The organism is Leptotrichia sp. oral taxon 223 (genome assembly GCF_013394795.1).
In the GTDB taxonomy this organism is placed as follows: domain Bacteria; phylum Fusobacteriota; class Fusobacteriia; order Fusobacteriales; family Leptotrichiaceae; genus Leptotrichia.
Genome location: NZ_JABXYU010000001.1, coordinates 519,043 through 576,713, shown reverse-complemented (window position 1 = coordinate 576,713; position 57,671 = coordinate 519,043). Strand labels below are relative to the sequence as shown.

The 57,671-nt window shown below is 30.7% G+C and carries 62 protein-coding genes and 1 pseudogene (1 of these 63 running past the window's edge); 60 read left to right on the top strand and 3 right to left on the bottom strand.

What is annotated here, in order from left to right; translation table 11 throughout:
- The first annotated feature begins 211 nt into the window (after positions 1 to 211).
- Entirely contained in the window at positions 212 to 895 is a 684-nt protein-coding gene (locus HW275_RS02785) for a hemolysin III family protein (protein WP_178934961.1), read from the top strand.
- A gap of 98 nt (positions 896 to 993) precedes the next feature.
- Positions 994 to 1,572, top strand: a complete 579-nt coding sequence (locus tag HW275_RS02780) for a helix-turn-helix domain-containing protein (protein WP_178934959.1) — start codon at positions 994 to 996, stop codon at positions 1,570 to 1,572.
- 70 nt (positions 1,573 to 1,642) lie between these two features.
- Here the strand turns inward: HW275_RS02780 and lgt are convergent, their stop codons facing one another.
- From lgt to kdsA, 3 genes are all read right to left on the bottom strand, one after another.
- A complete protein-coding gene (lgt, locus tag HW275_RS02775; RefSeq protein WP_178934957.1) occupies positions 1,643 to 2,569 on the bottom strand; it encodes a prolipoprotein diacylglyceryl transferase in 927 nt (308 codons plus the stop codon).
- Between the two features lie 122 nt (positions 2,570 to 2,691).
- Complete coding sequence (locus tag HW275_RS02770; RefSeq protein WP_178934955.1) at positions 2,692 to 3,777, bottom strand: alanine--glyoxylate aminotransferase family protein; 1,086 nt, start codon at positions 3,775 to 3,777, stop codon at positions 2,692 to 2,694.
- Positions 3,778 to 3,847: 70 nt separating this feature from the next.
- Positions 3,848 to 4,684 carry a 3-deoxy-8-phosphooctulonate synthase gene (gene kdsA / locus HW275_RS02765; protein WP_178934953.1) on the bottom strand — a complete coding sequence of 279 codons (837 nt, stop codon included), beginning with the start codon at positions 4,682 to 4,684 and terminating at the stop codon, positions 3,848 to 3,850.
- A 189-nt stretch (positions 4,685 to 4,873) separates the two neighbouring features.
- Between kdsA and hemL the strand changes: the two genes are divergently transcribed.
- From hemL to HW275_RS02480, 58 genes and pseudogenes are all read left to right on the top strand, one after another.
- Positions 4,874 to 6,175 carry a glutamate-1-semialdehyde 2,1-aminomutase gene (gene hemL / locus HW275_RS02760; RefSeq protein ID WP_178934950.1) on the top strand — a complete coding sequence of 434 codons (1,302 nt, stop codon included), beginning with the start codon at positions 4,874 to 4,876 and terminating at the stop codon, positions 6,173 to 6,175.
- Between the two features lie 24 nt (positions 6,176 to 6,199).
- Positions 6,200 to 7,405 carry a nicotinate-nucleotide--dimethylbenzimidazole phosphoribosyltransferase gene (locus HW275_RS02755; RefSeq protein WP_178934948.1) on the top strand — a complete coding sequence of 402 codons (1,206 nt, stop codon included), beginning with the start codon at positions 6,200 to 6,202 and terminating at the stop codon, positions 7,403 to 7,405.
- Positions 7,406 to 7,459: 54 nt separating this feature from the next.
- Positions 7,460 to 8,239, top strand: a complete 780-nt coding sequence (locus tag HW275_RS02750) for a lipopolysaccharide assembly protein LapB (RefSeq protein ID WP_178934946.1) — start codon at positions 7,460 to 7,462, stop codon at positions 8,237 to 8,239.
- A gap of 35 nt (positions 8,240 to 8,274) precedes the next feature.
- Positions 8,275 to 9,015 (top strand): lipopolysaccharide assembly protein LapB, encoded by a 741-nt coding sequence (locus HW275_RS02745; protein ID WP_178934944.1) that lies wholly within the window; start codon positions 8,275 to 8,277, stop codon positions 9,013 to 9,015.
- A 678-nt stretch (positions 9,016 to 9,693) separates the two neighbouring features.
- The gene (locus HW275_RS02740; RefSeq protein WP_178934942.1) at positions 9,694 to 11,001 is read left to right on the top strand and encodes an autotransporter outer membrane beta-barrel domain-containing protein; all 1,308 of its coding nucleotides are present in this window, start codon (positions 9,694 to 9,696) and stop codon (positions 10,999 to 11,001) included.
- A gap of 244 nt (positions 11,002 to 11,245) precedes the next feature.
- Complete coding sequence (locus tag HW275_RS02735; protein WP_178934940.1) at positions 11,246 to 11,407, top strand: LemA family protein; 162 nt, start codon at positions 11,246 to 11,248, stop codon at positions 11,405 to 11,407.
- Between the two features lie 366 nt (positions 11,408 to 11,773).
- Positions 11,774 to 13,453 carry a dihydroxy-acid dehydratase gene (ilvD, locus tag HW275_RS02730; protein ID WP_178934938.1) on the top strand — a complete coding sequence of 560 codons (1,680 nt, stop codon included), beginning with the start codon at positions 11,774 to 11,776 and terminating at the stop codon, positions 13,451 to 13,453.
- A gap of 560 nt (positions 13,454 to 14,013) precedes the next feature.
- On the top strand, positions 14,014 to 14,913 hold the full coding sequence (locus tag HW275_RS02725) for an alpha/beta hydrolase (RefSeq protein WP_178934936.1): 900 nt from the start codon (positions 14,014 to 14,016) through the stop codon (positions 14,911 to 14,913).
- The gene (gene ilvA, locus HW275_RS02720) at positions 14,906 to 16,123 is read left to right on the top strand and encodes a threonine ammonia-lyase (protein ID WP_178934934.1); all 1,218 of its coding nucleotides are present in this window, start codon (positions 14,906 to 14,908) and stop codon (positions 16,121 to 16,123) included. Before HW275_RS02725 ends, ilvA begins: the two co-directional genes overlap by 8 nt.
- Before the next feature lie 41 nt (positions 16,124 to 16,164).
- Positions 16,165 to 17,883, top strand: a complete 1,719-nt coding sequence (gene ilvB, locus HW275_RS02715; RefSeq protein ID WP_178934932.1) for a biosynthetic-type acetolactate synthase large subunit — start codon at positions 16,165 to 16,167, stop codon at positions 17,881 to 17,883.
- Positions 17,876 to 18,364, top strand: coding sequence for an acetolactate synthase small subunit (gene ilvN, locus HW275_RS02710; RefSeq protein WP_178934930.1), 489 nt, complete (start codon positions 17,876 to 17,878; stop codon positions 18,362 to 18,364). Before ilvB ends, ilvN begins: the two co-directional genes overlap by 8 nt.
- Positions 18,365 to 18,623: 259 nt before the next feature.
- Positions 18,624 to 19,373 (top strand): class I SAM-dependent methyltransferase, encoded by a 750-nt coding sequence (locus tag HW275_RS02705; protein ID WP_178934928.1) that lies wholly within the window; start codon positions 18,624 to 18,626, stop codon positions 19,371 to 19,373.
- A 119-nt stretch (positions 19,374 to 19,492) separates the two neighbouring features.
- Positions 19,493 to 21,001, top strand: coding sequence for a 2-isopropylmalate synthase (locus tag HW275_RS02700; RefSeq protein WP_178934926.1), 1,509 nt, complete (start codon positions 19,493 to 19,495; stop codon positions 20,999 to 21,001).
- Between the two features lie 22 nt (positions 21,002 to 21,023).
- Positions 21,024 to 22,049 (top strand): YhcG family protein, encoded by a 1,026-nt coding sequence (locus HW275_RS02695; protein WP_178934924.1) that lies wholly within the window; start codon positions 21,024 to 21,026, stop codon positions 22,047 to 22,049.
- Between the two features lie 296 nt (positions 22,050 to 22,345).
- On the top strand, positions 22,346 to 22,912 hold the full coding sequence (locus HW275_RS02690; RefSeq protein WP_178934922.1) for an NAD(P)H-dependent oxidoreductase: 567 nt from the start codon (positions 22,346 to 22,348) through the stop codon (positions 22,910 to 22,912).
- Between the two features lie 467 nt (positions 22,913 to 23,379).
- Positions 23,380 to 23,604 carry a hypothetical protein gene (locus HW275_RS02685; protein ID WP_178934920.1) on the top strand — a complete coding sequence of 75 codons (225 nt, stop codon included), beginning with the start codon at positions 23,380 to 23,382 and terminating at the stop codon, positions 23,602 to 23,604.
- Positions 23,601 to 24,077 carry a hypothetical protein gene (locus HW275_RS02680; protein WP_178934918.1) on the top strand — a complete coding sequence of 159 codons (477 nt, stop codon included), beginning with the start codon at positions 23,601 to 23,603 and terminating at the stop codon, positions 24,075 to 24,077. The genes HW275_RS02685 and HW275_RS02680 overlap by 4 nt, the downstream gene beginning before the upstream one ends.
- Entirely contained in the window at positions 24,052 to 24,897 is an 846-nt protein-coding gene (locus tag HW275_RS02675) for a metallophosphoesterase (protein WP_178934916.1), read from the top strand. Before HW275_RS02680 ends, HW275_RS02675 begins: the two co-directional genes overlap by 26 nt.
- A 19-nt stretch (positions 24,898 to 24,916) precedes the next feature.
- A complete protein-coding gene (locus HW275_RS02670) occupies positions 24,917 to 25,756 on the top strand; it encodes a YwqG family protein (RefSeq protein ID WP_178934914.1) in 840 nt (279 codons plus the stop codon).
- A 36-nt stretch (positions 25,757 to 25,792) separates the two neighbouring features.
- A pseudogene (locus HW275_RS02665) lies at positions 25,793 to 26,053 on the top strand (Fic family protein); the annotation flags it as partial.
- Positions 26,054 to 26,076: 23 nt separating this feature from the next.
- Positions 26,077 to 26,463 carry a VOC family protein gene (locus HW275_RS02660; RefSeq protein ID WP_178934912.1) on the top strand — a complete coding sequence of 129 codons (387 nt, stop codon included), beginning with the start codon at positions 26,077 to 26,079 and terminating at the stop codon, positions 26,461 to 26,463.
- A gap of 144 nt (positions 26,464 to 26,607) precedes the next feature.
- Positions 26,608 to 28,026, top strand: coding sequence for a 3-isopropylmalate dehydratase large subunit (leuC, locus tag HW275_RS02655; protein ID WP_178934910.1), 1,419 nt, complete (start codon positions 26,608 to 26,610; stop codon positions 28,024 to 28,026).
- A 54-nt stretch (positions 28,027 to 28,080) separates the two neighbouring features.
- Positions 28,081 to 28,329, top strand: coding sequence for a hypothetical protein (locus HW275_RS02650; RefSeq protein WP_178934908.1), 249 nt, complete (start codon positions 28,081 to 28,083; stop codon positions 28,327 to 28,329).
- A 44-nt stretch (positions 28,330 to 28,373) separates the two neighbouring features.
- On the top strand, positions 28,374 to 28,949 hold the full coding sequence (leuD, locus tag HW275_RS02645; protein ID WP_178934906.1) for a 3-isopropylmalate dehydratase small subunit: 576 nt from the start codon (positions 28,374 to 28,376) through the stop codon (positions 28,947 to 28,949).
- Positions 28,950 to 29,150: 201 nt separating this feature from the next.
- Positions 29,151 to 29,525, top strand: coding sequence for a hypothetical protein (locus HW275_RS02640; protein WP_178934904.1), 375 nt, complete (start codon positions 29,151 to 29,153; stop codon positions 29,523 to 29,525).
- A gap of 450 nt (positions 29,526 to 29,975) precedes the next feature.
- A complete protein-coding gene (locus HW275_RS02635) occupies positions 29,976 to 30,446 on the top strand; it encodes a hypothetical protein (protein ID WP_178934903.1) in 471 nt (156 codons plus the stop codon).
- 22 nt (positions 30,447 to 30,468) lie between these two features.
- Complete coding sequence (locus HW275_RS02630) at positions 30,469 to 31,503, top strand: S9 family peptidase (RefSeq protein ID WP_178934900.1); 1,035 nt, start codon at positions 30,469 to 30,471, stop codon at positions 31,501 to 31,503.
- Positions 31,504 to 31,623: 120 nt separating this feature from the next.
- Entirely contained in the window at positions 31,624 to 31,881 is a 258-nt protein-coding gene (locus HW275_RS02625) for an endonuclease (RefSeq protein WP_178934898.1), read from the top strand.
- Between the two features lie 34 nt (positions 31,882 to 31,915).
- The gene (locus HW275_RS02620; protein WP_178934896.1) at positions 31,916 to 32,365 is read left to right on the top strand and encodes a hypothetical protein; all 450 of its coding nucleotides are present in this window, start codon (positions 31,916 to 31,918) and stop codon (positions 32,363 to 32,365) included.
- A gap of 105 nt (positions 32,366 to 32,470) precedes the next feature.
- Positions 32,471 to 32,725, top strand: coding sequence for a type II toxin-antitoxin system RelB/DinJ family antitoxin (locus HW275_RS02615; protein ID WP_178934894.1), 255 nt, complete (start codon positions 32,471 to 32,473; stop codon positions 32,723 to 32,725).
- Complete coding sequence (locus HW275_RS02610; RefSeq protein ID WP_178934893.1) at positions 32,718 to 32,990, top strand: type II toxin-antitoxin system YafQ family toxin; 273 nt, start codon at positions 32,718 to 32,720, stop codon at positions 32,988 to 32,990. The genes HW275_RS02615 and HW275_RS02610 overlap by 8 nt, the downstream gene beginning before the upstream one ends.
- A gap of 49 nt (positions 32,991 to 33,039) precedes the next feature.
- Positions 33,040 to 34,098, top strand: a complete 1,059-nt coding sequence (gene leuB / locus HW275_RS02605) for a 3-isopropylmalate dehydrogenase (protein WP_178934891.1) — start codon at positions 33,040 to 33,042, stop codon at positions 34,096 to 34,098.
- A 36-nt stretch (positions 34,099 to 34,134) separates the two neighbouring features.
- Positions 34,135 to 34,920 carry an ABC transporter ATP-binding protein gene (locus HW275_RS02600; RefSeq protein ID WP_178934889.1) on the top strand — a complete coding sequence of 262 codons (786 nt, stop codon included), beginning with the start codon at positions 34,135 to 34,137 and terminating at the stop codon, positions 34,918 to 34,920.
- 37 nt (positions 34,921 to 34,957) lie between these two features.
- On the top strand, positions 34,958 to 36,013 hold the full coding sequence (locus tag HW275_RS02595; protein WP_178934887.1) for a DMT family transporter: 1,056 nt from the start codon (positions 34,958 to 34,960) through the stop codon (positions 36,011 to 36,013).
- Between the two features lie 166 nt (positions 36,014 to 36,179).
- Positions 36,180 to 36,836: a DNA alkylation repair protein gene (locus HW275_RS02590; RefSeq protein WP_178934885.1), complete on the top strand. Its 657-nt coding sequence runs from the start codon at positions 36,180 to 36,182 to the stop codon at positions 36,834 to 36,836.
- 226 nt (positions 36,837 to 37,062) lie between these two features.
- Positions 37,063 to 37,518 (top strand): FxLYD domain-containing protein, encoded by a 456-nt coding sequence (locus tag HW275_RS02585; RefSeq protein ID WP_178934883.1) that lies wholly within the window; start codon positions 37,063 to 37,065, stop codon positions 37,516 to 37,518.
- Between the two features lie 212 nt (positions 37,519 to 37,730).
- On the top strand, positions 37,731 to 38,741 hold the full coding sequence (gene ilvC / locus HW275_RS02580; protein WP_178934881.1) for a ketol-acid reductoisomerase: 1,011 nt from the start codon (positions 37,731 to 37,733) through the stop codon (positions 38,739 to 38,741).
- A 262-nt stretch (positions 38,742 to 39,003) separates the two neighbouring features.
- A complete protein-coding gene (locus tag HW275_RS02575; RefSeq protein WP_178934879.1) occupies positions 39,004 to 39,678 on the top strand; it encodes an HAD family phosphatase in 675 nt (224 codons plus the stop codon).
- 237 nt (positions 39,679 to 39,915) lie between these two features.
- Entirely contained in the window at positions 39,916 to 41,214 is a 1,299-nt protein-coding gene (locus HW275_RS02570; protein ID WP_178934877.1) for an adenylosuccinate synthase, read from the top strand.
- A gap of 22 nt (positions 41,215 to 41,236) precedes the next feature.
- Positions 41,237 to 42,523, top strand: coding sequence for a lipopolysaccharide assembly protein LapB (locus HW275_RS02565; protein WP_178934875.1), 1,287 nt, complete (start codon positions 41,237 to 41,239; stop codon positions 42,521 to 42,523).
- 41 nt (positions 42,524 to 42,564) lie between these two features.
- Positions 42,565 to 43,248: a tetratricopeptide repeat protein gene (locus HW275_RS02560; RefSeq protein WP_178934873.1), complete on the top strand. Its 684-nt coding sequence runs from the start codon at positions 42,565 to 42,567 to the stop codon at positions 43,246 to 43,248.
- 32 nt (positions 43,249 to 43,280) lie between these two features.
- Positions 43,281 to 43,481, top strand: a complete 201-nt coding sequence (locus HW275_RS02555; RefSeq protein ID WP_178934871.1) for a hypothetical protein — start codon at positions 43,281 to 43,283, stop codon at positions 43,479 to 43,481.
- Between the two features lie 22 nt (positions 43,482 to 43,503).
- Positions 43,504 to 44,946, top strand: coding sequence for an adenylosuccinate lyase (gene purB / locus HW275_RS02550; protein ID WP_178934868.1), 1,443 nt, complete (start codon positions 43,504 to 43,506; stop codon positions 44,944 to 44,946).
- Positions 44,946 to 45,806: a GIY-YIG nuclease family protein gene (locus HW275_RS02545; RefSeq protein ID WP_178934866.1), complete on the top strand. Its 861-nt coding sequence runs from the start codon at positions 44,946 to 44,948 to the stop codon at positions 45,804 to 45,806. The genes purB and HW275_RS02545 overlap by 1 nt, the downstream gene beginning before the upstream one ends.
- A gap of 38 nt (positions 45,807 to 45,844) precedes the next feature.
- The gene (locus HW275_RS02540; RefSeq protein WP_178934864.1) at positions 45,845 to 46,342 is read left to right on the top strand and encodes a very short patch repair endonuclease; all 498 of its coding nucleotides are present in this window, start codon (positions 45,845 to 45,847) and stop codon (positions 46,340 to 46,342) included.
- An 85-nt stretch (positions 46,343 to 46,427) separates the two neighbouring features.
- Complete coding sequence (locus HW275_RS02535) at positions 46,428 to 47,423, top strand: YiiG family protein (RefSeq protein ID WP_146996250.1); 996 nt, start codon at positions 46,428 to 46,430, stop codon at positions 47,421 to 47,423.
- Between the two features lie 148 nt (positions 47,424 to 47,571).
- Positions 47,572 to 47,754: a hypothetical protein gene (locus tag HW275_RS02530; protein WP_178934862.1), complete on the top strand. Its 183-nt coding sequence runs from the start codon at positions 47,572 to 47,574 to the stop codon at positions 47,752 to 47,754.
- 36 nt (positions 47,755 to 47,790) lie between these two features.
- Complete coding sequence (locus tag HW275_RS12330) at positions 47,791 to 48,030, top strand: type I restriction-modification system subunit M N-terminal domain-containing protein (protein ID WP_255459989.1); 240 nt, start codon at positions 47,791 to 47,793, stop codon at positions 48,028 to 48,030.
- A 9-nt stretch (positions 48,031 to 48,039) separates the two neighbouring features.
- Positions 48,040 to 49,245, top strand: a complete 1,206-nt coding sequence (locus HW275_RS02525; protein ID WP_255459988.1) for a class I SAM-dependent DNA methyltransferase — start codon at positions 48,040 to 48,042, stop codon at positions 49,243 to 49,245.
- Positions 49,246 to 49,608, top strand: coding sequence for a restriction endonuclease subunit S (locus HW275_RS02520; protein WP_178934860.1), 363 nt, complete (start codon positions 49,246 to 49,248; stop codon positions 49,606 to 49,608). It begins immediately after the preceding gene.
- A gap of 31 nt (positions 49,609 to 49,639) precedes the next feature.
- Positions 49,640 to 50,191 carry a restriction endonuclease subunit S gene (locus HW275_RS02515; RefSeq protein WP_178934858.1) on the top strand — a complete coding sequence of 184 codons (552 nt, stop codon included), beginning with the start codon at positions 49,640 to 49,642 and terminating at the stop codon, positions 50,189 to 50,191.
- 102 nt (positions 50,192 to 50,293) lie between these two features.
- Entirely contained in the window at positions 50,294 to 51,058 is a 765-nt protein-coding gene (locus tag HW275_RS02510) for a class I SAM-dependent methyltransferase (protein ID WP_178934857.1), read from the top strand.
- A 79-nt stretch (positions 51,059 to 51,137) separates the two neighbouring features.
- Positions 51,138 to 51,698 carry a restriction endonuclease subunit S gene (locus tag HW275_RS02505; protein WP_178934855.1) on the top strand — a complete coding sequence of 187 codons (561 nt, stop codon included), beginning with the start codon at positions 51,138 to 51,140 and terminating at the stop codon, positions 51,696 to 51,698.
- Positions 51,699 to 51,801: 103 nt separating this feature from the next.
- Positions 51,802 to 53,025 (top strand): ATP-binding protein, encoded by a 1,224-nt coding sequence (locus HW275_RS02500; RefSeq protein ID WP_178934852.1) that lies wholly within the window; start codon positions 51,802 to 51,804, stop codon positions 53,023 to 53,025.
- Between the two features lie 103 nt (positions 53,026 to 53,128).
- Positions 53,129 to 54,217, top strand: a complete 1,089-nt coding sequence (locus HW275_RS12530) for a type I restriction-modification enzyme R subunit C-terminal domain-containing protein (RefSeq protein ID WP_370464339.1) — start codon at positions 53,129 to 53,131, stop codon at positions 54,215 to 54,217.
- A gap of 118 nt (positions 54,218 to 54,335) precedes the next feature.
- Entirely contained in the window at positions 54,336 to 55,004 is a 669-nt protein-coding gene (locus tag HW275_RS02490; protein WP_178934848.1) for a sakacin A production response regulator, read from the top strand.
- A gap of 12 nt (positions 55,005 to 55,016) precedes the next feature.
- Entirely contained in the window at positions 55,017 to 56,714 is a 1,698-nt protein-coding gene (locus HW275_RS02485; RefSeq protein WP_178934846.1) for a J domain-containing protein, read from the top strand.
- A 12-nt stretch (positions 56,715 to 56,726) separates the two neighbouring features.
- Positions 56,727 to 57,671, top strand: partial view of a DnaJ domain-containing protein gene (locus HW275_RS02480; protein ID WP_178934844.1) — the 5' portion only. The gene runs 300 nt beyond the window's last position; 945 of the gene's 1,245 nt are visible here — the first part of the coding sequence; it begins with the start codon at positions 56,727 to 56,729; the stop codon falls past the right edge of the window.

Below are 57,671 nucleotides of genomic sequence, written 5' to 3'. Positions count from 1 at the left end.
AATAATTATAACCTGATAGGTAAAAAAAATCATTTTATAAGCAAAAAGAAATACATTATTAAAATTTATATGGTATTATTATAATGCAAAGTTAGTATTTTAAATTGATTTTATATTCATATAAGTCCAAATGACGGGCTATTTAAAGGATGATTTTGTTAAAATTGTGTATTTAAACACAAAAAATGTCTTTGTATCTGAAAGGAAAAATATGAATAAAAAAACTAAGAATAAAAGCACTAATACAATATCAGAAATACATAAAAAGGCGGAAAATTTTTCTCATGGTGAGGAAGTTGCAAATTTTGTAAGCCATACTGTCGGTGCTGGACTTGCTATAGTCGCTTTCATTGTGTTAACGATACGTGCGAGCTGGAGGCAGGATATCGGAACAGTCATATCATTTATGGCATTTGGATTTGGATTAGTAGTTTTATATACAATGTCTGCAATATATCATGGATTAAAGCCGGGGACAGCTAAAAGGGTTTTTGAAATTTTTGATCATTCTGCAATATATATTTTGATTGCGGCATCTTATACACCTTTTCTATACTTAGCAGTTAATTCCCCGATAAATAAAATCATATTGGCAATCCAATGGATAGTGTGTTTCTTAGGAATTATATTTAAAGCATTTTTTACTGGAAAATTTAAGCTGTTTTCTACGTTGCTGTATTTAATAATGGGTTGGATGATTGTATTTGCGTGGAATGATTTAATAAGCAATATAAATCAAGTTTCATTAATTTATTTAATTTTAGGGGGTGTTTTGTACTCGCTTGGAACAATTTTTTATTCGTGGAAAATATGTAAGTTTAATCATATGATTTGGCATATTTTTGTTATTCTAGGAAGTGTTTTTCACTTTTTAGCTGTGTATTATTTAATTTAAATATGTATATTTAAAATGTTTGAAAAGGATTGAGCAGGTTTATTATATTATAGTTTAAAAGTAAAGAATATATATTTTATTTTAGAAAGGGTAATTTAATGGGAAGAAAATCGAAAATATCTAATGAACTAAAAATTGAACTCGTAAAACGGGTATTGTCAGGAGAAGCAAGCATTAAGAGTTTGTCAAAAGAATACAACATTGCAAAATCTTCATTAATGACTTGGAAAAAGAAATATGTTGAAATTGGTGAAGAAAGCATAAAGGTTGGTGATAAAAATAGACGCTATAGCCGTGAAGTTAAGGAAAAAGCCATTAAAAGCTATTTAAATAATGAAGGTTCGTTGTTTGACATTTGTAAAAAATACGACATTGCTTCTGTAAGTGTACTGAATTACTGGATTAGAGATTACAGAAGAAGCATGGATGCAAATGGAAATTATACAGTAGTAAAAAAACATATAAGAAAATCCATTGATGCAAAAGTTGAAGCTGTAGTTTTCTGTCAAAATAACAACTATGACTACAATTTAACAATCAAAAAATTTGGCGTTTCATATCAGCAAATTTATTCATGGGTAAAAAAATATGAAAAAGGTGGAGTTGACGCATTAATTGATAACCGTGGTAAAAGGCATGTTGAGAATAAAGATGAGAAAACTAAAAAAGGGAAGTAAAAAAAAACTGTCACGTTCGAATAATGAATTTGACAGTTTTTTTGTGCATTTAGATTTTTCGAGATTGTAGTTAATCCATCGAAATGCTGTTTTCATTTTGTTCTTCTTTTTTAATTTCAACAGGCACAAATTTTCTATTTGGGCTGCTAAAATATTTTATTCCAATAATTGCAATAATAATCATAGCTATACTTATTAAATATGGAAGTCTTATTCCAAAAATTAACAAATCTTCCGCTCTGAATGTACTTACAAATATTCTGATAACTGCGTATATAATTAAATAAATCATTGATAAAACTCCAGGATTGTATTCTTTTTTTCTAAAATAGAACCAAAGAATTATAAAGCCGATTAAATTTAAAAATGCCTCATAAAGCATAGCTGGATGCAATGGTAAATTTGGAAATTCTGAACCGGCAGGCGTGTCTAACGGAAAACTTATACCCCAAGGTACAAGCTGTTTAAACTGGGCTTTTGCAGCAATGCTCATTGTCTGATATTCTGCCCACCATTTACTGAATGTTCCTGAAAAAATTACGCTAAGTGGAGTAAATGTCGGAACGCCGTGTACTTCTCCATTTGCCAGATTTCCAAATCTTCCTAGGAATTGTCCAAATAGTAAAGGCCCGACAGCCATATCTGTGAGCACCCATAAACTTCGTTTATTTTTTTTAGCATACAGATACGATCCTATAAATGCACCGATAATCCCACCATGAATTGCAAGCCCGCCTTCCCAGATATAGAAAATCGATAAGGGGTTTCCTATGTAATCTGAAAATTTAAAAATGACATAATATAATCTTGCCCCGATTAATCCAGCCAGAATAGTTGTAAATGCAAAATCTTCAATAATTTTTCTATCATCAATCCCTCTTTTTTCGGCAACATCGTCAGCAAGTGCGATAAACATTCCAAAAAGAAAGGCTAAAATATACATTAAACTATAAATTCTAAGTTCAAAACCTCCAATTTTAAATAAATATGGTTTCATTTACGCTCCTTTTCAATATTTTGCAGTAGGAACTGTTAAAGTTATGCTCATTTAATTTTTGGAAATTTAAATAATAAAAACTTTGAAACAGTTCCTATTTTTCTTTTATTTTTTTGTAAAATTTATACTTGTTTTTTTACTTCCTCTTCAAAAATTACAAAGAAGTCATCAATCTGCTCTTTGGAAATTTGTCCTAAAATCCCAATTCTCATAAGGCTTTCGGCATATTTTCCCTTTCCGCCTGTAACAGTGTATCCCTTTTCCTCAAGTGCAGCAATAACGGATTTTATTACAATTCCTTCTTTATATATTGAAATTAAAGTATTTGTTCTGTTTTCTTCATTTTTTACCAAAAGTTCAAATCCTAATTTTTGCGCTTTTTCTTCAACATATTTTCTTAAATCGTGCTTTTGCTTAATTGTGCTTTCGATTCCATTTTTTACCAAATCTTTTAGTGACTGGTTCAATGCCAGAATTAAAGAGATTGCTGGAGTGTATGGTGTTTCTCCGTTAGCATCAAAGTATTTTTTGTATTGCTTCAAGTCAAAATAGTATTTTGGCAAGTCAGATGTTTCCATGGCTTTTTTAGCCTTGTCGCTTATAGCAACAAACGCAAGTCCCGGTGGTATCAAAAATGCCTTTTGGCTTCCTGCGATTGCCACGTCAATATGCCATCCGTCAAAATCAAACTCATTTACCACAAGTCCGCTAATTGTATCGACAACTAATAGAATATCAGTATTTTTTGTTAAGTCCCCAAGTGCCTTTATATTATTTAAAATTCCAACTGAAGTTTCACTATGAGTTGCTAAAATTCCTTTTAAATCAGGGTTTTCAGAAATAACTTTCTTTACATCGTCCAAGTTGTAGCTATCCCCAAATTCATATTGTAAATTAATTACATTTAAACCATAAATTTCAGAAATTTTTCTAAATCTATCTCCAAAATATCCAGTATTTATCACTAAAACTTTATCTCCTTTTGAAAAAAAGTTTACAACGGCTGTTTCCATTGAGCCTGTTCCAGATGAAGTAAGGACAGCCACATCATTTGCTGTTTTGAAGACTTTTTTCAAGTTTTCGTTGTTTTCTTTCATAATTCTTCTAAATTCAGGCGTTCTGTGATGAATAATATCGTTTCCTAAAATTTCTAAATATTTTTCCGGCACATTAGTTGGTCCCGGTGTTAATAATAATTTTGAACTCATAATCGTAATCCTCCTAAAAATTTATTAAAAAAATATATTAATTTATTTTTATGTAAATCAAAAATCAGTATTATAATTCTTTTGTTAATTTATCATACTGCACCAATTTTGTTAAAATATTTTCAACATCGTCCAGTTTTAACATATTTGGCCCATCGGATAAGCCTTTGTCAGGTTCAGGATGTACTTCTGCAAAAACTCCGTCAACTCCAACAGACACAGCTGCTCTAGCAAGCGGATAAACATAGGCACGGTTTCCTCCTGAAGTTTCCCCTTGTCCTCCTGGAATTTGTACCGAATGCGTCGCATCGAATACAACAGGGTAGCCAAATTTTCTCATTTCCAGAAGCCCACGCATATCTACAACCAAATTATTGTATCCAAACGAAGCTCCCCGCTCACAAAGCATTATATTTTCATTTCCAGCTTCCTCAAATTTCTTCACAACATTTTTCATATCCCAAGGTGCCAAAAACTGCCCTTTTTTGATATTGACGGCTTTTCCAGTTTCTGCCGCTGCGATAAGCAAATCAGTCTGCCGTGATAAAAATGCAGGTATTTGGAGCAAATCAATTACTTTTGCGGCTTCTTTGCATTGCCAAGGTTCGTGAATGTCTGTCGCAAGAGCCACACCATATTTTTGCCTAACCCGTGACAAAATCTCAAGCCCTTTTTCAAGTCCAGGCCCTCTGAATGAGGAAATGGAAGAACGGTTAGCCTTGTCAAACGAAGCCTTAAAAACATATTGAATCCCCAGTTTGTCAGTAATGTCCTTCATTTTCCCGGCCACTTCCATAACCAAGTCTTCCGACTCAATCACGCAAGGCCCAGCAATCAAAAAAATCTTATCATTACCAATAGTAATATTATCAGTAATTTTGACTTTTTTCACCTTATCTATCAACATAATATCAATCCTTTCCTAAAAATTTCCTATATTTTATTTTATCATAATATTGTTTTTTTTGCTAATTTTTTTCTGAAAAAGATAGAATAAAAAAATTTACTTTAAATTATTAAATTTAATCAATATTTGCAAAATAAAATAAATATGATAAAATGAAGAAAATATTAATTAGAAAAGAGGGAAACTTTAATGAATACAAATAATTCAAAAAAAATTTATGAAAAAGCAAAAGAATCAATACCAGGTGGAGTGAATAGTCCAGTGAGGGCGTTTCAGTCTGTGGACAAGGAGTATCCAATTTTTATTAAAAGAGGGAATGGGAGCAGACTTTATGATGAGGATGGAAATGAATATGTGGATATGATTGGTTCCTGGGGGCCGATGATTTTGGGGCATAATTATCCGAAGGTTTTGGAGGTTGTGAAGAAAGAGCTTGAAAACGGAACTTCGTTTGGATTGCCGACGAAAAAGGAAGTGGAGCTGGCGGAACTTGTGAAGAGCTGTTTTCCATCGATTGAGAAATTGAGACTTACTACTTCGGGGACAGAGGCGGCTATGGCCAGTGTGAGAGTTGCCCGTGCGTTTACTGGGAAAAATAAGATTATAAAATTTGAAGGATGTTATCATGGGCATTCAGATTCATTGCTGGTTAAGGCTGGTTCGGGGCTTTTGACGTTTGCACATCAGGATAGTAACGGAATTACCGAAGGGGTTGTGAAAGATACGATAACATTGCCTTTTGGAGATTTTGAAAAATTGAAGGAAACTTTGGAAAATGATAAGGATATTGCATGTGTGATTATCGAGCCAATTCCAGCAAATATGGGGATTATCGAAACAGAAAAGGAATATTTGGAAAAAGTGCGTGAAATCACGAAAGAAAAAAATGTGGTGTTAATTTTTGACGAGGTAATTTCTGGATTTAGGGTTTCATTAGGTGGTGCTCAAAAAGTATTTGGAATTACACCTGATTTAACTGTTCTTGGGAAAATTATTGGTGGTGGTTATCCAGTTGGTGGATTTGGTGGAAAAAAGGAAATTATGAACTTAATTTCGCCAGTTGGTAATGTTTATCACGCTGGAACGCTTTCTGGGAATCCAATTTCAGTTGCTGCAGGGATAGAAACAATTTCGATTTTGAAGGAAAACCCTGAAATTTATGAAAATATAAATAAAAAAACGGAGAATTTGGTAAATAAAATTAATGAATTAATAAAAAAATACGATATTCCAGCAAGTGTAAATCATTTTGGAAGTCTTTTTACAATATTTTTTTCAAAGGAAAAAGTGAAAACTTTGGAAGATGCAATGAATACAAATGATGAATTTTACAGCATATATTTTGATACAATGCTTGAAAATGGTGTGATTGTGCCACCTTCAAAATATGAGGCACATTTCGTTTCTTACGTTCATAATGATGAGGATGTGGAAAAGTTATTGAAAGGCGTGGAAAAAACTTTTCAAAAGATTGCTAAAAAATTAAGATGAAATCATAAATAGAGGAATATATAAATGGAAAAGAGAAAGAGTGGAAAAACAGGGAAAATTTTATTTGATACAATAAAAAAAATAACAGCTTTAGACAAAAACAGAATGAAAAAAAAAGAAGATGAACTGAATTCATTGCTAAAAACTCCAAAAGGACTGGGAAAATTGGAAGAACTGGCAATAAGGCTTGAGGGAATGAGCGAAAATTATAAGCCCCGCAAAAAAATGGTGCTTGTAATGGCGGCTGATAATGGCGTGGAACGGGAAAAAGTGAGCAAATCTAAAAGAGTAATAACCCAATATGTCGTGGAAGCAATGTTAAATGGCAAATCATCAATTAATGCTCTCTCGATGGTATACAATGCTGAGGTGAAAGTGGTAGACCTGGGAATTGATGAGAGTTCAGACATTAAAAATGAAATAGATTTATCAGGAATTATCAACAGAAAAATTATGGAATCTGGTACTAATAATATTGTCAAAGGAGCCGCAATGGATTATGAAAAGGCTGTGAAGGCGATAGAAACTGGAATTGAAATGGTTGATGATTTTGTGAGAGATGGATACAATTTATTTGCAACTGGAGAAATGGGGATTGGAAATACTACGACTAGTAGTGCTATTTTGAAGGTTCTGACAGATTTGTCGTTAGATGAGATTGTCGGCTATGGAAGCGGGATTGATGATAAAACTTTGGAGCATAAGAAGAATGTTGTCAAAAAGGCAGTTGAAGTGAATGGATTGTCAAAATTTTTTGAAGAAAATATAAATGGAACAGAAAAAAAAGAAAATCTTGAAAAAAATCAAGAAAGTATTAGCTTTGATGAAAAAGAAAACGCTGTAAATGTGAAAAGTGAAGATAATTATATATTAAAAAAAAATAAAATAGTAGATGTTTTGGCAAAAGTTGGAGGGCTGGACATTGCCGGGATGACAGGAACTTATCTAGGATGTGCAAAAAACCGTGTGCCTATTGTGATAGATGGTTTTATTTCAGCAATTTCTGCCCTTGTTGCATATAAAATTTGTCCAAACTGCAGGGATTTTATGATTGCTTCCCACTTGAGCGAAGAGCCGGGAATGAAGTATATTTTGAAGGAACTGGCTTTAGAGTCGATGCTTTTTATGGACATGAAACTTGGTGAAGGGACAGGAGCTGTTATGATGTTTCCTGTGATTGAGGGAGCTTGCAATATTACTGGAGTTGTAAGGAAATATCCACATGTTTAATTATCTTAGTTTTTACTAAAAAAATAAAAAATATGAAGAAAGGCAGATGTAGGAATGAAAAAATTGTTAGTTTTTACAGTAATTCTAGTTAATTTGGTTTTTGGAACGCAAGGGTTTTCACGAATGAATTCCAAGGAATTTGAAAAAATAATGGAGAAAGTAGCAAAAGAATACGATAAAGGGGACAAACAGAAAGCATTGTCAATGTTAAAAGAAAACATACAAAAAAATCCTTCTAATATTATATTAAAAGTTATGTTGGGAATGTTTTATAATGATATGGGTAGAAAGAACGAAAGTGAAAAGGAATTAAATGAGGCAGTAGAGCTGCAGAAGAAATATCCTTTTATAGCAGATGATGGGGAAAAATATGATGTAAGGTTAATGATTGGGATAGTATATATGTATCAAGGGGAGTATGAGAAAGCATTGCAATGGTTTAATGAAATTGATAGTACGACGTTTGAAAAAATAGATGAAATGAATTTTGTAATGGGTACTTTAAATTATAGATTGGAGAATACAGAAGAAGCAAAAAAATATTTATTAAAATCGTATATCAAGGATGAAGAAGGGGTGTCACAAAATATTTTAGGACAAATTTATCTTGCTGAAGGGAATCATAAAGAGGCTAGAAAATGGTTTTTAGAATCCTCAAGTAAAGGAAATTCAACAGGTCAAGCGAATCTAGGAATTCTTTATTATCAGCAGAGAGATAGGAATGAAGCATTAAAATGGCTAAAAAAATCTTTTGAAACAGCGAAAAAGCAAAAAGATCAAAAACAAATGAAAGATATACAGGAGATTATTAAAGAAGTTGAGAGTAATAATTAGCCTTAGTAATATAAAAAATAGAAAGAAGGAATATTATGAAAAAATATTTGATTTTATTATTAGTAATTGCAAATTTAGGGTTAGGAGTTCAAAGTTTTTCGACGATGACAAGAGAGGAAAAAACAAAGTTGGAAAAGCAGATAGATGCTGCTTATGAAAAAGATGATGAAAAAAAATTAATATCTTTAATTACAAAATATGTGAATGAATTTCCAAACAATGCGGATTATTTAAATAGATTAGCAGTTTTGTATACTAATCAAAAAAATTATTCAGAGGCTGAAAAGTGGTATTTAAAAGCCATAGAAAACGGGAACTTTACTGCAATTTCAAATATAGCATATTTATATTTTGAAAAGGAAGATTATGAAAAATCAATAAAGTATTATAAAGAATATCAAAAGTTGGCAGATAACACGGATAACTATCTTTGGATTGCGTCGGCATATGAGGAGCTGAAAGATTATAAAAATGCAAAAGAATGGTATTTAAAAATGACGAAATTTAGAAAAGAGGGATTTTCAGAAAATAAATTGGGGATAATTTTTGAAGTAGAAGGAAATCAAAGAGAAGCATTAAAATGGTATCAGGCATCTATACAAAAGGGTTATTTATGGGCATATTATAATTTAGCGGATTTATATGTAGATTTGGGAGATTATAATGCTGGAGAAAAATGGGCAAAAGCTGGATTGGAACTAGCTAGAAAGTCAGATAACGAGGAATTGAAAAAAAATCTGAGAGAAGTTCTTGAAACTATTCAAAAAATAAAATAAATTTTGTTTAAAAATAATGAAAAATAGATTTTAAGGCGGTCTATAATATAATCGTCTTTTATTTTTTCAATAAAGAAATTTAAAGTCAAAAATTATTTAGTTTTGGGATTTCGTTATTATATTTTATGGCAAAAAACAATAGTTTTATTATAATGATTAAATAAAAATTAATGCAAATGTTTTGAAAAAATTTTTATTCAAAAAAAAAAACGAAAGAAGAATAAAATTTAATCAAAAAATGCTTGAAAGTAAAGTTAATATTAGGTAAATTTTGAAAATTAAATTTTAACAAAGTGAAAATCCATTGTATAATTTTATTTAACGATTAAATAAAGAAAAAAACTTAGATTTTTTATAAACATTTTAAAAATCTTTTTTATATTAAATAGAAATGAAAAGAGATTGAGCGTAACACATATTTTTAATTGGTATTTAAATAAAATGAAAAGTAAGTATTCATTGGAAATATCATATATAAGTGAGTTTATATTTGGGAAAATAGATTAATTTAAATTTTATATTTAACAAATTTAAATGGTAAGATTCAAAGAAAAGCTGTCAATAGAGATAAATTTTGTCAACTTGACAAAAAAACTTATACATGGTATTATTAAAAAACAATAATACTTGTCAAAAATTGTTACTTAAAAAAATACAAAATTATGGAGGTAATTTTAAATGAAAAAAATATTATTACTATTGGGAGTATTAGTTATTAGTGCAAATGCATTTTCTGCCGCTTCAATTGTAGGTGGAGGGCTTAATATACATGCAGGAGGTAATATATCAGGTGCCACAAATTATAACTTAGGTACTGGGACAAATACTGTTACAGCCACTGGTTCAAGTACAATATCTGCTGGAAATACATTTACTGTGCCAGCGGGAGGAACTTTAAATATAGTAACAGATTCAGGAACAGTGCAAACTTATACAGGGCCAACGATTGTAACATTAAGTTCAGCATTAAGCGGAGGTGTGACAGCGGCAACAGTAAATTCAGTAGTTACTTCATCAACACCAACGCCAGCAACACCGGCGCCAGCCGCTCCTGCAACACCAGCTACGCCAGCAACACCAACACCAGCACCAGCTGCACCTGCAGGATCTGTACCTACAGTTCAAGGTGCCAGATCAAGAGTAAACTACGACTTGGCAAAAACTGTAACAGCAAATGGATTTAAAGATTTGGAACAAGCCAAAAAAGAAAATGGAGCCAACCTTAACGTTCAATATCTTGGAGGAGTAGGTTCTTATGATCAGGATTCAAGATACAGCACTAGAGCTAATGGAGTAGTTTTGTCAGGAACTAAGAACTTTGGTAACTTTACATTAGGAGCAGGATTTGGATATGAAAAATCTAATGTAAAATATAAAAATGCATTTGACGGTGTGAAGGAAAAAATAGATTCATACCAAGTATCATTAAGTGGAAAATATGATTTCACAGATAATTTAGATGTGGCTTCAGTATTGACTTATGGAAACAATAAACATAAATATAAAAATTACGGCGATATAAATTTTGATTCAGATGTAATTGATTTCCAAACTAGATTAGGATATAAATTTAGAGATGATTCAGATGAAAATACTTATGTAAAACCTTATGTAGGATTGGGAATAACAAGTGTTAAGGAAGATTCATTCACTGTTGGAAATACAAGTTTTGGAAAAGCTAAAAGAAGTGGTGGAAATGCCACAGCAGGAGTTTACGGACAAACAAGAGTTGGAGCTGTAGACTTATACGGAAACGTTGAGTATGAACAAAGATTCAACAGAAAATCATATAATGCTGAAAGAAGTATTTCTACAAATGGTGTAGAAGTTGCTAAATTAGCGGCATTAGACTATGATCAAGGTATATTTAACTTAGGACTTGGAGCAAAATATAATGTTTCAGACAACTTTAACTTGTCAGCAGGATATGAATTATACGATACAAAAAATAGTATATTCAAAGTAGGATTAGGATTAGAGTTCTAATAACTTAAAATAAAAGATTGTTTTTTTTCCTAACATTTATATAATAACAAAAAACATTTGAGGTAATAAACGCCTTGAATGTTTTTTTATTGAATTATTTATTTTTTTTAAGTGGCAGTTTTTTAAAGATTAATAAGATATATAAGTCATATATATATAATATATTTTACAAAATGATTGATTTTTGCTATAATGTTTACATAATAAATAAATAAAGTAAAAAATTGAAAAACTGGAGGAAATTATGTCATTATTAATTTTAGTCTTATCATTATTACTGATTATTCAAATTTTAGAAATTATAGTCGTGCAAGATAAAAAATATATTGCCTTAAAAGTTTCTGAAAATGATTTTATTGTATCGGTAAATGATAAAGATATAATGGCTAGTTTCGTTGGGAAATAGCTAGTAAAATCATATACAGCGTGAATAATAAAAAATAACTTTGAGGCGATTTACATTTGAAATCGTCTTTTATTTTTTTAAAGAATAATTTTTATCCAAATTGAATTAATGCTGTTTTTTAAAATTTTGACGCACATATATAAAAAGATAAAAATTTTATGAGAAATATGATAAAATATAGACAAAGTCGTTTAAAATTGAGCATGTAAATTTAAATTTCAGTATTTAATCAAATTGCTTTAAAACAATTGGATAAAGTGATTTTAAGGCCAGTTTGAATATTTATTTATACAGTATGCAGGAAATCTTGAAAATTTGAGATTCACTGTATTGTTAAGAAACAAAAAAATTAGGAGAGTGAAATCAATGGCAATGAAAGGAAAAGAAAGAAGTAACAATTTAACAGAAGGGGCGGCAAGAGCACCGCATAGATCATTATTAAAAGGACTGGGGTTTACGAGTGATGAAATGGAAAAACCAATAATTGGGATTGCAAACTCATTTAATGAAATTATACCAGGACACGTTCATTTGAAAAACTTGGTGCAATCGGTGAAAGATGGAATTAGAATGGCCGGAGGAGTTCCGATGGAATTTAATACTATTGGGATTTGTGATGGACTTGCGATGAATCATATCGGGATGAAATATTCGCTGGTTACAAGAAATATAATTGCAGATTCGGTTGAAGCGGTTGCCATGGCGACACCGTTTGATGCGATTGTATTTATGCCAAGCTGTGATAAAGTGGTGCCTGGAATGTTGATCGTAGCGGCAAGATTAAATATTCCTTCAATATTTGTAAGTGGAGGAGCAATGCTTGCGGGAGTTTATAAAGGTAAGAAAATTGGACTTAGTAATGTGTTTGAAGCGGTTGGAGCTTACAATACTGGGCAAATTACTAAAAGAGAATTAAATTCAGTTGAAGAAATGGCTTGTCCTACTTGTGGATCATGTTCTGGAATGTATACGGCAAATACGATGAATTGCTTGACAGAAGCACTTGGAATGGGACTTCCTGGAAACGGAACTGTTCCAGCGGTATTTTCAGAAAGAGCAAGACTTGCTAAAAAAGCAGGAATGCAAATTATGGAAGTTTTAAAAAAAGATTTAAGACCAAGCGATATTTTGACAAGAGAAGCGTTTGAAAATGCGGTTGCAGTGGATATGGCACTTGGAGGATCTTCTAATACAGCTCTACATTTACCTGCGATTGCTCATGAAGCTGGAATTGACCTGACTTTGGATGACTTTAATGAAATTGCGCAAAAAACTCGTCAAATTTGTAAATTGTCGCCGTCTGGAGAGCATTTTATCGAAGATTTATACAGAGCTGGCGGAGTTACTGGAGTTATGAAAAGAATGTTTGAAAACGGAAGATTGCATGGGGATGTGAAGACAGTAGCACTTCAAACACAAGGAGAATTGGCAAAAGAAGCATATATTAACGATGATACAGTAATCAAGCCTTGGGACAAGCCAGCATATAAAACTGGTGGAATAGCAGTGTTGAAAGGAAACTTGGCACCAGATGGCTGTGTTGTTAAAGAAGGAGCGGTAGATCCAGAAATGCTACAGCATACAGGACCAGCGAAAGTATTTAACAGTGAAGAAGAAGCTGTCGAAGCGATTACAGGTGGAAAGATTGTAGCAGGAGATGTTGTGGTTATCAGATATGAAGGACCAAAAGGTGGACCTGGAATGAGAGAAATGCTATCGCCTACAGCGATGATTGCTGGAATGGGACTTGATAAGGATGTTGCTTTAATTACTGACGGAAGATTTTCTGGAGCGACAAGAGGTGCTTCGATTGGACACGTTTCGCCAGAAGCAGCTTCGGGTGGAAATATTGCGATAGTTCAAGATGGAGATATTGTAGAAATTGATATTCCAAACAGAACAATAAATATTAAAATTTCGGATGAAGAAATTGAAGCTAGAAAAGCTAAATTAGAGCCATTTAAGCTGGAAGTAAAAGGATACTTGAGAAAATATGCGATGCACGTATCTTCTGCAGATAGAGGGGCTATCGAGATATTGGATTAATTATGAACATAAAAAAAATCAAGGATTGTGTATTTGAAGAAATAGGAATAAATATAAACTTTTTGAAAAAAAAAGAGAAAAATTTGGACATTTTGATTAATAAATATTTTTTCATATTACTATGTTTTTCTTTATTTATTTCTGTAGGATTGCTCATTGTCGCAAAACCTTATCTTGCAGTAAAGGTTTATCCTGATAATTAAAATTATGGCAAGATTGCTACGCAATAACCTATGGCTAGTCTACGACATTTTTCTGCACTGACAAAAAACTCGCTATGCTCAAACAGTTTTGCCAGCACAGAAAAATGCTCCGACGGATTAGTTTATAGTAGACTCTATTTAAAAAGTAAAAATTATGTTTTAATTATTTGAAAATATTAGGTTTTATCCTTTATTAAAAAAAATTGTAATAAATTCGTTATTTAACTGGGGTTTAGTATTAATATAATATCAAAAGGAGACAAAAATCTAATATAAAAGTTAATATACTTGAATGGATTTTAGTAAAGCAGTTTAATTTTAGGAAAAATGAGGTGTATAACAAAGGAGAAGATTGAAATGAGAAATGGTGGAGAAAGTAAAGTTTTAAATATTGAGCTGACACAGGAAAAAATAAAGTCGATAGTGAATATCACTTATTCACAGCCAGTCAGCTATTTTAGAAAAAAAATTAAATTAGAAATGGATATTTTGAAACCATATAAGGCTGAGAAATATCCAGCAGTGCTATTTGTTCCAGGTGGTTCATTTGCACATAGCTACAAGGAAAACTATTTGCAGCAAAGATTGGAAATTGCAAAGGCGGGTTATGTGGTTACAAGTATAGAATATCGAACTATTCCTGATGGAGTGTTTCCACAAAGTGTGGAAGATGTGAAGGCGGCAGTAAGATTTTTGAAGGCAAATGCTGATGAGTATGGCATAGATAAGGAAAGAATAGCTATAATGGGCGAATCAGCTGGAGGTTATCTGGTGGCAATGGCTGGTGCGACAAATGGAACTAGGGATTTTGACAAAGGGGAAAATTTATCTGAAAATAGCGATATAAAGGCGGTTATTGATATTTATGGCGTAACAGAATTTGGAGAAGAAGCGGATTTTGAAATTCCTGATGATGTTGAGGAAGGTTATAGAGCAACATTTTTATCAGTAAAATTTTGGTTAGATGACGTAAGAAACAGTATAGAATTAACAAATCCTATACCACATATTTCATCCAAAACTCCGCCATTCCTGTTAATGCACGGAGATGCAGATACTTTAGTCCCTCCAGTTCAAACAGAAAAACTTCACAAGGCATTAATTGAGAAAGGGATAGAGTCAACAAGATATGTCGTAAAAGGAGCGGGGCATTCTGATGAATATTGGTTTCAGCCAGAAATTATAAAAATAATAATAGAGTTTTTAAATGAAAAATTAAAAAATAAAAATTTTGAAGAAGGTGAAGAAATTGCATAAACTTTATGATTTTATGGAAGCAAGAGAAAGATTAAATACTGTGATTACTAAGACTAAATTGATTCACAGTTCGGTATTTTCAAAGGAAACTGGAAATGATGTCTATATTAAGCCTGAAAATTTACAAAGAACAGGTTCGTTTAAACTTAGGGGAGCGTATAACAAGATTGCAAAATTGACGGAAGAGGAGAAGAGAAAAGGAGTTATTGCTTCATCAGCAGGGAATCATGCTCAAGGTGTGGCTCTTGCGGCTCAGAAACTAGGAATTAAGGCGGTTATTGTAATGCCTAAATACACACCACTTATAAAGGTGGAAGCAACTCGTCAATATGGAGCTGAGGTTATTTTGGCGGGGGAAGAATATGATGATGCTTATAATTATGCGAGAGAATTGCAGGAGAAGGAAGGGTATGTGTTTATTCATCCGTTTAATGATGACGATGTCGTGGAAGGGCAGGGAACAATTGCACTTGAAGTGTTAGAAGAATTACCTGATGCTGATATAATTCTTGTACCACTTGGAGGCGGAGGACTTATTTCGGGAATTGCACTTGCGGCAAAACTAAAAAACCCTGTGATAAAAATAATTGGTGTGGAGCCAGAAGGGGCGGCTTCGGCAATTGCGGCTCTAAAAAATGGGGAAGTTGTGGAACTGCCTGAAACAAATACGATTGCTGATGGAACGGCAGTTAGGAAAATTGGGGAACTGAATTTTGATTATATAAAAAATTATGTGGATGATATAATTACGATTTCAGATTATGAACTTATGGAGTCTTTTCTTCTGTTAGTTGAAAAACATAAAATTGTTGCAGAAAATGCAGGAGTTTTATCAGTTGCGGCACTTAGAAAGATTAAGGAAAAAGGGAAGAAGATTGTGTCGATTTTAAGTGGAGGAAATATTGATGTGTTGACTATTTCTTCGATGATAAATAAAGGGCTTGTTGTAAGAGGAAGAATATTTAGATTTTCAGTGAATTTACCTGATAAGCCAGGACAACTGGTTGCAGTTTCACAAATTCTGTCTGAACAGAATGCAAATGTTATAAGGCTTGAGCATAATCAGTTTAAGAATCTTAACAGATTTCACGATGTGGAACTTCAAGTTACTGTTGAAACGAATGGAGAAGAACATATTAAGAAAATTATTGAAAAATTGAATGAAAAAGGGTATGTAATTAAAAGATTAAATTCTCAGGAAATAGAATAAAAAAAATAAAATAAAATTTAAAAAGAAAAGGTGGTTGAAAAATGAGTAGCGAAATGATAAATGGTGCAAGAATGCTGTTGGAGTGCCTTCATAGAGCAGGTGTGACTGATATGTTCGGGTACCCTGGTGGAGCGGTAATACCAATTTATGATGAAATTTACAGTTTTGACAAAATTAAACATTATTTTGCAAGACATGAGCAAGGGGCGGTGCATGCGGCGGATGGATATGCGAGAGTTTCTGGAAAAGTGGGAGTGTGCCTTGCAACTTCCGGACCTGGAGCGACAAATCTGGTTACAGGGATTATGACTGCACACATGGACTCTATACCATTGCTGGCAATAACAGGGCAGGTAAGAAGCAGCTTGCTTGGTAGGGATGCTTTTCAGGAAACTGACATTGTAGGGATTACAGTTCCAATAACAAAAGGAAATTATCTGGTGCAGAATATTAAAGATATTCCAAGAATTATAAAAGAGGCTTATTTTATAGCTTCGACAGGAAGGCCTGGGCCTGTATTGGTGGACATTCCGAATGACATTCAGCAGCAGGAAATATCTTATGAGGAATTTAATAAGCTGTTTGACAAAAAAGTGCAGCTGGAAGGATACGATCCGACTTATGTTGGGCATCCTGTACAGATAAAAAGAGCTTTGTCGTTGATAAAAAAGGCTAAAAAGCCATTAATTATCGCAGGAGCAGGAGTTATAAAGTCAGGGGCTTCAAAGGAACTTTTTGAACTGGCAAATAAAATGGATATGCCAGTAACTACGACTCTTCTGGGACTTGGGTCATTTCCTGAAAATCATGAATTGTCGCTTGGAATGCTTGGAATGCATGGAACTGTTCCAGCAAATTATGCCACAGATGAGGCAGATTTGGTAATTGCGGCTGGGATAAGATTTGACGATAGAATTGCGGGAAATCCGAGCAAATTTTGTGAACACGCAAAAATAATACATATAGACATTGATCCTGCTGAAATTGATAAAAATAAAAAGGCTGATGTGCCGATAGTTGGAGATCTGAAAAATGTACTTTCTGAAATCAATAAGGAATTAGAGCCGCAGGATCACAAAGAATGGACAGATAAAGTAAAAGAATGGAAAAAGGAATATCCATTGGCACATAGGGACGTTGGCAAGGATAAATTGCTTCCGCAGGAAGTGTTAAAGGCAATTAACGATATTCTGGATGGCGATGCAATAGTAGTAACAGATGTTGGACAACATCAGATGTGGGCTGCGCAATATATGACTTACAAAAATGCAAACAGCATTGTAACATCAGGAGGAGCTGGAACAATGGGATTTGGAATGCCGGCGGCAATTGGGGCTCAGCTTGGAGCAAGAGATAAAAAAGTTGTGTTAATTGTCGGAGATGGCGGTTTCCAAATGACGATTGAAGAAATTATGATGATTAAACAGTATAATTTGCCAGTAAAAGTAGTAATTATAAACAATTCGTTCTTAGGAATGGTTAGACAGTGGCAGGAATTATTTAAAGACAGAAGATATTCTTTTGTTGATTTGGAATGTAATCCTGATTTTGTGAAAATTGCTGATGCATATGGAATAAAAGCTGAAAGATTGCAGACAAAAGCAGATTTGGAAAATAAATTAAAAGATTTGATTTTATCAGATGAAGGCGTGATACTGGACTGTATCGTTGAAAGGGAAGAAAATGTATTCCCGATGATACCTGCAGGAAAAACTGTAAGTCAGATGATAGGTAAGAAAGGGGTGCTAGAAAATGACTAAGGAACATGAAATATTAATAATTACGAAAAATACGAACGGTATAGTGGCAAGAATAATGTCTATGTTCAATAGAAGAGGTTATTCAGTAAATAAAATGACGGCTGGAGTCACAAATAAGCCAGGTTATGCGAGATTGACACTCACGGTGGATGGAGATGACAAGGCATTAAACCAGATTCAAAAGCAAGTATACAAAATAGTTGACGTTGTAAAAGTAAAGATTTTCCCGGCAGAAGGTGTTATAAGACGTGAGCTTATGCTTATAAAAGTAAAATCTGACGCTCAGACTAGGGCTCAAGTTGTACAGATTGCAGACATTTACCGTGGAAAAGTGCTGGATGTGGCACCGAACTCGCTTGTAATCGAACTTACAGGAAATGTGAAAAAATTACGTGGATTTGTAGAAATGATGAAAAGTTACGGAATACTGGAAATTGCAAAAACTGGGGTTGTAGCGATGAGCCGTGGAGAAAAAATGTAATATTTTCAGAATTTATACTAAACTCTTTTTAAATAACGAAATTATTACAAACTTTTCAAACAAGAAAACATAATAAAAATAGAAAAACTATTATTAAACAAAATAATTCGATACCAAATCTCGTTAGAAAACAGAAATTATAGTAAGAATGAGAACCTTGTTAAATAATGTGTAATTCAAAATTTATTAAATATTCACTATTTAAATGGGGAATAGTATTAAAAGTGTAATTTTAAAAAAACAGAAGGGAAATATTAAAATGAGAGTAAGTCAGCATTGGGAAAAGGAAAAATATGAGAAAAATGCACGTTTTGTATCAATTTACGGAGAAGAGCTGATTGAATGGTTAAAGCCTCAAAAAGACGAGTATATCTTGGATTTAGGCTGTGGAGATGGAGTATTGACTAAGAAAATTACTGAATATGGGTGCAAAGTTTTAGGGCTTGATGGAAGTCAGAAATTTGTTGAGGCAGCAAGAAAAATTGGGGTTGAGGCAGTACAGGGAGATGCACAGAATATGAAATTTGAAAATGAGTTTGATGCGATTTTTTCCAATGCGGCGTTACATTGGATGACTAATCCAGAGAAAGTGATGGAAGGAGTATCTCGAGCCTTGAAAAAAGGCGGACGTTTTATAGCCGAGACGGGCTGTAAAGGAAATGTGGGAAAAATAGAAAATGCTATTTTTGAAACTGTAGAAAAACATAACCTGAAAGCTAAAAAATGCTGGTTTTTTCCAACTCCAGAAGAAAAAACAAAATTACTTGAAAAATATGGACTGAAAGTAAAAAGAATGATAAGTTTTTCCCGTCCGACTTTGCTTCCAACCGGGATAAAAGGATGGCTACAAACTTTTTCTGCACCTGCTCTTGTAAACGTTCCGGTAGAAATGCATGAAAAACTGATTGATGAAATAACTGAAAAAGTTGAAAAAGAACTGAAAAGAAACGAAAATGGACAAATTCTGGCGGATTATATCAGATTGAGATTTGAGGCTGTGAAAGAGTAAAAAAATTTATTAAAAAAAAAGTTATAAAGCTATTTATATAATAGATTAATTTTATTAATATTTGTTTTTTTTAAAACTCTAATTAATAAAGTAAATTTGACGAAAAGAAAGGATAAATTATGAAACATATTAAAATATTTGATACAACGCTAAGAGATGGTGAGCAGACGCCACGTGTCAATCTTAATGCACAGGAAAAGCTGAGAATTGCAAAACAGCTTGAGAGTCTTGGGGTGGATGTGATTGAGGCTGGATTTGCGGTGGCATCACCAGGGGATTTTGAGGCAGTTAAGATGATTGCAGAAAATGTGGAAAAGTCTACAGTTACGAGTTTGTCCCGGGCTGTAAAAAAAGATATTGAAGTAGCGGCAGAAGCATTGAAAAGTGCCAAAAAACCTAGAATACATACGTTTATTGCAACTTCTCCGATTCATAGGGAATACAAGCTGAAAATGACGAAAGAGCAGATTTTGGATAGAGTAAAGGAAATGGTTGCTTATGCGAAATCGCTTATTGACGATATTGAGTTTTCGGCGGAAGATGCGACTAGAACTGAAAAGGAATTTTTAGTGGAAGTGTATGAAGCAGCGATAAAGGCTGGGGCGACTACACTTAATGTACCTGATACTGTGGGTTATAGAACTTCAAATGAAATGTTTGAACTTATAACTTATTTGAGAAAAAATGTTAAAGGAATTGAAAATGTGGATATTTCGGTGCATTGCCATGATGATCTGGGACTTTCGGTTGCAAATTCGGTTGCGGCGATTCAAGCTGGAGCAACTCAGATTGAATGTACAATTAATGGACTTGGGGAAAGAGCTGGAAATACTTCACTTGAAGAAATTGCGATGATTTTGAAAACGAGAAAAGATTTATTTGAAGAATATTACACAAACATTGACTCAAAACAAATTTATCCAACAAGTAAATTAGTAAGCCTTTTGACAGGAGTTGCAACACAGCCAAATAAAGCAATCGTTGGAGCGAATGCCTTTGCACACGAATCAGGAATCCATCAGCACGGAGTTTTAGCAAATCCTGAAACTTACGAAATTATGAGTCCAGAATCTGTAGGAAGAAATACAGATAGCTTGGTACTTGGAAAATTGTCTGGAAAACATGCTTTTATTCAAAAATTACAATCGCTTGGATTTGACCATATTGATGAAAAAAGAGTGGAAGAATTATTTGCACAATTTAAAAAATTGGCAGACAAGAAAAAATATGTTTTAGATGAAGATATTATCGCATTAGTCGCTGGAGATGCGGCAAAAATCGAAGGAAGAATAAAACTTACTCACTTTGAAATTTCAAGACAGGAAGGGAAAAAACCAAAAGCTACAGTTACAATCGACTTGGATGGAGAAAAATTGGTTAAAGAAGCTCTTGGAGATGGGCCTGTTGATGCAGCTTACAATGCAGTAAACTTAGCAGTGAGCGACACTTTTGTCTTAGAAGAATATAAATTGGAAGCAATTACAGGAGATACGGATGCACAGGCACAGGTTGTTGTTATAATTGAGAAAAATGGAAACAGATTTATTGGTAGAGGACAAAGTACGGATGTAGTTGAGGCTAGTATTAAGGCTTATATTAATGGGATAAATAGACTTTATAATAAGTAATTTTAAAAGGGAGGGGATTTTGATGGAAATATCAAATAATTACATTAATGAAATAAAGAAAATACTTAAAAATGCTAGACAAAAAGCATATACCGCTGTAAATTCGGCGATGGTGGAAGCATATTGGGAAATTGGTAGAAGGATTGTAGAAGAAGAACAACGAGGAAAAGAAAGAGCTGAATACGGTAAAGAAATTGTTAAAAATTTATCAAAAGAGTTGACAGAAGAATTTGGAAAAGGATTTAGTAGAAGAACGTTATGGGAAATGCGGAAATTGTATGTATATTTCTCAGATTATGAAAAAGTGCGAACACTGTTCGCACAATTGACATGGTCTCATTTTCAGAAAGTTTTAAGAGTTTCTGATGAGAAAGCTAGAATATTTTATTTGACGGAAGCAGCAGAAAATATGTGGTCTGTAAGAACTTTGGATAGAAATATATCAACACTTTACTATAATCGTATTGTTGCAAGTATCGATAAAAAGACGGTTGAAAATGAAATGAAAGAAAAAGTAAAAAGTTTGCAAACTGAAGAATTTATAAAAAATCCAGTAGTTTTGGAGTTTTTAGATTTGCCGGCAAATATGTCTTATACTGAAAGTCAATTGGAAAAAGCATTAACAGACGATATTCAAAAATTTATGATGGAACTTGGAAAAGGATTTGCGTTTGTGGAAAGACAGCAGCATATTCGTACAGAAAATTCAGATTTTTATATAGATTTGGTATTTTATAACTATATTTTGAAATGTTTTGTTATAGTAGAGTTAAAAACAGGAAAATTAACACATCAGGATATAGGACAGCTTGATATGTATGTCAGAATGTACGATGATTTGAAAAAACAGGAAAATGATAATTCGACAATAGGGCTTCTTCTTTGTACAGATACAGATAGTACTGTTATAAAATATTCAGTCTTGAATGATAATAAAAATCTTTTTGCAAGTAAATATGTAAATTATCTTCCTAGTGAAGAAGAATTGATAAATGAAATTGAAAGACAAAAAATATTGTTTGAAATAAATAATGAAGTGGATATGTAGAAATGAAAAAGATAAAAATATTGGTTTTAATGATGGGAATTTTTTTTGTTAATTCCTATTTTAGCATTAATTTATGCACATTATGAGTTGTATTTCTGGAGTAGGAGGGCCTGTTAAGGAATGTTTATCAGATTTTTTGCAAAGCCTGAAATTGTGGTGTTTACTTTGAAAAGAAGTTGAGATAGAAATTAAATAATATTTTGGTTAAAAGAAAAAAATTGTAAATTTCAGATGACTCTAAATAAATATATTTTTAGATTTTATAGAAATTATTTACAGAAAGAAGGAATTTTAAAATGAAAACAATAGTTTTTGCACATCCATGGAATGGAAGTTTTAACAAGGCAATTTTAGATAAAGTAGTGGAAAAACTTGATGAAACAAAAGAAAAATATACAATTATAGATTTGAATAAGGATAGATTTAATCCTGTGATGACTGAAAAAGATTTGGAATTGTATTCGCAAGGAAAAAGTGCTGATCCTTTGGTTTTGAAATATCAGGAAATTTTGAAAAATACAGATGAGTTAATATTAATTTTTCCAATTTGGTGGATGTCAATGCCTGCAATATTAAAAGGATTTTTTGACAAAGTTATGACTAAAGGATTTGCTTATGAAAGTACACAAACTGGAATAAAGGGTATTTTAACTAACATAAAAACAGCAAAAATGATTACAACTGCTACAGCACCAAAATTTTTGCTGAATATTACAGGATTTGGAATTACCATGAAAAAGGCTAATTTTGTTGGAATTGGAATAAAGAAAACGAAATGGATTCATTATAGTTTTAGAACAAAAGGGAAAGATGACGATAGGAAGAAATTTCTTGAGAAAGTTAAGGAATTTGTGAGTAATTAGGAAGAAAAATAGTAAATATTCGTATTTAAAGCAAACGAAGAAAAGAAGTTTTATATTATGAAAAAGAAATTGTCTTGCTGGCTTACATTATTTGTGCGATAGTTCTTGATGATAACCCTAATGGATAAAAGATTTTGGAAAGATATTAAAGAGAAATTATGGAGGCTGTAATAGAAAATAAATTAATTTTAAATTAGTTGTCAAAGAGGGAAAAAGAGATGAAGAAGAAGATTTTTATAATTTGTTATTTTATTTTTTTAGTATGTTTTAATATTTTATTATCTTTTTGTTTTAATTTTTTGCTGATATCCATAGTAACATTTTTAAATTTTCCGTACTCACCAGACAAGTCAGCTCCAGATACTTTGTTGTTCTCAATCATGATTTATATTATAATAATTTTACTAAATTTGATTTGTTCATATTTTATATCAAAAATAAGAATTAATAAGAAAAGCTTGTTAGGCTTGCCAATAATTGTAGTAATAACAAAAATATTAGTGTTTCTAATTATCATTGGATATGTATTTTTGAATCTTACAAATGATGAGGTTAGTAGAAACTTTATTGCTATTGTTATAAGTGGAGGATTTATTTATATAATTATTTTGGATGTAATATTTCTTGTTAGTTTGGTTATAAATTTAGGGATAAGAGAGAAGAATAAAAAATTGAATGGAGCAGAAAAATGAAAAAAGTACTTTTTTGGTTATTCTACTTATTGTTTTTAACATTTTTTGACATTATTTTGGCGGTTATAAGGTTTAATGATGGTATTTATAATAGTATTTATGAATTTTTTATAAATCTGAATATAAAAAATGAGTGGATTTTAGAAAGATTATTTTCACTAATAGAGATTGTTTTTATTATAATTTGTCTAACTTTCGCTTACTTAATTTCAAAAATAAAAGTCAGTAAAAAAAGTTTGTTAATTCCACCATTAGTTATAGTGGCGATAAAAGTAATAGTATTTTTTTGCATATTTGGATTTTTTATGTTGATTCCTGAAACAGAGGATGGAGGAGCAGGAGGATTCGTTTTATATCTTGTATTCTTCGGATTTGGAGTATATATGGGAATGATGAATTTATACTTTTATTTGGGATTATTGTTTAATATATTTAGAAGGAGAAAAAATGAAGACAAAAAGTTGGATTATTAAATTTCTGTTGGTTTTTGTAGTATTAATTGTGATATTTTTAATTGATGCTCATTATGAGTATAGGCATATTAAAATTAAGACGATTGAGATAAAATCGAAAGATATTCCAAAAGAATTTGATGGGAAAAGAGTGCTGTTTGTAGCGGATTTTCAATATGATACGATGACACGGTTTAATCGAGTTCAAGAAAAAAAGGCGATTGAGCTGATTAATGCACAGAAAAAGGATATGATACTGCTGGGGGGAGATTATGCGACTTGGGAGAAAAATATTCCTAAGTTTTATGAGGATGCGAAGGATATAAAGATTCCAGAACTTGGAGTGTATGCGATTTATGGGAATCATGAGTATCCAGGAGAAAAAGAAACGGCTGAAAATATGAAAAAACTTGGATTTAATCTGCTCGTAAATGAAAATAGGAAAATAACAATTAACAATGAAAATATATATATTTCAGGAGTAACAGACTTGTGGCACGGAAAGCCTGATGCGAAAAAGGCTCTTGAAGGTACAAAAAAAGAAGATTTTGTATTGTTTTTGACTCACAATCCTGAATATTTTGAACAGATGTCAGAAGATGAAAAGGAAAAAACTGATATGATTTTAGCGGGACACAGTCATGCTGGACAAGTTACTTTTTTTGGAAAAATCATTATGTCGGCAGTGAAAGATAAAAAGAAATATGGCTATGGAATGAAAGAGTACGGAGGACATAAAATTTATATTACCTCAGGGCTAGGAGGAGCCTTTCTTGAAATGTTTATTAGGTTTTTTGCACAGCCTGAGATTGTGATTTTTGAGTTGAAGAGAATTAATTAAAATTTGAAAGAGGTACGATATGGAAGATAAAGAATTAAAGAAGTTGGCAAAAGAGATTTTTGAAAAAATTAAAAAAAAGTATTATGAAACAGCAAAAGAAATGATTGTTGCAAATGCTTCAGTCAATGTTTCAAAAAAAATAAAAATAACGGATAGCAAAATTGAAGGGATTCCGTATATTCCAAAAGGGAGAAAAATTCCAACAAATTCAAAAGGACAACAATTTATGTTCCTTGCACAGATAAATTGTGAGAATTTGAAGGGGCTTGAAGATTTCCCGCAGGAAGGAATTTTGCAGTTTTGGGTTTTAGGAGATGACTTGATGGGATTGGATTTTGATGACTATACAAATCGGAATGGTTTTGATGTAATTTATTATGAGAAAATTGAAGATTACTGTTCGGAAGATGAGTTTAAGAAAATGTATAATCCTTATAAATATGATCCGGCATGGGACTTTTTGATAGCACATCATCCTTGCAAAATGGAATTTTCTTTGGGGAAACAAAAAGAGAATTTAGATTATGACTTTTTAGATGTTTTATTTGAAAAAGTATGGGAAGAAGAAAATTTTAAATTTGATGAAAAAGATAAATTATCTGAAAAAGTTGAAGAAATTTATGGATATGAATTTTATGAAGAAAATATTGGAACAAAATGTAATGGATTTCCATTTTTCACTCAATCTGAGCCAAGAAAAGGTGAGGAAATGAATGAATATAACACATTGTTATTTCAAGTCAATAGTGGAAAAGAAATAATGATTGGAGATTGTGGAGTGATGAATTTCTTTATAAATCGTGAAAAGTTGAAAAATAGGGACTTTTCAGATGTTTTTTATAATTGGGATTGTTATTGATTTTATTGGATAGATGGAAAATAGAAAGTTGGGAAAATGGATATAAAAGATATAAATTATGAATATTTTTTAGATTTATCAGTAAGAATGACGCATCATTCAAATGCGATTGAAGGAAATACATTGACACTAAATGAAACTGCTACGATTATTTTAGATAGTACGCTACCTGGGGGTAAGAGTATTCATGAAGTTTTTGAAGTTTTGAATCACAAAAAGGCAATTGACTATATGTTGACTGAACTTGCGAATGACCAAAAATTGGATATTTATGTGATTAAAAATATAAATTTAGAATAAAAAAATTTAGGAGGATTAAAATGAAAATTAATCATGTGGCACTTTATGTAAAGGATTTAGAAAAATCAAGAGAATTTTATGAAAAATATTTTAATGCAAAGGCAAATAATAAGTACCGTAATCTTAAAACGGGATTACAAACATATTTTTTGAGCTTTCCTAACAGTGATGTGAGATTAGAAATTATGTCAAGACCAGAATTGACTGATAGAGAGGATAAAATTATGAATATGGGATTTATTCATATTGCATTTAGTGTAGGAGATGCAAAAAATGTAGACAGTTTGACAAAAAAACTTACTAATGATGGATTTAAGTGCTTGAGTGGGCCAAGAACAACGGGAGATGGGTATTACGAAAGCGTTGTGGAAGATGTTGATGGAAATTTAATAGAAATTACAGAGTAGGAGTATCAGCTATTTAGCAAAAAAGATTCGATAATGTATTTTTATATTTTAAAAGTAGTTGAAAAATTTGATAAATACATAAATTAAGTAAATTAATTAAGAATTTAGAGACAAAAATTTGGAGAGAAAATCGGAGGAGAAAAAATGTCAGAAATTAAAAATAAAGAGAAAAAACCAAAAACTTTGTTTGATAAAGTTTGGGAAAAACATGTGATTACGGGAAAGCCTGGAGAAGCACAACTTTTGTATATTGATTTGCACTTGATTCACGAAGTTACTTCGCCACAGGCGTTTTCGGGATTAAGACTTGCGGGAAGAAAAGTTAGAAGACCTGACTTGACATTTGGAACAATGGATCATAATACGCCAACAATTATGGCTGACAGAATGAATATTAAAGATAAAGTTTCAAAGGCACAGTTAGATGCGTTGGCAGCTAATTGCAAAGAATTTGGGATTGAACTTGTGGATATGTTTGATGAAAATAATGGAATTGTGCATATGGTGGGGCCTGAGCAAGGGTTGACACAGCCTGGAAAAACTGTAGTTTGTGGAGATAGCCACACTGCGACTCACGGAGCTTTTGGAGCTTTGGCATTTGGAATTGGTACGAGTGAAGTGGAACATGTTTTGGCTACACAGACAATTTGGCAAAAGAAACTAAAAACAATGGGAATTGAAATTACTGGAAAATTGCAAAAAGGTGTTTATGCGAAAGATATAATTCTTCATATAATCAAGACTTACGGAATTGGGCTTGGAAATGGTTATGCATTTGAGTTTTTTGGAGATACAATAAGAGGACTTTCGATGGAAGAAAGAATGACAATTTGTAATATGGCAATTGAAGGAGGAGGAAAGTCAGGAATTATCGCACCTGACGAAACTACTTTTGAATATGTAAGAGGAAGAAGATTTGCTCCAAAAGGCGAAGAATTCGATAAAAAAGTGGCTGAATGGAAAGAATTGTACACAGATTCTGTAGATGCGTTTGACAAATACATAAAAGTTGATGTTTCAAACCTTGAGCCACAAGTTACTTGGGGAACAAATCCTGAAATGGGAATTAATGTTACTGAAAAATTTCCAGAAATCAGAGATCACAATGATGAAAAAGCATACGAATACATGGGCTTAAAACCGGGACAAACTCCATTTGACATACCTTTAAAGCACGTATTTATAGGATCTTGTACAAATGGAAGATTGAGCGATCTGGAAATTGTCGCAAAAATTGTAAAAGGAAAGAAAGTTGCACCAAATATTACAGCAGTTGTAGTTCCTGGCTCACAAGTTGTAAAAAAGGCTGCTGAAGAAAATGGAATTGCACAGATATTAAAAGATGCGGGATTTGAATGGAGAGAAGCTGGATGTTCCACTTGTCTTGGAATGAATCCTGATTTGATACCAGCTGGAGAGCATTGTGCCTCAACTTCTAACAGAAACTTTGAAGGACGGCAAGGAAAAGGTGCAAGAACTCATCTGGTAAGTCCTGCGATGGCTGCTGCTGCTGCAATTTATGGGAAATTTGTGGATGTAAGGGAATTGGATGAAGTGAAATAATTTGATGTTAAAGAATTTTAAATAATTTATACAAAATAAAAAGAGGTAAATAAAATGAATAAAAATGAAATGATTAAGGAAGTGCAACAACAATTTGGATATGATGAAAATTTTTCTCAGAAAGTTATAAATATTTTTGAAAGTTGCTCAGAAATAGGGCAAAAAGGAAAAGAGCAAGTTGTAAGTCGTTATGTAAAAGAGTTAAATATTGGTGAAACTGAAGCAAACAATATTTTTGATTGTGTCTTTAATTTAATCAAAAAAGGGATAAAAGACAAATTGAAAAATCCTTTTAAAAAGTAGTTAAAAATGGGATTTTTATACAAAAAAATGAAGGAGAATAAAATATGAAACCATTTACAAAATATGAAGGAACAATCGTTCCAATAATGAATGACAACATAGATACGGATCAATTAATTCCGAAACAATATTTAAAAAGTATCGAAAAAACAGGATTTGGAATACATGTTTTCGATGAGTGGAGATACAACGAAGATGGGTCTGACAATATGGATTTTAACTTAAATAAGCCAGAATACAAAAATGGGACAATTTTGATTACAGGAGATAACTTTGGTTGTGGTTCAAGTAGGGAGCATGCGGCTTGGGCATTGCAGGATTATGGTTTTCACGTTATTGTGGCTGGAGGATATTCAGGAATTTTCTACATGAACTGGTTAAACAATGGGCATTTGCCAATAACTTTGCCAGAAGCAGACAGAATCGAATTATCAAAATTGCCTGGAGATGCGAAGGTAACAGTTGATTTAGAAAACAACAAATTGATTGCGAATGGGAAAGAATATGTTTTTGAGCTGGAAGAAAGCTGGAAACAAAGATTATTGAAAGGGCTTGACTCGATTGGGTTGACATTGGAACATGAAGATGAGATTAGGAAGTATGAGGAGAAACGTAGATAATCTGAATAACTTAATTTGTGAAAAGGAAGATTTTAAAAATGACCAGAAAAATCGAAAGAACAATTAAAAATGGAAGAATATTTTAAACAAAATGGGATAGAGTATGATAAAAATTTTGTTTATGGTACTAATTAAAAAAGAAAGAAATTTTGAATTTGTAACTGAAATTTTTTGTATTTTGCGAAGGGAGAATATTGATTTATGTTTTCAATATTAGGTGCAGTATTATTTGGAGTTATAGTAATTATGACAGTTCTTGTTGCCTGCGGTTTGCCTCTGGGCGAATTTACAATGGGTGGACAACATAAAATCTTACCTAAGAAATTTAGAGTTATGGCAGTCATTTCAGTGGCTATCCAAATTTTTGCAATGATAATTATTTTGCAAGCTGGAGGTTTTATTTCTTTGTGGCTGTCTTTTAAGGTTACTAAATATATTTGTTTCTTTTTTGCCGCTTATCTATCTTTGAATACTATTATGAACATGATTTCAAAAAGTAGGAAAGAAAAATATGTTATGACTCCGCTTTCGCTTATAGCCGGAATATGTTTTTGGATAACGGCATTTCAGATGTAGTATGTAAAATGAGGATAATCTACATTGCGTCAAATTGGAATTTAAAGTAAAAAATACGTATAAAAAAATTGATTTTTAGTATTGATTATTTATAAGCTCATATATTTTTAAATATATATACAAATAAAACATTTAAAACATTACATTTTTTGGATTGGTACTATTTAATAACTATTTTATTTATATTTTTATAGCATTATGTAGTAGATAAAAAATCTAAAAAGAATATGTTAATCCTATATGGGATTTCAACTTAATTCACAAAATTTAAAAAATATAAGTGAAAAATATAATAGAAACTATTTATTGCATATGTCTTTTTGAAAAACTTATATTATGATGAATTTTATGATGAGGATGGGAAATTGACTAAAAAGATTAATGATGTTGTTGAGAAGGAAGTTGTTTATTGAAATAATAGAATAAAAATTAGAAAGGAAAATTTAAAAGATGGCAGAAAAATCAAAAGAACAGTTGAAAGTAGAAGAATATTTCAAGCAAAATGGGATAGAATATGATAAAAATTGTATTTATGGTATTAAAAGGGAAAGAAATTTGAATTCATTTTTGATGATGGGACTTATTGGATTATTGATGAAAACGGGGATGAAACCGTGCTATATACTATTTAATGAAAATGAGATATTGTTTTTTGCAGTTGGAATGCTCGGGGGAATTAAAGAATTTTTGACAAGGATAGATGTTGAGGATATAGAAAAAATTGATTTGAAAAAGGGAATTTTAAATTATAAATTGACAATAGTAGTAAGGGTAGGAGATAAAATAAAAAAAGAAGTAATAAACTTTGCTCAAATCAATGGGAAGGCGTGGTGGATACAAAATAGAAATAACTTGATTGAAAATGGATACTTTGAAAAATTGGCTGAAAGAGTGGACAAAAGAAGAATATTGGAACAATAAATAAAAAAAGAAAGGTGATTTTATGAAAAAAATATTACTTTTATTGCTAATTTTAGCAACTTTTGTAGTATCTTGTGGAAGTAAAAATTCAAATTTACAAGATAAAACAGAAAATATTAAAAAAATTGAAAGTAAAGAAATTGATGATAGTTTTGGAGTTGAAATATATGGTGAAACTTTGGAAGAAGCACATAAAAATTTTAAGACAACTTTGATTGAAGGGCAGTCGGAATTTGAACCAGACGGAAAATTGGCTACACCACCTAAAGATAGCGGAGTGGAATTAGTAAAATATCCAACCAAAATTGGAGAAATGGAAGGATATATCACACCCAAAAATGATGGTAAAAAGTATCCGGTAATAATGTATTTAAATGGTGGATTTGGTGGAACAATGGAAATCTGGGGAAAAGAGGCTCCAAAAGATAATTATCAAAGAGCAGATGCATTTAAAAGAGATGAATTTGTTCTATTTGTCCCAAGTGCACGTGCTGAAAATAACAATCCTGGTAAATTTGAGATGTTTTATGGAGAAATTGAAGATTTAGAAGAAGCTAGGAAGTACGTCGCTTCACTGCCTTATGTTGATCCAAATAGAATTTATCTTGTTGGGCATAGTACAGGTGGGACAAAAGCAGTCTTATTAAGTGAATATTCAAAAGGATTTAGAGCAGTTTTTGCAATGGGAGCGGCAACAGAACTTATGTCATTAGAAAAATATGACTACGCTGGAATGAATCCTCCATTTGATAGAACAAACCCTAGAGAAATAGCGGTTCGTTCATCATTAAGATATATGCGTTCAATCACAGCTCCAACATTTCATTTTGAGGGAAAAGATGACAGTCAGCCAGTTTATAGAGTTATGCAAAAAGTTGCAGATAAATATCAACTTCCATTTAAATCATATGAAATAACTGGTGGAAACCATTTTAACATCATTTATCCATTGACAACAATGATTGCACAGAAAATCTTAGCTGATACAGGGGCGAAAACTAATATTCAGTTTACAGCAGAGGATTTGGAAAAAATTTCAAAAAATATTGTTAAATAGCAGATAATTTAATTTTAGAAATTTGATTGAAAATGAAAAATTGTGGATGTAAAGGTAGAAGATACGAGTTAGAAAATAAATTTCAAGTTTTTGATATAATCTGAAAAAAAGGAGGCGTCTATGTGGTCAAAAGGAATTGAGTATAAAAAGCGAGAAAAAGAAAAACTTTCTAAAATAAGTTCAAAAGATTTACCATTTGATGTATTTGTAAAAAATGGAGAATTGGTCAGCTGGAGAAGGAGTGGCTGGTGTAAGAGATCTTATCAGTTTTACAAAAAAAATTGCAAACGAAATTTTAGAAGAAATAAAAATCTTGAAAGTTCAGTTAAAGGGAATTATTATAGAAAGTGTTATGAGTTGAAGTATGCTTGGATTTAGCAAAAAATTTTCAGATGACTAGGAGATAAAAATTATGCGAACTATCAAAGAATGGAATAAAATAATAGAAAATTATTTTAATGAAAATAATATTGAGTATGACAGAAATTATTTGTGTTTTTTTCCTGAAAAAAAAATGCGTTTTGATAAAAAACTTATTTATGATGTTAACGAGGATTTAAGAGAAAGTATTATAATTTTGTTTAAGAAAGACAATATAGAAATATTTTCTTGTGATGTAACATTAAAAATACCTTCAGGAATACAACTTTCAAATATAGGTAAAATGAGGAAAATAATCCCTCGGGAAAAAGTAAAGATTTTAAAATTAGTAAAAAAAATAATGAGATATAAATTATATTTTAAATTAGATAATGAAAGTAAAGCTTTTAGAATTGATATTTTTTATAGATTTAATAAAAACTGGGTAGTTGAAAATATAAATTATTTGATAGAAAATAGATTAATAGATTTTAAAAAATGAAAAAAGTAAATTTTTTTTGAAAAAGTTAATTAAAATATTGATTTTTACACCATTTAGTAATATAATTACATTGTATAACAAAAGTATTACAAAGGAGTGGTAAAAATGGCTACAGTAACAGCGAGAGTTGATGAAAATGTGAAAAAGGAAGCGGAAACATTATTTAAAAAAATGGGGCTTAATATGAGTACGGCTATGAATTTATTTTTGAAGAAGTGTATTTTGGAGCAAGGGATTCCGTTTGAATTGAAAGTGCCGAATAAGGAAACTAGAAAAGTTTTGGATGAAGTTGAGAAAGGTGTTGGATTAAGCAAAACTTTTGACAGTATAGATGATTTGATGGAGGATTTGAATGCTTAAAATCAGATACCAGGTTAAATTCAAGAAAGATTATAAAAGGGCAATAAAAAGAGGATGCGATAAAAAATTATTTGAAGAAGTTCTTTTTTATTTAGTAAATGAAAAGCCTTTACCTGAAAAATATAGAGATCATTATCTTACTGGTGATTATAAAGGTTTTAGAGAATGTCATATTCAGCCTGACTGGATTTTGATTTATAAAATTGAAAAAAATATTTTGGTTTTGATATTGTCAAGGACAGGAACACATTCAGATTTATTTTAAATTATTATAAAAAAGCAGAAATTTTAAAATTTAGGAAGGAGCAAATAAAATGAACTACAAAATTGCAGTATTAAATGGAGATGGAATTGGGCCGGAAATAGTGGCTGAGGCGATAAAGGTTTTGGACAAGGTTGGAGAGAAGTTCGGACATCAATTTGAGTATGTTCAGGGGTATCTTGGAGGGGAGTCTGTGGATAAATATGGAGTGCCTTTGTCAAGTGAAACTGTGGAAACTTGTAAAAATAGTGATGCTATTTTGCTTGGAGCTATTGGTGGGCCTAAATGGGATAATATTGAGCCTGGGAAACGTCCTGAGAGAGGGCTTCTTGCGATTAGGAAGGAACTTGGAGTTTATACGAATTTGCGTCCTGCGATTTTGTTTAAATCGTTAAAAAGTGCAAGTCCTTTGAAGGAAGAGATAATTGGAGATGGGCTTGATGTGATGATAGTAAGGGAACTTACGGGAGGGCTTTATTTCGGGCATAGGGAATATTCTGATGAAAAGGCGTTTGATACACTTCCTTACACAAGACCTGAAATTGAAAGAATTGCGAAAAAAGCGTTTGAAATTGCAAAACTTAGAAATAAAAAACTTACGAGCGTAGATAAACACAATGTTTTAGATACTTCAAAATTGTGGAGAAAAGTTGTGGAAGAAATTTCAAAAGATTATCCAGAAGTGGAAGTTTCGCATATGTATGTGGATAATGCCGCAATGCAGCTGATTGCCAATCCTAGACAATTTGACGTAATTTTGACTGAAAATATGTTTGGGGATATTTTGTCAGATGAGGCTTCAATGCTTACAGGATCACTTGGAATGCTGCCATCAGCGAGTCTTGGAGATGGAAAAGTCGGACTTTATGAACCAAGTCACGGTTCAGCACCTGATATAGCTGGAAAAAATATTGCAAACCCAATAGCGACAATACTTTCGGCAGTAATGATGTTAAGATATTCATTTAATCTTCAAAAAGAGGCTGATGCGATAGAAAAAGCTGTGGAGGAAGTGCTGGAAACAGGATTTAGAACGGCTGATATTTATACAGATGGTATGAAAAAGGTTGGAACTGATGAAATGGGGACTGAAATAGCTAATAGAATTTAAGATTTTTAAAATTTTTGAAAATGAGGGATATTTTTTATGGAAGAAATATTACACTATGAAAATGTAACTTTTAAACGTAATGGTAGAGAAATACTGAAAGGAATTGACTGGCACACAAATAAAGGTGAGAATTGGGTACTTTTGGGACTTAATGGTTCTGGAAAGTCAACTCTTCTTGGGATGATACCAGCCTATATTTTTCCAACTTCTGGAGAAGTGAGAGTTTTTGGGCATAAATTTGGTAATTATTCTTGGAAAAAAATAAAGAATCGAGTCGGATTTGTGAGTTCCACATTGAATAATTTTTCAAGCACATTAAATGGCGAAAAACTGGAAGATGTTGTAATTTCTGGAAAGTTTAATTCAATTGGGATTTACGATGAAGTTACAGATGAGGATAGGGAAAAGGCGGATAAGATTATTGAGGATTTTAAGATTTCGTATATAAAAAATAATCATTTTAGGACTTTATCGCAAGGAGAGCAACGACGGACATTGCTTGCAAGAGCGTTTATGAATGAGCCTGATTTGCTTATACTAGACGAGCCTTGCTCAGGACTTGATATAACTTCGAGGGAGTATTTTTTGAAAGTACTTGAGGAAAATTCCAAAAATGATAATGCGATACCGTTTATTTATGTAACTCATCAGATTGAAGAAATTATGCCATCGGTAACACATGTAGCACTTCTTTATGATGGAAAAATTTTAGCAAAAGGGCTAAAAAAAGATATTTTGACTGGTAAATTACTTTCTCAGATGTTTGATTTGGATGTGAAGATTGTTTGGGAAAATGAAAGGCCTTGGCTGATTGTGAGATAAATTTAGGATTTATTTAAAAGGAGTTGATTTATTAAATATGGATAAAAGCAGAAAATTTATAGCGGTAATTTTAGCATTGCTTGCGGCTATTTTTTATGCAATAAATACACCGTTTTCTAAAGTGCTTTTAAATAAGATTCCTCCCACATTGATGGCATCTTTTCTATATCTGGGAGCTGGAATGGGTGTAGGTATTATGTACTTGTTTCGTAATAAAGATGAGAATAAATACGAAAAGTTGAATAAGGGAGATCTTCCTTATACTATTGGAATGATCGTTCTTGATATTGTGGCACCTATATTCCTGATGATTGGTATAAATATTGGTTCAGCTTCAAATGCTTCACTGCTTGGTAATTTTGAAATTGTAGCAACAACACTTATTGCTCTTTTGATATTTAAGGAGAAAGTAACATCAAAGTTATGGATTGCTATTGGATTTATCACAATATCAAGTATAGTTCTTTCGTTTGAAGGGGCTGAAAGTTTCCAGTTTTCATTAGGTTCATTGTTTGTTATACTGGCAACATGTTGTTGGGGACTTGAAAATAACTGCACTAGAAAAATTGCAGATAAAAGTACTTGTGAGATTGTTTTGCTAAAAGGCTTTTTCTCTGGTGGCGGCTCATTTATAGTCGCCCTTATTTTGGGAGAAAGAATTCCTGAAATCAAATATATAATAGCTGCTTTGCTACTTGGATTTGTGGCATATGGACTCAGTATTTTTATGTATATCAGAGCACAAAGGGATTTAGGCGCTGCAAAAACTAGTGCATATTATGCTGTAGCTCCGTTTGTAGGAACTTTTTTAGCATTTATAGTAAATGGAGAAAAACTTACTTTGGTATATTTCATTGGTCTTGTTTTTATGATAATCGGCAGCGTAATTGTTGTATATGATACAATGGTTAAACGTCACAGTCATAGTCATTCTCACATAATTGTTCATACCCATGATGGAAAAACACATACTCATATTATCACGCATAAACATGAGCATAGTCATTTTATATCAGAGAAAAAGCATAATCATAAACATAAAGATTATATAAATAGCAAAGAACATAAATTGATACATGAAAAGGAATTGTAGATTTATAAAAATTCTATATTTGAAACATAATAAATTAAAGTTTAAAATAAAATAAGCATTAAAAAAATAAAAAAATTTTAAGCAAGATTAAAATAGTTCAAGAAATTTAGAATTTTGTAATTAATAGAAATTAATGTTTTTAATAAAATGAAAAAAGAGGAAACTTATGGATTTTAATAAACTTTATGAAGAAATGATTCAGCATAAAAATGAAGAACAGGCTCAAAAAATGTCAAAATATATGCTCAATAAATTTGAACATATTGGAATTAAGACACCGGAAAGACGCGAAATATTTAAAAATTTTTTCAAGGAATACAAAAATGAAGAAAAAATTGACTGGGAATTTGTAAATAAATGCTGGGAAAATGAGTACAGAGAATTTCAGTATGTTGCAGCTGATTATTTGAAAAATATGAAGGACAAATTGACGATAGATGATATTCCGAAGTTTAAACGGTTAATCTTGGAAAAGTCGTGGTGGGATACGATAGATAATTTAGATATGACAATAGGAGCTTTGGCATTGAAGGATTCAAATGTGAATAAAATATTGCTGGAATGGAGTCTTGATGAAAATATTTGGCTTAGAAGAATTGCCATTGATCATCAGCTTTTGAGAAAAGAAAAAACAAATACTGAATTACTGGAAAAGATTTTAAAGAATAATCTCGGGCAGGCTGAATTTTTTATCAATAAGGCGATAGGTTGGGCATTGAGAGATTATAGCAAGACTAATCCTGAGTGGGTAAAAAATTTTATTAAGGAAAATAGAGAGAATATGGCAAAATTAAGCATTAGAGAAGCCAGTAAATATTTGTAAGTTTTAAAGCAAAAAATATTTATAAAAAAATAGAAATATATAATTTTAATGTTAGAATACTTAAAATATGCGAGCATTACAATAAAATATTTTATGATTAAATACAGATAGTTGAATTATGCTACTAAAATTGAAATTTATTTAATTTTTTTAGATAAAAATGAATAGGACAAATATAATTTTACGGTATTGTAAGCATAAAAAATATTGAAAGGATTTACAAATTATGAAAAAAATAGTAATGATAATGGGAACGGCTTTAATTCTTTCATCTTGCGGAGTTGTTGGAGCGGCAGGAAGTATTGCTGGTGGAACGATTAAAGCGGCTGGAACTGTTACAGGAGCAGTAATTAAGACAACTGGAAATATTATCGGCGGGATAATTGGCGGAAATGATGGAGAAATTAATGCAAAAGGTGTTAAGTATAAATTTTCTAAGGCGAAAGTTGAAAATGATGGGAATACGACAATTGTAACAGGAGTTTTGACAAATAGTGGAAGCAGAAAGGAAAATGTTACTATTGAAATCCCTTGCTTTGACAAAAAAGGAACAAAAGTCGGAGATGCTGTAGACAGCACTGATTCCATTGACAAAAATAAAAAATGGGAGTTTAGGGCTGTTCTAAATTCGGGAGATGTAAAGGCGTGTAAAGTGAAGGATGCGTATGTAAATGCTCAGTAAAAATTTTTCCTTTTTTTGATAATAACATATTATTGATAATATATTAAAAATTATTAAATAGAAAATAAAATTTTATAATCTATTTTTCGATTTATATAAAAAGGCAAATGATTCAAAGATATATGAAATATATCGTTGCATTAAAAAGAAATATTTGCAAATATTTTTAAAAAGTGTATAATATATACATATAAAATTTAGGAGGATAAAAAATGGCAGGAAATATTTTAGGAACAACAGTTTATTATGATGCTGACTGTGATTTGAGTAAATTGGAAGGTAAAAAAATTACTGTATTAGGGTATGGTTCGCAAGGGCATGCACACTCTCTAAATTTAAGAGAAGGTGGATTTGATGTAACTGTTGGACTTAGAAAAGGTTCAAAATCTTGGGATGAAGCTACTGAAGCAGGATTTACAGTAAAAGAAACTGCAGACGCTGTAAAAGGTGCGGATATAGTTATGATTTTGATTCCAGATGAAATTCAGGCTGATGTATATGCGGCTGATATTGCACCAAACTTGAAAGAAGGGGCTTACATCGCATTTGGACACGGATTTAACATTCATTTCAAAAAAATTGTTCCAAGAAAAGATATAAGCGTATTCATGGTTGCACCAAAAGGGCCTGGACACTTGGTAAGAAGAACGTTCCAAGAAGGAAGCGGAGTACCTTGTCTAGTAGCCGTGTACCAAGATGCTAAGGGAGATACAATGGAAATTGCTAAAGCGTGGGCATCAGCTATTGGCGGAGGAAGATCGGGAATTCTTGAAACTACATTCAAGCAAGAAACAGAAACAGATTTATTTGGTGAACAGGCTGTACTATGTGGTGGAGTAGTAGAACTTATGAAAGTAGGATTTGAAGTGTTGACAGAAGCTGGATACGATCCTGTAAATGCTTACTTTGAATGCCTGCACGAAATGAAGCTTATCGTAGACTTGATTTACGAAGGTGGACTGGCAACAATGAGAAATTCAATTTCAAACACTGCTGAATATGGAGATTACATCACAGGGCCAAAAATCATTACAAAAGAAACAAAAGAAGCTATGAAACAAATATTAGCTGACATCCAATCAGGAAAATTCGCAAATGACTTCCTGGCTGACTCAAAAGCGGGACAACCATTCTTAAAAGAAAAAAGAGCAGAATTTGCAAATCATCCAGTAGAAAAAGTTGGGGCTGAATTAAGAAAACTTATGCCTTGGATTAAAAAATAAAAATGATTTTTAAAAACGAAATAGAAAATAAAAGTACAACTTAGAATTTTAGCAGTCTTTCAAATAAGGCTGCTATATTTTTAGTGAATATTTTTTTTAATTTATATTAAAAGATATTGAATAAATTTAAAGTTTGAATTAAATAGCTATAATTTTTGAAATCAGTTTTACAGAGTTACAAATTTTGAGAATTTGAAAAAAAGAAAAAGAATTAAAGTTTTAGATAGAGATAAAAAAATATTATTAGACAAGGAGTAAATCAATGGGGAAAAAATTTTTTGATGAAATAGAGTTATTTTTGTTTGATATGGACGGCTTGCTGTTCGATACAGAAACTATTTATGTGGAATATGGACGTGAAGTGGCTAAAGAAAAGGGCTATACAATAACAAAGGACATTGTGGAAAAAACAACAGGTGTTACAAATGACAAAGCAAGAATGTTATTCAAGGAAGCACTAGGACAAGATTTCCCGTATGATGAAATGATGGGGACGGTTAAAAATTATATACTGGAAAAAGCTCTAAAAGGTGAAGTTCCACTAAAACTTGGTGCATTGGAATTGCTTGAATTTTTGAAGAAGAATAATAAACAGATGATTTTAGCAACTTCATCGGATTTACATCTGGCAGAAGCATTAACAGAAGGAAAGGATGTAAAAAAATATTTTTCCCATTTGATAACTGCGGAAGATGTCGTTCACGGTAAACCCAATCCGGAAGTATTTTTAATAAGTGCCAAAAAAGCTGGAGTATCTCCTGAAAAAACAGTCGTATTTGAAGATTCGTTCAACGGAATAAGGGCAGCGCACGCAGCTGGGGCATTTCCGATTATGGTGCCGGATAAGTTAAAACCAACTGAGGAAATTGAAAAGCTGGTTTATAAGAGATTTAATAATTTATTAGAAGTACTTGACTACTTTAAGGGAAAGAAATAAACGCTAAAAAGTAAATGGAAATTGATTAATAGAAGTTATTTTGGAAAAATAAGATAACTTCTATTTTTTTGTAAAAATTCTTTTCTCATAAAAGTTTCAAATTAATTGAAAAAAACTAATAAATATAGTAAAATAAATAGTAAAAGATAAAATTTCAGTAAGGTAGATTTTTTAAGTTTTTACGGTTCAGTTTTTAAAGAGAATAAGAAAATTCTAAAAATTTGGGAGGAATGGAATATGGGAAATAATACTTTTGTGATTGTGGGAACGCAGTGGGGAGATGAAGGAAAAGGTAAAATAATCGATGTACTGTCTCCAAAAGCAGATTATGTAGTTAGGTTTCAAGGTGGGAATAATGCTGGGCATACGGTTGTTGTAAATGATGAGAAGTTTATTTTGCATCTGCTGCCGTCTGGAATTATTAATTCAGCTGGAAAATGTATAATTGGGGCTGGGGTTGTTGTTGATATTGAGGTACTGCTACAGGAAATAGATGAGCTGGAAAAAAGAGGGAAAAAACTGGATAATCTTTACATTGACGAAAGAGCCCATATTATAATGCCTTATCATATTGAAATTGACAAAGCGAAAGAAGAAGCTATGGGAGAAAACAAAATTGGGACTACTCAAAGAGGAATTGGGCCTTGCTACATTGACAAAATCGCAAGAAATGGGATTAGAATCGGAGATTTGCTGGAGCCTGAAAGATTTAAGGATAAACTTACTTGGAACGTAAATGAAAAAAATGATATGCTGGTTAGATATGGTAAAGGAACTTTTGATTTGGAAAAACTTTACGAAAAATTTATGAAACTTTCTGAAAAAATCAAATTTAGAATAATTGATGCGGTTGTGGAAATTAACGAAGGGATTGAAGCTGGAAAAGTGGTGCTTTTTGAAGGAGCACAAGCGTTAATGCTTGACATCGACTACGGAACTTACCCTTACGTAACTTCATCATCACCAACATCTGGAGGAGTAACAGTTGGAACTGGGGTTGCACCGACAAAAATCTCAAGAGTGTTAGGAGTTATGAAAGCCTACACAACAAGAGTTGGAGAAGGACCTTTCCCTACAGAATTGGAAAATGAAGATGGAGAAACTTTAAGAAAAGTTGGACACGAATTTGGTGCGACAACTGGGCGTCCTAGACGATGTGGATGGCTTGACTTGGTAATTGGGAAATATGCAGTGTTAATTGATGGCTTGACAGACATTGTATTGACAAAATTAGATGTGTTGACTGGATTTGAAAAAATTAAAGTTGCAGTTGGTTATGAAATTGATGGAAAAGTTTGTTATTCATATCCTGGAAACTTGAGAAAATCTAAAGACTTGAAAATAATTTATGAAGAATTGGACGGATGGAATGAAGATATTACTCAAATAAAAAATTACAAAGATTTGCCAGAAAATTGTAAAAAATATGTTGAATATATTGAAAAGAAATTAAAATGTCGTGTTTCAATGATTTCGGTGGGGCCTGAAAGAAGTCAGAATATTTATAGATATGATTTGGGAGAGTTTGTGAAGTAATTTTTGAAAGTTGGAGGAAATTATGAAAAAAATACTATTCTTTATTAGTGTATTATTTTTATCCTGCTTTGCTATGGCTCAAAATGGCGATGAAGAAGCGGAACGAGCAAGGGAACTTTTTTATCAAAAAGATTTTAAAAATGCTGAAAAACTTTATTTATCTGCAATAGATAAAGGAAATTTAATAGCTTTAAATGATTTGGGAAATTTATATTATTTAAAGAGAGATTATTCAGAAGCCAAAAAATATTTTCAAAAATCAATAGATAAAGGTGGAACAGTTGCTTTATTTAATTTAGCTGAAGTTTATAGAATTGAAAAAAATTTTTCCCAAGCTGAAAAATATTATTTGTTAGCAATAAGCAAAGGAGAAACACAATCATACAATAATTTGGCACTTCTTTATTCTGAAAATGGAAAAATTGAAAAAGCAATAGAAACTTATTTAAAAGCTGGAGAAAATGGAGATATTAAAGGATATTATAATTTAGCCAATTTATATTTTTATGAGCCTAAATATAAAAATTTAAAAAAGGCAGAAAAATATTATTTAAAAGGAGAAGAACAAAATCATCAAAATTCTATAAGAATGTTAGGGTTTGTTTATCAGGAATTAAAAGATTATAAGAAAGCTAAGGAGTATTATCTGAAGGCTTTAAGAAATAATGAGAATGATGGGATTCTTGTAAATTTAGGTTTAGTTTACAATGAATTAGGAGAAACAAAAAAAGCAGAGGAAACCCATTTAAAAGCCATTGAAAAAGGATATATTGGAAGTATGTATAATTTGGCAAGTTTTTATAAAAAAAATGGAAAAATTGAAGAGGCTAAAAAATGGTATAAAAAAGCTTTGGAAAATGGAATAGAATCTGCAAGAGAAGACTTAGAAGAATTGGAAGGGGAAAAAGCAAGTAAATCTCAAGATAATGTAAATTCTTCTATTCTTTTTGATACAATTACTTTAAAATTAGTCGGACAAGGATTATCAAAAACTGATGGAAATAAAATAGAATTGGAATATGAGAATTTTAAAGCGACTGGAAAAAATAAAAAAGTATACACAGAAAAAGATTTTCAAGTAAATGGTAAAAAGCCAAAAATTATGATAAGTAAAATAGTTTCTACCAAAATGATAAGAAATTTTATTGAAAGTGATGAAGAAATACACGTAATTGGACTTTTAGACGAAACTAATGAAAGAGAGAAAGGAATTAGATATAAGCCGTTTGATGTTAAATTTACTGAAAATCAAGATTGGGTAAAGAAAATTTATTTTAAAGATGGAGTAATTTATATTTGGGATAATTAATTTTTTAATTTTATAATCTTTTGTCAAGAAAGGAATGAGAAATGAAAAAAGTTTTAATTTCAATCGTATTTTTAATTTCAATAAATGTATTTGCAGATATTAATAGTGAAATAAAAAATTTGAAGCAACTTAAAGTAGATAATGAATTTATTGAAGGATATAAAAAGGCAGTAAATGAATTTTCTTCTACGAAAAAATTATCTGACAAATATATGGCAGAATATCTTAATATCGGTATGATTTATTTGAAAAATTCAAAATACGATGAAGCAATAGAGCTGTATAATAGAATTTTAAAGAGTAATTTAAAAAATGTAAGTACTAATTATTGGGCTTATTATGGAATTTCATCTGCGTATTTTTACAAAAAGGATTTTAAAAATTCATTTGAATATGGGAAAAAAGCAATAGAAATGGATATTAAGCAGAAAAAAGAATTACCATTCATTCCAAAAGATGAAATGGAAGATTATAGGAGAAGAAATTTAGCAGAAAGAACTTTTTTATCAGGGTACTCACAAGAAAAATATGAAGAAATATTAAATATATTTTTAGAAACAATCAAAGACGAAAATTATAAAAATGTTATTTCAAAAGATGAGGTAATAATAAAAACGTTAGTGAGTGCAACGATGCAAATCAGGAAAAAAGATGAAAAACTTTCTGATAAGTATTTGAAAGAATTAGAAAAATTAAAAATTTTTAAAGTTGTCAAAGTTGATTAAAAAAGTAAAATTTGTGTATATGAAGGAGAATTATGAATAAAATGTTAATTATATCATTTTTAGTTTTAGGAATTTTATCATATTCTTCTGAATTTCAAATAATAACATGTTGTGAAAATTGTTATCATAAAAACTCAAAAATAAAAAATAAAAATTATGATTGGGATAAATTAGGGACTGAATTTAATTGGGATTTAGGTTCAGAGTATAAATTTATAGAGAAAGGTAAGTAAGATTAAGTAGGAGGAATTAAAAATGGCAGATATGAGTATATATTCAAATCCGTTGGCGGAAAGATATTCTAGTAAGGAGATGTTACACATTTTTTCGCCTGAGTTTAAGTTTAGAACTTGGAGAAAATTGTGGATAAATTTGGCTGAGGCTGAGAAGGAACTGGGGCTTGATTTTATTACAGATGAGCAGATTGCAGAACTTAAAAAATTTAAGGATGATGTGGATTTTGAAGTCGCGGCAAAATTTGAGAAAAAATTAAGACACGATGTGATGGCTCATGTGCATACTTATGGGGAACAGGCGAAAAATGCGAGAAAAATTATTCACTTGGGAGCGACAAGTGCGTATGTTGGGGATAATACTGATTTGATTCAAATTAAGGAAGGGCTTTTAGTCATTAGAAAAAGGATGCTTGTCTTAATTGAAAAAATGAGAGATTTTGCATTGGAATATAAAGATTTGCCAACTTTAGGATTTACACATTTCCAAGCAGCACAGCTTACAACTGTTGGAAAAAGGGCGACATTGTGGCTTCATTCTTTGCTTCTTGATTTTGAGGAATTGGAATTTAGATTAGAGCACTTGAGATTTAGAGGAGTTAAAGGGACTACTGGGACTCAGGCTAGTTTTAAAGACTTATTCGAAGGAGATTTTGAAAAAGTAAAGCAACTAGATGAACTGGTTACGAAAAAAGCTGGATTTGATAAAAAACAAGGCGTTTCAGGGCAAACTTACGATAGAAAAGTGGACGCACAAATTTTGAATTTATTGTCAAATATTGCTCAATCTTCACATAAATTTACAAATGATTTTAGATTGCTACAACATTTGAAAGAATTGGAAGAACCGTTTGAAAAAAATCAAATTGGTTCAAGTGCGATGGCTTACAAGAGAAATCCGATGAGAAGTGAAAGAATTTCATCACTTGCTAAATACGTAATTTCAAGCTCACAAACAGGTGCGTTAGTTTTTGCAACACAATGGTTTGAAAGAACGCTAGACGATTCGGCAAGTAAAAGACTTTCAATTCCACAGGCATTTTTAGCAGTGGATGCAATTTTAATTATTTGGCTTAACATTATGGATGGAGTTGTTGTTTATCCAAAAGTAATTGAAACAAACATCCAGAGAGAGCTACCTTTTATGGCAACTGAAAACATCATTATGGAATCAGTAAAAAAAGGGATGGATAGACAAGAAGTTCATGAAATCATAAGAGAACTTTCGATGGAAGAAACAAAGGAAATTAAATTGAATGGGAAGCCTAACAGATTAATTGACAGAATTATAAAAGACGGCAGATTAGGACTTAAAGCAGAAGATATGGAAGGAATCTTGGTTTCTGCTAATTATACTGGATTTGCTGGGCAGCAGACTGAGGATTTTGTGAAAAATGAGATTAATCCGATTTTAGATAGATATAAGGATGAGATTGTGGAGGATAGGGAGGAATTGAGGGTTTAATGAAAAAAAGAGGAAAAAATATAAATGTATTTCTTATGGATGGTGATTCTAATGGAAGAATAAAATGTACTTTATCAAATTGGACAGGAGTAGCATATAAAATTCCAAGAATTGAATTAGAGAAATGCAAGGATAGAAAAGAATTAAAACAAAGTGGTGTATATTTTTTATTTGGTGTATCTGATGACAATGAAGATTTTGTTTACATAGGAAAAGCAGGTTCGAGAAATAATGGAGAAGGTATTTTAGATAGGCTTCAAGAACATAATAGAAATATAAAAAATGAAGAATGGAAAGAATATTGGAGAGAAGCAGTTGTTTTTACTACTTCAAATCATTCTTTTGGGCAAACAGAAATAGGATATTTGGAACATCATTTTTATGAGTTGGCTAAAAAATCTAAAAGGTATGCTACTAAAAATTCAAATTCAACTAATCCTGGGAACATTACCGAAGAAAAAGAAAGTGAATTAGAGGAATATATAGATTATGCAAAAATAATAATAGGTGTATTAGGGTATAAAGTATTTAAACCATTAAATGAGATTGAAATTAATAATCATAATTATGAAAAAGAAATTCTTTATTTGAAAAATTCAAAAGTAGAAGCAAAATGTATACAAAGTTCAGAAGGTTTTGTTCTTTTAAAAGGAAGTAAGATAAGTAAAGAAATAAAAAATTCTCTAAGTTCAAATTTAATTAAACTTAGAGAAAAAGTAAAAAATAATATTTTAGAAAAAGATATGTTATTTCCTAGTATTAGTTCTGCAGCAAAATTTGTTTTGGGTTATAGTATAAATGGTTGGGATGTATGGAAAAATGAAGAAGGAAAAACGTTTAAAGAAATAAATAATTCATAAAAAATTTGAAAATAATAAAAGCTCATTAGGAATAAAAAATGAAAAAGAAAAAACCTCTTACAAGAAGCCAGAACATGGCAAGAATAAAATCTAAAAACACTAAGCCTGAGATTTATATTCGGAAATTGCTTTATAAAATGGGATATAGATACAGGGTTAATTATTCACAGCTTCCAGGAACGCCTGATATTTTTATTTTGAAATATAATACTGCGATATTTGTGAATGGATGCTTTTGGCATAGGCATAAGGATTGTAAAATTGCTACTTTTCCTAAGACACATAAGGAATTTTGGAAAGAGAAGTTTAGGAGGAATGTGGAGCGGGATGTTGAGGTTCGTGAGAAACTTTTTGAGCTGGATATTAGCGTTATTACGATTTGGGAATGTGAAGTTAATAAAATGCGACAGAATGAAGAATACAGAAATAAATATCTGAAAATTTTGAAAGATAGGATTGAGAGGATTTTTAATTATGAGGAAGAGGATATTTCAGTGCAGATGGAAATTGCAGAGAAAAGTACACCTTACAAATAATAAATTTTATAATTATTAAAAATTAAAATATAAAAATTTTTGATTTTTTTAGAAAAAATAAATTAAAGAAAGAGAGTTGATAAGAATGAAAAAAACAAAAGTATTAGTAACGTTATTGATGCTGTTACTTGTAATTTCGTGTGGAAAAAAAGGAAATGGTAAGGATAAAGGGCCTGACTTAAAAAATATTGGGGGAACAAATAAGAAAGTTAATGAAGTTGAAAAATATAATTTGTATATTGAAATTTATAATAAATTGCATAGCTTTGAGAAGACAGCTAATTCTTATTTTAAAGAAGTTGGGGCAGAAGCTCAATTTAAAAAGCCAGATGGAAGTGTAGATGCAGATTTTTACGATGTTAAGAATATTATAACAGAATTGGAAAAAGCAATACCGGCAAAACCTAAAATGGCAGAACTTGACAAGGCTTCGGAAAATTTACTTGCAGTATTTAAAGAATTGAAACCATTAGCAGATGATATGAATTCTTATTATTCTGGAAAAGACTATACAAGTGACAATTACAAGAAAGCTCAGGAATTTCATACAAAATTTTTAGAAATTCTAAAAAAATATGATGTAGCAGTTTTGGCATTTAGAACAGAAATGGATAAAAAAATAGTTGAGCAAAGGGAAAAGGAAGCTAAGCAACTGCAAAAAGAAGGAAGAGCAATTGCGTATAACAGAATGATGATTTTGAGCGTGGGAGAAGAAGTGCTAAATGAAATTAGCAGACAAAAATTAACTGGGGCAAATGTAGTTTCTGGAGATGCTGGCAAATTTAAGGGTTTACAGGAAAAATTGATTAATGTGGTAGCAGAATTTAATAAATCTGTAAAAGATGAAAAACAAATGAAAAAAGAAGGTTATAAAGATTATCAGTTAAGCAGTTTTATAGATGAAGCTGACGGGTTTAAAGCAAGTCTGGCTAGTCTTGTGGAAAGAATTGAAGCAAAAAAACCAATATCTGAATTTTCATTAAGAGATCAGTTCTTCTTGGAAAATGAAACAGGGTCGCCAGAAAACGTTATCAAATCATTTAACGAGCTTGTAAAAGAATACAATAGTATGAATAAGTAATAATGTTTGTATAAAGCTATACTATTTTAAAATTTAGTATAGTTTTTATATTTTTTAAATGTATTTAAATTGCTTTTATATAAAAAAAGTCGGGTTTGATGGCAATTAAAAGAAGAGTTAAAAAAATTAAAGGAAGGAAACAAGGTAATTGTTTCGGAACACGCAATGCTACGTTACATTAGAAAGAGTTCTGGGGATTGATTTGAAAGAAATTGAGAACCGTATTTTGACTGATGAAATAAAGGAGCAGTATAAAATAGTTGGAAGTGGGAGATTTTCCATTAATGATGAATTTAGGACATTGATAAGGGTAATATTGTTGTTACGATAACAGATAATGATAATAAAAAAATAGAGAGGAAAAAATATGATAATAACAGGAGAACTGAAAAATAAAATTGATAAAATATGGGAAATATTTTGGACAGGAGGAATAACAAATCCTTTGTCTGTAATAGAACAGTTTACATATTTGATATTTATAAAATTATTGGATGATAAGCAATTAAGAGCTGAAAGAGATGCGGTTCTTTTAGGAATAGAGCCTAAAAAATTTTTTAATGAAGAACAGCAAAACCTTAGATGGAGTAATTTTAAAGAATTATAAGCACAAAAAATGTATGATACCGTAGTAAATGAAGTATTTCTGTTTATTAAAAACTTAAATGGGGATAACAGTTCATCATTTTCAAGATACATGAAAGATGCGATATTTCAAATACCAACTCCACAAATGCTTGAAAAAATTGTTACAGGAATTGAAGATTTGGCTTTAGAAGGGGATATAAAAGGTAATTTATATGAATATTTGTTATCTAAATTGGCTACTTCTGGAACAAATGGACAGTTTAGAACTCCTAGACATATTATTGACATGATGGTAAAACTTGTAAAACCAGTGCCTACTGATATGATAATTGATCCTGCTTGTGGAACTTCTGGATTTTTAGTTGGAGCTGGTGAATATTTGAAAGAAAATCATAATGAAATTTTTAATTCTGAAGAGTTGAAAAATCATTATCAAAATAACATGTTTTATGGAAATGATATGGATACAACTATGCTTAGAATAGGTACAATGAATATGATGTTGCATGACATAGAAAATCCAGATATAGATTATAAAGATTCACTTGCAAAATCAAATACAGATAAGGAAAAATACACCTTAGTCCTTGCTAATCCGCCTTTTAAAGGTTCATTAGATGCAGAATCAGTTGCTGATGATATATTAAAAATAACAAAAACTAAAAAAACAGAATTATTATTTTTGGCATTAATGATAAGAATTTTAAAAAATGGTGGAAGATGTGCTGTTATCGTACCTGATGGAGTTTTATTTGGTGCCAGTAATGCTCATAAGCAATTAAGAAAAGAAATTATTGAAAATCACATTTTGCAAGGAATAATATCGATGCCAAGTGGAGTATTTAAACCATACGCAGGAGTAAGTACAGCTGTATTATTATTTACGAAAATAGGTGTTGGAGGAACAGACAAGGTATGGTTCTATGATATGCAGGCAGATGGATATTCATTGGATGATAAAAGAACAAAAATAGAAGACAACGATATAGATGATATTATCAATAGATTTTCAAACTTAGAAAACGAAGCCGATAGAAAAAGAACCGAAAAGTCTTTCTTAGTTCCAAAAGAAGAAATCATTGAAAATGACTATGATTTATCAATAAACAAATACAAGGAAATAGAATATGAAGAAATTGTTTATGAAAAGCCTGAAGTTATTATTGGAAAAATAAAAGAACTAGAAAAAGAGATAACATTAGGTTTGGAAGAACTTGAAAAGTTGGTGAAATAGATGGAAAAAACGTTAGAAAATTATTTTTTATTTATACGTAATGGAGTTTCGATAAAGCAATTTGATGGTGATGGCATACCAATAACTAGAATAGAATCGATTTCAAATGAATATTTAAATTTCTCAAAGTTAGGCTTTGCTAATATTTATGATGAAAATTATAAAGAATATTATTTAAAAAATGGAGATATTCTAATGTTGCATATTAATAGTCAAAAACATTTAGGTAAAACAGCGATAGTAGAAAATTTAGATAAAAAAGTAATACATGGAATGAATTTAATTTGTTTAAGACCTGACGTGAAAAAAAAACTTCCTGAATACATTTTTTATTTTTTTAAGACAAAAAAATTTAAAATTTAAGAAGAAAAAATTAAATGAAAATGTTAAAGAAATGTTTATTGGTCCATTTGGAAGTAGTTTAAAAAATGAATGTTTTGTTTCTAAGGAAAAAGGATTTTGTATTGTATATGAACAGAAGCATGCAATAAGAAAAACAATAGATACATTAAATCGGTATGTAGATAAGAAAAAATATGAAGAATTAAAAAGATTTACAGTATATCCAGGAGATATAATAATGAGTTATAGGGGAACAGTTGGAGAAATTTATAGAATTCCATACAATGCTAAATTTGAAATAATGCATCCTTCTATAATGAAAATTAGGTTAAATAATGAAGTTTATAATGTTATATTCTTTGAAAAAATGTTAGAGAAACATATGAAAAAAATATTGTATATGTCTCAAGGTAGCGGAATAAAAATGGCAATCACAGCAAAAGAGTTAGGGAAAAAAGATTTTATAGTTCCTCCGCTTTCGCTCCAAAATGAATTTTCACAATTTGTAGAGAAAACGGATAAATTAAAGTTTGAAGCCGAAAAATCGTTAAAAGAAATGGAAAATTTGTATGATTCTTTGATGCAAAAATTTTTTAAACAATGATAAACTAGTTTGATAAATCAGAATTTGTAGAGGTGAGAAAAATGTAATGGCAACATATTCAACTTAAATCGAAATAGTATAAAATTACGAGGAGATTATAAGATGAACAATTATATAAAATTAAATGAAGATAGATGGAATAATGTAAAAAATGACTATACTGAGCCATTGACACATGAAGAATTAGAAGAAGTTAGAAATAATCCAATTTCTGTTGCATTAACTGTTGGGAAAAAAGTTCCAAAAGAATGGTTTGAAAAAGCAAACGGAAAAAAGATATTAGGTTTAGCTTGTGGTGGTGGACAGCAGGGAGCAGTTTTTGCTATAAAAGGTTATGATGTAACCATAATGGATTTTTCTAAATCACAATTACAAAGAGATGATATGGTTGCTAAAAGAGAAGGCTTAAAAATCAACACAGTTCAAGGCGATATGACAAAACCATTTCCATTTGAAAATGAAACTTTTGATATTATTTTTAATCCAGTTTCAAATGTATATGTAGAAGATTTAGAAAACATATATAAAGAAGCCTCTCGAGTATTGAAAAAGGGTGGATTGTTAATGGTTGGATTTATGAATCCTTGGATATACATGTATGATGCTGACATTGTATGGGACAAACCCGATGAGGAATTACTTTTAAAGTTTTCAATACCTTTTAATTCAAAAGAGCTTGAAGAGGAAGGCAAGATAACCATAAAACCAGAATATGGATATGAATTTAGCCATACCTTAGAAACTCAGATTAGAGGACAACTTAAAAATGGTCTCGCTATGATAGATTTTTATGAATCGTGTGACAAAAGACATAGATTATCACGTTATGGAAATGACTATATAGCTACACTTTGCATTAAACTATAATGTTATAGAACATACTTCAGGAGAATAGCCCGTTTTATTTTCCGTAAGGGTTAAAATCTAAAAATCCCGATTTGTAGAGATGTTTGGAGATCCGATTAAGAATGATAAGGGATGGGAAGTAAAAAAATTAGGAGAAATTACTAATAAAATTGGAGATGGATTACACGGAACACCAAAATACGATATTAATGGATCAATACCGTTTATTAATGGAAATAATTTGACAGAAGGTAAAATAGTAATTCAAGAGAATACAAAATTTGTAAATAAAGTAGAGTATAAAAAGTATTTTAAAGAAATATCAATAAATACAGTATTCTTATCAATTAATGGAACACTAGGAAGACTAGCTTTCTATAATAATGAAAGGATAGTTTTAGGAAAGAGTGTATGTTTTATTGATTTAAAAAAGGATATAAACAAAATATTCATTTATTATTTGTTGAAAAATAAAAAAGTTATTTATGAACTAGAACAAAATTCTACAAAAAGTACAATAAAAAATACAAGTTTAAAATATGTAAGAAATTTTAATACAATTCTTCCGCCATGTTCATTACAAAACACTTTTGCTGAATTTGTGACAAGAATAGATAAATTTAAAGTTTTTTTACAACTTTATACAGTATATTTTTACTGATTTACTAAAAAAGTTGATAAAAGAAGTGTTGTTTTTCTTGACTTTTTTGATAATTTCGGCTAATATAAGATTGAATATTGAATTAGCCGAAAGAGAGAAAGAGATGAAATATTATAGACGTTCAATAGAACAGGTTATTAATGAATATAAGGAACAATTTCCGATATTACTGCTTACTGGGCCAAGACAAGTTGGTAAAAGTACGCTTTTTAAGGAATTATTTCAGCCAGAATACAAATATTTTTCATTAGATGATCCTATTTTAAAAGAACAGATAGTCAATGATCCAAGATTATTTTTAAAGAATAATCCTGAAAAATTGATAATAGATGAAGTACAATATGCACCATCAATATTTCCTTATTTGAAAATGAAAGTTGATGAAAATAGAGAAGACGGGATGTATCTGATGACAGGTTCGCAAGCTTTTGTCCTTATGAAAAATGTTTCTGAAACTCTGGCAGGAAGAGTAGGGATTCTAGAACTTCAGGGAATAAGCTTAAGAGAACAGTTTGATATAGAGTTTAATAAGCCTTTTATTCCTAATGAAGAATATATTTCTGAGAGGGAAAAAAATATAACAGAATATACGAATTTATGGCAAAGAATTCATAGAGGATATATGCCTGAACTTGTATTTAATGATAGAAAGAAATGGGAATTTTTCTATTCATCATATGTACAGACATATATTGAAAGAGACGTAAGGGATTTAATAAATATATCTGATGAAAGCAAATTTTTGAAATTTATGATAAGTTTAGCATCAAGAAGTGGAGAATTGCTGAATTATGGAGCAGTAGCTAATGAAGTTGGAGTAAGTAATGAAACAGTAAAAAGATGGGTATCTGTATTGAGAACTTCAAGAATAATTTATTTAGTGGAACCATATTTTAATAATCATTTAAAAAGGGTTATAAAAACGCCAAAAATATATTTTATGGATATAGGATTGCTGGCATATCTTACAAAATGGCCAACTCCTGAAACACTTGCAAATGGTGCAAAAGCAGGAAATATATTTGAAACATTTGTAGTATCAGAAATAATAAAAAGTTATCTAAATGCTGGTATTATAAATCCGCCACTATATTTTTATAGAGATAAGGATAAAAAAGAAATAGATTTGATAATAGAAGAAGCAGAAAAAATATATCCTATTGAAATTAAAATGAGCGCATCGCCTAATAAAGAGATGGCAAAGAATTTTTCGGTTCTCAAAAGAAAAGTAGATAAGGAAATTGGGACAGGAGTAATCATATGTCAATATGATAATAAAGTTTACCTATCAGAAGATATTCTTGTTTTGCCGATCGAATATATATAAATAAAAAATGTTATTTTAGAATAATGAACATAGGAGTGGAAAAATGTCTAACTTTGAATTTTAAAAAAAAGATAACAGATATAGAGTATTCACTGATGCCTGTATAGAAGCAGAAAAACTTATGAATGTTTCTTATTCAGCAACAGTAACTTTTACAAGGAAAGCATTGGAACTTGCTGTAAAGTGGGTTTATGCAAATGACGGTGAATTAAGAATGCCGCCGCAGATAAATTTAGCATCATTGATAAGAGGGAAAAAATTTAGAGATATAATTCCTTATAATATGAGTGGATTACTTTCTTACATACAACAATTGGGAAATAAAGCTGTTCATTCTGAAAGAATTGTAAAAAGAGAAGAGGCGATTTTGAATCTTAGAAATTTATTTTCATTTACTACATGGATTGATTATTCATATTCAGAAGATTATTCAGATGTAGAATTTGATGAATCTATACTTGGAGAAAATGATAAAATAGTTAAAGTTCAATCTGAAAAAGATGAATTATCCAAGCAACTTGCTGAAATTAATAAAAAGCTCGAAGAATTATCTAATGAAAATCAGACATTGAGAAAAGAAAACGAGGAAAAACGTAAAGTAAACGAAAAAGAATACAAAATAGATGAAATCTTTGAAGCTCAAACAAGAGAAAGATACATTGATCTGGTTATAGAAAATGAAGGATGGATTATAGGTAAAAATTGTATACCAGAAGTTGAGATTACAGGTATTCCAACTCCAAGTGGGAAAGGGAAAGCTGATTATGCTGAAAGAAAAGTTTCAAGCATATATAGTAAAAAAGATTTAGAAAAATTGGTATTCAAGAGAAGAAATAAAACTAGATTAAAAAATATAATGATAAAAGATTCCATCACAAATAGAGCTTATCAAAAGGAAGCAATTATAAGAGTGGCAGAGGCTGTTGAAAAAGAATTTTCTGAATTTTTAAGTAATGAAAACTTAAACTCAAATCAAATAAATTTTGTTAAACATATTGTAGACTATATTGTTCAAACTGGAAGCATTGATAAAGAAAAATTGCAAGAATTTCCGATTGTAAATAAATTTGGTGGAGTAGGGGAACTGTTTAAAAATAAAACTGACGTTTTGATAGAAATTATAGGTGCAGTTGAAAAAGTAAATGGCAGATTTGAGCATATATCACAGGAAAGTGGATTTAATAGTAATTAAAACAAAAATAAAAGCTATATATTTTTTCTGTTTTTATTAGAGAAAGTGTATAGTTTTTTATTTTAATAAAATATGTTATAATTTTAAAAATAAAAATTAAACGAAAAGGATGATAAATATGAATAAAAAATTTAATTATAAGCCATTAATTGAATATACAGACTATACTGAAAGAAAATATGTGAAACCTGAAAAAGCAGGAGATTTGAAGGAAGATATGGAGCTTTTTAGGAAAAATGGACAAGCGGCAAGAAAAATTTTTACAGAAATTGCCAAGTCTGTGGAGAAAAATTTGGAGGGATTTCATTTGCAGAAAGTTAGTAGCTGGATGAATCAGGCACAAATTGCCCGTCCTTATCTTTGGGTATTTTTTAAACAGGAAGGGGATACTGAAAATGAGTCGGGGATTGCACTTCGAGTATTTAAAAATGTGAAAACTAAAAAAGTTGGAATTTCGATGGAAGTGAGTTTTGTTGAACGTAAAATTGGGGAAAATACCCTTGAAAGACAAAATAAGGTTTTGGAATTACCTATTAAAAAGCCACTTTATTATTTCGTGCAATTTTCAAAAAGTAAGGAAAACTGTATGCTGGATAGAATTGAAGGAAGTGAGAAAAATAGGAAAAAGTTAATTGAAGATATGAAAGAAGGAAACATCAGAAAAGTGCTTGTTAAATTTGATGTGGAAGAAATTGAAAAATTTGAAAATCTTGAAGATTTGACAAAGGAATTTTTAAAGGGCTTTAAATTGCTGATGCCATTTTATTTGAAAACTAAGGAAATTTAGGAGGTAATGATTTTGAATTTTGCAGAAGCATTTAAAATACTGGAAATAGAGCCGACGAGTGATAAAAAGAAAATAAAAGTTGCTTATTCCAAGATGTTGAAAAAATATCATCCTGAGGATTTTCCTGAAATGTTTATGAGGATTAATGGGGCTTACGAAAAAGCTTTGGGATATACAGAAAATAATTTCTCTGAAAATTTGTATGAAAATACTCAAAATTTTAGAAAAACGGAAAAAATGAAAGAGAGTGATTTTTCGGATATTTTTGATTCAAAAAAATTTGAGAAAAAAGAATATAAATTTACTGAAAAATCTGAAGAAAGACAGTCAAAGGAAAAGTTTTTTGAAAAAAAAGATAATAAAAATAAATATGAAAAACTTAATATTTTTGAATACTTAAAAAATTCTATGCGAACAGAGGATAGATTTACAGAAGCGTTTAAAATACTAGAAATGGAACCTACAACTGATAAAGAAAAAATAAAAAAGAAATATAAAGAGCTATTAAAGAGGTATCATCGTAACAATCCTGAAAATTATGATAAAATATTTAGTAGAATTAACGAAGCTTACGGAATTGCTTTGGGATTTGAGCAATCGAATTTTAATGAATATGGAGGGGATTCTATTGAGGATATATTTGATAAAATTTTTAATTCCGGCAATAATTCAAGCGATAAAAGTTTTTTTAAAAAAACACAAGATTTTTCAAAAGGTTTTGATGAAAATGAAATAACAAACAAATCAATATCTGAGTGGTTAGGACAGCTTAAAAATCTTCTTTTATCTGAAAAACGTCCATTAACAGAATATCGAGAAATTTTACGTGATTTTCATTTTAATTTTGATGTTTCGGAAAAAAATCAGATTAGAGAAATTTTACAAAAAAATGGATTACGTGGTTATGCTTGGAGAAATATAACGAGAATTGAAATGGAACTTTTGATTTATAATCTAAATAATTCTAATATGACTAATGATATTTTAGGAGAAAATTGGGTAGATACTGGTAAAAGTGAAAACACAGGCTTAGATGAAATTGTAAAAAATATTATAAGTGAAAATTTTTCGGAAAATGAAAAAGGATATGAAAAATTTATTAAGGATTATTTTAATATTAAAATTTTTAGATTATTTGGAAAGAATATTGCGTTATACCCTTACAGAGATATAGAGCAAGTAGGCACAACTTTTAAATTTATAACTTATAAAATACGAAATGAATATGTTGATGTTAATAAATATATAGAAATTTTTGATAGAGAACAAAAAAATAATAAGAAAGTAGGAATAAGTTTACACATAATGCCTTATTTATGGAGTATTTTTGGTGCGATAGTTTTATTTTTATTCTTTTTAAATCCTATTGTTGACTGGTATATAGGGATTTTGGGAACTATTTTTTTCATAATTTTAGACTGGGTTAATATAGCTAGGGAAAAAGAATTTGAGTGGAGTATGCAGTATGGGTATTCAAGTTATTTGTCAATCTTAATGAGTATAATTTTTGTTGTAAATCTTATTGTTATTGGCAGTATAGAAAGTGAAATACCAATTATATCATCTTTACTGTATTCACAGTTAATATTTCAATTTATATTTTTAAATATAATCTTATTTGTAAAAATGGTAGTAACTACAAATATAAGATACAAGCGATTAAGAGATTTTTCAAAAAAAGTTTTGGATGTATTTATTTTAAAAAAGTAAGGAGTGATGATTTTGGAGTTTGGTGAAGCGTTTAAGATACTGGAAATAGAGCCGACAGATGATAAGAAGAAAATAAAAGTTGCGTATTCCAAGATGCTGAAAAAATATCACCCTGAAGATTTTCCTGAGATGTTTATGAAAATTAATGAGGCTTATGAAACTGCTTTGGAGTATTCAGAAGAAGAGGAGTATGAAGAGTATGATTATGATGAAGTTTTTTATGAAGCAGACTTTGAAATTTTGGATGAGGAAGATGAGGAATTTTCTGATGTTTTTAGTGGTGAATATGAATGGAAAGAAAAAGACTTTGAGGCTTGGCTAAAGAAATTTTATAGAATTTTGAATGGTGAAAAGATTTCATTTATTAATTTAAAAATTTTTTTGAAGAAGTTTGATAGATTTTCAGATAATGAAAAGAACAGAATTAGAGATATTTTAAATTTGGAAAATGTTGATTATGAGGGTAATTTGATTTTAAATTCGGACAATATTCTCGAATTTGAAAAAGAGTATATTATTTCACGTTTAACAGATGGTAAAACTGAGTTTGAGGAAATAAGGAGGCTTTATAATAGTAAGGAAGATAAGGATAAGGCTGTGGAAAATTTTGTGGAAAAATATTTTCATGTAAAAAAATTGAATTTTTTTGTATTTTTCGTATTTTGGAATATTTATCATGGAAATTATGAATGTTTTGATATAAAAATAAATAAAAAAATATATAATTTCTTTTTTGTTTTGATAAATAATTTATTTTTAAAAAGAATCGTTTACAGTTACAAGGAAATTCAGAAGATATTTTACCGTATGGGAATTAAATGTGAGGACGATATTAAGGAAGAAGATGAGATATTGTACAGCTTAGTATTTGTCCTTAGTAGTCTGGCATTAGTTTTTATTTGGATATTCAGCTTACCAGTAATTACAAATATGGGTTTAAAGGAAATTGCTTACGAG

Bases quoted from the DNA above. Each gene is read 5' to 3' on its own strand.
- HW275_RS02695 (WP_178934924.1), top strand. From the start codon at position 21,024: ATGGAAATATCAAATAATTACATTAATGAAATAAAGAAAATACTTAAA.
- purB (WP_178934868.1), top strand. From the start codon at position 43,504: ATGGCAGATATGAGTATATATTCAAATCCGTTGGCGGAAAGATATTCT.
- HW275_RS02770 (WP_178934955.1), bottom strand. From the start codon at position 3,777: ATGAGTTCAAAATTATTATTAACACCGGGACCAACTAATGTGCCGGAA.
- HW275_RS02680 (WP_178934918.1), top strand. From the start codon at position 23,601: ATGAAAAAAGTACTTTTTTGGTTATTCTACTTATTGTTTTTAACATTT.
- HW275_RS02745 (WP_178934944.1), top strand. From the start codon at position 8,275: ATGAAAAAATATTTGATTTTATTATTAGTAATTGCAAATTTAGGGTTA.
- HW275_RS02565 (WP_178934875.1), top strand. From the start codon at position 41,237: ATGAAAAAAATACTATTCTTTATTAGTGTATTATTTTTATCCTGCTTT.
- HW275_RS02690 (WP_178934922.1), top strand. From the start codon at position 22,346: ATGAAAACAATAGTTTTTGCACATCCATGGAATGGAAGTTTTAACAAG.
- HW275_RS02585 (WP_178934883.1), top strand. From the start codon at position 37,063: ATGAAAAAAATAGTAATGATAATGGGAACGGCTTTAATTCTTTCATCT.
- HW275_RS02650 (WP_178934908.1), top strand. From the start codon at position 28,081: ATGAATAAAAATGAAATGATTAAGGAAGTGCAACAACAATTTGGATAT.
- HW275_RS02630 (WP_178934900.1), top strand. From the start codon at position 30,469: ATGAAAAAAATATTACTTTTATTGCTAATTTTAGCAACTTTTGTAGTA.
- HW275_RS02510 (WP_178934857.1), top strand. From the start codon at position 50,294: ATGAACAATTATATAAAATTAAATGAAGATAGATGGAATAATGTAAAA.
- HW275_RS02600 (WP_178934889.1), top strand. From the start codon at position 34,135: ATGGAAGAAATATTACACTATGAAAATGTAACTTTTAAACGTAATGGT.
- HW275_RS02500 (WP_178934852.1), top strand. From the start codon at position 51,802: ATGAAATATTATAGACGTTCAATAGAACAGGTTATTAATGAATATAAG.
- hemL (WP_178934950.1), top strand. From the start codon at position 4,874: ATGAATACAAATAATTCAAAAAAAATTTATGAAAAAGCAAAAGAATCA.
- HW275_RS02700 (WP_178934926.1), top strand. From the start codon at position 19,493: ATGAAACATATTAAAATATTTGATACAACGCTAAGAGATGGTGAGCAG.
- HW275_RS02640 (WP_178934904.1), top strand. From the start codon at position 29,151: ATGTTTTCAATATTAGGTGCAGTATTATTTGGAGTTATAGTAATTATG.
- HW275_RS02755 (WP_178934948.1), top strand. From the start codon at position 6,200: ATGGAAAAGAGAAAGAGTGGAAAAACAGGGAAAATTTTATTTGATACA.
- HW275_RS02540 (WP_178934864.1), top strand. From the start codon at position 45,845: ATGAAAAAGAAAAAACCTCTTACAAGAAGCCAGAACATGGCAAGAATA.
- ilvN (WP_178934930.1), top strand. From the start codon at position 17,876: ATGACTAAGGAACATGAAATATTAATAATTACGAAAAATACGAACGGT.
- HW275_RS02780 (WP_178934959.1), top strand. From the start codon at position 994: ATGGGAAGAAAATCGAAAATATCTAATGAACTAAAAATTGAACTCGTA.
- lgt (WP_178934957.1), bottom strand. From the start codon at position 2,569: ATGAAACCATATTTATTTAAAATTGGAGGTTTTGAACTTAGAATTTAT.
- HW275_RS02660 (WP_178934912.1), top strand. From the start codon at position 26,077: ATGAAAATTAATCATGTGGCACTTTATGTAAAGGATTTAGAAAAATCA.
- HW275_RS02555 (WP_178934871.1), top strand. From the start codon at position 43,281: ATGAATAAAATGTTAATTATATCATTTTTAGTTTTAGGAATTTTATCA.
- HW275_RS02560 (WP_178934873.1), top strand. From the start codon at position 42,565: ATGAAAAAAGTTTTAATTTCAATCGTATTTTTAATTTCAATAAATGTA.
- kdsA (WP_178934953.1), bottom strand. From the start codon at position 4,684: ATGTTGATAGATAAGGTGAAAAAAGTCAAAATTACTGATAATATTACT.
- HW275_RS02785 (WP_178934961.1), top strand. From the start codon at position 212: ATGAATAAAAAAACTAAGAATAAAAGCACTAATACAATATCAGAAATA.
- HW275_RS02620 (WP_178934896.1), top strand. From the start codon at position 31,916: ATGCGAACTATCAAAGAATGGAATAAAATAATAGAAAATTATTTTAAT.
- ilvC (WP_178934881.1), top strand. From the start codon at position 37,731: ATGGCAGGAAATATTTTAGGAACAACAGTTTATTATGATGCTGACTGT.
- HW275_RS02740 (WP_178934942.1), top strand. From the start codon at position 9,694: ATGAAAAAAATATTATTACTATTGGGAGTATTAGTTATTAGTGCAAAT.
- leuC (WP_178934910.1), top strand. From the start codon at position 26,608: ATGTCAGAAATTAAAAATAAAGAGAAAAAACCAAAAACTTTGTTTGAT.
- leuB (WP_178934891.1), top strand. From the start codon at position 33,040: ATGAACTACAAAATTGCAGTATTAAATGGAGATGGAATTGGGCCGGAA.
- HW275_RS02515 (WP_178934858.1), top strand. From the start codon at position 49,640: ATGTTTATTGGTCCATTTGGAAGTAGTTTAAAAAATGAATGTTTTGTT.
- HW275_RS02490 (WP_178934848.1), top strand. From the start codon at position 54,336: ATGAATAAAAAATTTAATTATAAGCCATTAATTGAATATACAGACTAT.
- HW275_RS02670 (WP_178934914.1), top strand. From the start codon at position 24,917: ATGGAAGATAAAGAATTAAAGAAGTTGGCAAAAGAGATTTTTGAAAAA.
- HW275_RS02595 (WP_178934887.1), top strand. From the start codon at position 34,958: ATGGATAAAAGCAGAAAATTTATAGCGGTAATTTTAGCATTGCTTGCG.
- HW275_RS02590 (WP_178934885.1), top strand. From the start codon at position 36,180: ATGGATTTTAATAAACTTTATGAAGAAATGATTCAGCATAAAAATGAA.
- HW275_RS02615 (WP_178934894.1), top strand. From the start codon at position 32,471: ATGGCTACAGTAACAGCGAGAGTTGATGAAAATGTGAAAAAGGAAGCG.
- HW275_RS02635 (WP_178934903.1), top strand. From the start codon at position 29,976: ATGGCAGAAAAATCAAAAGAACAGTTGAAAGTAGAAGAATATTTCAAG.
- HW275_RS02750 (WP_178934946.1), top strand. From the start codon at position 7,460: ATGAAAAAATTGTTAGTTTTTACAGTAATTCTAGTTAATTTGGTTTTT.
- HW275_RS02545 (WP_178934866.1), top strand. From the start codon at position 44,946: ATGAAAAAAAGAGGAAAAAATATAAATGTATTTCTTATGGATGGTGAT.
- HW275_RS02705 (WP_178934928.1), top strand. From the start codon at position 18,624: ATGAGAGTAAGTCAGCATTGGGAAAAGGAAAAATATGAGAAAAATGCA.
- HW275_RS12330 (WP_255459989.1), top strand. From the start codon at position 47,791: ATGATAATAACAGGAGAACTGAAAAATAAAATTGATAAAATATGGGAA.
- ilvD (WP_178934938.1), top strand. From the start codon at position 11,774: ATGGCAATGAAAGGAAAAGAAAGAAGTAACAATTTAACAGAAGGGGCG.
- ilvB (WP_178934932.1), top strand. From the start codon at position 16,165: ATGAGTAGCGAAATGATAAATGGTGCAAGAATGCTGTTGGAGTGCCTT.
- HW275_RS02610 (WP_178934893.1), top strand. From the start codon at position 32,718: ATGCTTAAAATCAGATACCAGGTTAAATTCAAGAAAGATTATAAAAGG.
- HW275_RS02505 (WP_178934855.1), top strand. From the start codon at position 51,138: ATGTTTGGAGATCCGATTAAGAATGATAAGGGATGGGAAGTAAAAAAA.
- leuD (WP_178934906.1), top strand. From the start codon at position 28,374: ATGAAACCATTTACAAAATATGAAGGAACAATCGTTCCAATAATGAAT.
- HW275_RS02735 (WP_178934940.1), top strand. From the start codon at position 11,246: ATGTCATTATTAATTTTAGTCTTATCATTATTACTGATTATTCAAATT.
- HW275_RS02570 (WP_178934877.1), top strand. From the start codon at position 39,916: ATGGGAAATAATACTTTTGTGATTGTGGGAACGCAGTGGGGAGATGAA.
- HW275_RS02535 (WP_146996250.1), top strand. From the start codon at position 46,428: ATGAAAAAAACAAAAGTATTAGTAACGTTATTGATGCTGTTACTTGTA.
- HW275_RS02575 (WP_178934879.1), top strand. From the start codon at position 39,004: ATGGGGAAAAAATTTTTTGATGAAATAGAGTTATTTTTGTTTGATATG.
- HW275_RS02725 (WP_178934936.1), top strand. From the start codon at position 14,014: ATGAGAAATGGTGGAGAAAGTAAAGTTTTAAATATTGAGCTGACACAG.
- HW275_RS02525 (WP_255459988.1), top strand. From the start codon at position 48,040: ATGTATGATACCGTAGTAAATGAAGTATTTCTGTTTATTAAAAACTTA.
- HW275_RS02625 (WP_178934898.1), top strand. From the start codon at position 31,624: ATGTGGTCAAAAGGAATTGAGTATAAAAAGCGAGAAAAAGAAAAACTT.
- HW275_RS02675 (WP_178934916.1), top strand. From the start codon at position 24,052: ATGAAGACAAAAAGTTGGATTATTAAATTTCTGTTGGTTTTTGTAGTA.
- HW275_RS02520 (WP_178934860.1), top strand. From the start codon at position 49,246: ATGGAAAAAACGTTAGAAAATTATTTTTTATTTATACGTAATGGAGTT.